This window comes from Methanolapillus africanus (assembly GCF_032714475.1).
Classification (GTDB): domain Archaea; phylum Halobacteriota; class Methanosarcinia; order Methanosarcinales; family Methanosarcinaceae; genus Methanolapillus; species Methanolapillus africanus.
On the sequence record NZ_JAWDKD010000019.1, the window covers coordinates 1 to 57,671 of the forward strand.

Sequence of the window (57,671 nt, forward strand, 5' to 3'; positions counted from 1 at the left end):
CCCGACTTAAACCAACAATTTGGGATATTTGGGTTGCATCCAGATCTAAGGCAAAAAGCTTCACAATTTGCCGAAATTTGGATTCTGAAATTTTAGAACGGTAAATGTATTTGTTTTTCATCTGCATAATCATGATTTGAACACCAATTTATTTGGTTGTTCTTATCGTGACCCAAAAATAAATATGAAAAGAACGATTCGTTATTTTTGGGTTTTTGCCGCTTTTTCCAAACTGTTCTTTTTCCCTTTTTCAAGTTCCCGCTCAACGATTTTCATGGCGCACAGATTTCCGCACATCGAACAGGCTTCCGACTCCGAATTCCGGGATTCGCGGACTTTTCGGGCGTGAACCGGATCAATCGACAACTTATACTGCGTCTCCCAATCCAGATTTTTTCGGGCGGCCGCCATTTGGTTATCCATCTTCCAAGCGCGTTCTTTGGGGCCGGTTTTGACTAAATCCACTGCATGAGCTGCAATTTGTGTGACCTGCATGCCTGTTTTAATATCTTCCACCGTCGGCAGCGCCAAGTGTTCGGATGGGCTGACCATACACATAAAGTCAACGCCGGCCGCTCCGGCAATCGTGCTGCCGATGGCGGACGTGATGTGGTCAAATCCGGGCGCGATATCGGTGACAATCGGACCAAGCAAATAAAGTGGCGCGTCGTGGCAGGTCTGTTTCATGAAATGAACGGAGGTTTGAATCTGATCGATGGGAACGTGTCCCGGACCTTCGACAAAGGTTTGGACGTCTGCCGCCCGCGACCGAAGAACCAATTCACCGAGGACGAGGATTTCCTCAAACATCGGCGCGTCCGACGCGTCATGAATGCATCCAGGGCGCATGCCATCGCCGAGACTGAGCGTGACGTCGTATCCGGCCGCGATTTCAAGCAAATAATCAAATTCCTGATAGAACGGATTTTCGGCGTCGTTGTGAATCATCCATGCCACCGTAAACGACCCTCCGCGGCTGACGACATCCATCATCCGGCCGGATTTCATCAATTTGGAAACGGTATTTTGATTGATGCCGGCATGAACGGTCACGAAGTCGACGCCCTGTTTGGCGTGGCGGCGGACGGCGTTAAACATATCGTCGGACGTCATTTCAACGACCATCGGCGCACTGGCGGCCGCGTCATACAAGGGAACCGTGCCGACCGGGACGGTAATTTCGGACAAAATCTGCTGCCGGACATCATCCAAATCGCCGCCGGTGGACAGATCCATAATGGCGCCGGCGCCGTACCGGACAGCCGTTTTCGCTTTTAAAATCTCATCTTGTGCATCGATATAATCCCGGGATGTGCCGACATTCGCGTTGATTTTTGTGCGCATCATTTGACCGATGCCGACCGGTGTAATCTCCCGGTTTTTGTTGTTGTTTTTCGGAATGGTCACGAGCCCCTTGGCGACCAGCCGGCAAAGATCCGCCGGATCAATGCCTTCGTCGGCAGCAACCGTTTTGATGGCGTCGCCGACAATTCCGTTTTTACAATCTTTCATGAGCGTCATAAAACACGTCAACGCGTTTCGAATATATAGCCTTTCGGGTTTGACGGATGAAATTGTTGCCGTTCCGGCAATCATTCATTTTTGATCCTGTTTCAATAACAATATCATCACCAAAAAGCTTAATTTTTATTTATTCGTCTGCGTCCGGCGCGCGCGTTATAGCATTTGTTTTTTGAAGACAGGCCATCAAAAAGCGGGGGTTCATTTTTACTTTTGCAGTTTGCATCTACAGATGACTGTTTTAAGATTTCAGCTTGTACCCGCCGTTTCCAAAAATACAGATGATTCTTGTTCCGTTTTACAGCAACTGTTTTCAACAAGACACATATTTTATGGTCCGGTTTTCAGCAGGAGGTCCTAACAATACACGTGTCGTTTGGCTCAGTTCTGCATTTGTTGCGATTAATTGCACTTTCCGTCCGGCGATATCCGCCTAAACAGACGCAAAGCGTCTGTTTAGGCGGGACATTGACGTGAGAGGGAACAGACGCCTAAAATTAAACGAAAACAGACCCGACAACTTTTAAAAATCCAAAAGAAAATGTGTCGCTGTAACGCGCGCGCAGGCCGCTCACCAAAAAAGAGAAAAGGAAGTAAAAATCAAAAAAACAAATTGAAATTAGTTTTTCAATTTGTCTTCTACAATCTGAATGTTTTCATCCACGTTTTCATAATTCGGCTCGACCGTTTTCAACTTTTTAAATACGGTCAAAGCATCCGAATACCGCTCCAACTTAAAGAGCGTCGTCGCGTAATTATCAAGCACGTCCGGATTCAGAGCGTCGTATCGGAGAGATTCCGCAAAGAATTGAACCGCTTCTTCATACCGTTTTTCTTTCACCAAAATCAGCGCTTTATTGAAATACGCCTTCGGATTGAACGGGTCGGCATGAATGGCCCGGTCAAAATTTTGAATGGCCTGCGTGTTGTCCCCTTTTTTGGCATAAACGATACCGAGCATGTTTGTAATTTCGTAGTGGAACGGATCAATGTTTTGAGCTTTGGACAAAACGGCGACGGCTTCATCGAGCATGGCCGGATTTTGACCGGCGGACGCCAATTTTAATTTGCCGATTTCCTCATAAACCGGAATGAACGCGGGGTCCATCTGCGAAACGTAATTAAACGCCGCCAAGGCTTTTTCCGGCTCGTTTAACCGGAGGTGAATCTTGCCGACTTCATAGCGCACGCTTAAATTTTCAGGTTCGATCGCGACAATTTTATCAAAAACCAAAAGCGCCTGTTCCAAAGAATCGTGCGTATTGATTTTGGACAACACAAAACCGAGTTGAATTCGTGCGCTCATGAAATTGGGATCGAGTTCAATCACGCGTTCAAAAGAAACCACCGCTTTTTGAAGTTTTCCGGTCGCGTTTTGCATGAGTCCCAAATAATAATAAACGCCGGCGTCGTCCGGGCTGATGAGAAGTTCTTTTTCCAAAACTTCTTCCGATTTTTCAAAAGCGCCCATCTTCATAAAAGCAAAAGACTGGTAGCTGTAAAGCCGGCGCATGTCTTCTTTTCGAAGTTCAACGTCGCCGCCTTTTCCGAAAAGCGTGCCCTCACGGTCTTCTTCACTGCCGTCGACGACGAAACTTTCAAACCGGTCGATGAAAAGAATGCAAGAGGCGGCAAGCTCGTCATAGATGCCCAGCGACATCAGGCAAACGCATTTCAGGTCGGCCGCGGCGAACAAAAACGGATCCGTTTCCAATGCCCTGTCAAAATACATGATCGCGTCATTGAGCTGCTTTTGCCGGTAGAGAATAAATCCTTTGGAATAAAGATATTCGGCGTTTCCCGGATCGAATTTCAGTGCCTTTTCGACCGACGCCATGGCTTTGTCATATTGACCGGTTTGTTCTTCCAAAACCGCTTTTTGATTCCAGAAGGCATGATCCTTCGGATACCGGATCAAAATCTCTTCGTAACAGGCGATGGCCCGGTCATAGTCGTTCAACTGGACATACGTAAATGCCAAGCTCTCCCATGCCTTTTTAAATTTCGGCATCTCCTTGGAAAGCTGCGCAAAAATGTCTCCCGCTTCTTTATACCGGCCGTCCAGCAGAAGCGTTCTTCCTTGCTCAAAGCGATTATCCGGTTGACTCATTTTTGAAAACCTTTATCAATTGTCACAAAACCACACCTAAAACACCGTTCCGATATTTTATTGATGCGGTTTTACTTTTCTGTTTTTATTTTTATTTTTATTTCGGATTTGACATCCTTTTTTGGAGTATAAATATAGGATTCAAACGTATAAGAATGTACGAGAGACAAGTAAACAAACGATAAATAATTTTGTCTTGGTTTGGGATACTTTTTTGCCTCGGAATGCGGTATTATTTAGAAAAAATAAAGGGGCAGATCAATCTCCAAAAATTAAAAGAGATGTCGCCATAACACAAGGTTTTTATTTTTTGACTTACCTCTTTGATAGGTTTCGCATAATTTCAGTTATTTGCCAGTCAATTCAGTCATTATTCGAATTCAATCCACTTAATTTCAATCTATTCATTTAATTTCAATTATATTCATTTAATTTTAATCATATTCATCTTTAATTTCAAATTCAACTGATAGTTATTTTCATTTTCATCCGATCATTCGGATTGAAACGGAGTTGGTGATTTTTTTGGTCAAGAGAGCACTCATCAGTGTTTCCGATAAAACAGGTATCGTCGATTTTACAAAAACGTTGGTTGCGCACAACTTTGAAATCATTTCAACCGGCGGAACGGCAAAAACGCTTCGAGACGCCGGCATTAAGGTTCTGGACGTCTCCGATGTGACCGGATTTCCCGAAATGATGGACGGGCGCGTCAAAACCCTTCACCCGAAAATTCACGGCGCTTTGCTTTACTTAAGAGACAATCCGACGCATGCCGCCCAAGCCGTGGCGCAGGGCATTTCCGCGATCGACATGGTCGTCGTCAATCTCTATCCGTTCAGGGAAACGGTTGCCAAAGAAGGCGTGACAATCGAAGATGCCGTTGAAAACATCGACATCGGCGGTCCGTCTCTTCTCCGGGCGGCGGCGAAAAATTACAAATTCGTGACCGTCGTCTGCGACCCGTCCGACTATCCCGCCATCGAAAAAGAATTGAAGGAAAACGCCGGCAACGTGTCGCTGCCCCTCAAAGAAAAGATGATGGTCAAAGCCTTCCGGCACACCGCCGATTACGACGGCGCGATTGACACGTATTTGAGCCGGACGCTTCTCGATGAAAAAGTCAAACGCTTCTCCTTTGTCGGCGGCGAAAAACTCCGCTACGGCGAAAACTGGCACCAAGACGCTTCGTTTTACAAAGACACGCGCTGTGCGGGTCCGAGTTTGTCAAGCGCCCAGCAGCTTCACGGCAAAGAACTGTCCTACAACAATTATATCGACATCGACAACGCCATTTTAACGCTCAAGGACCTCAACAGTCCCAACCCGAGCGTTGTGATTGTGAAACACAACAATCCGTGCGGCCTGGCCACCGGTAAAACGCTGAAAAACGCCTTTTTGGCAGCGTGGGACGGCGACCCGGTGTCGGCATTCGGCAGCATCATTTGCGTCAACCGCGTTTTTGACGTGGAAACGGCAAAGTGTCTCGACAAAAAATTCATTGAAATCATCGTCGCCCCCGGATTTGAACCGGAAGCCTTGGAAATCCTCAAAAAGAAAAGTGAAAGCCTTCGTCTTTTGGAACTCAAAGACTTTGACAAACCGTTTGACAACAAACTGGTGTACAAACACGTCACCGGCGGACTTCTCGAACAAACCCGCGACGTCGGCCTCTTTGAGAAATGGGATCTTGTGACGACGGAAAAGTTCCCGGACGCTAAAAAAGGCGTGTCCGAGTTCGCCATGAGCGTTTGCAAGTGCATCAAATCGAATTCGATTTCCATTGCTTACGAATACGAACCGGGGTACTACATGCTTCTCGGCATGGGCGCCGGCCAGCCCAACCGTGTGGACTCCATCCGAAAACTCGGCGCGCCCAAAGCTTACGACAATTTAAAAACCATGTACGACCGGATGAACGCCGAAACCCCGATGACCATCACGCTTGAAGATTATCAGAAGCAAGTCATTTCGGAATGCGTCATGGCGTCAGACGCCTTTTTCCCGTTCGACGACAGCGTCATTTTCGCCCACGAAGCCGGACTGAATTACATTTTGTCCCCGGGCGGCTCCATCCGCGACGAAGAAGTGATTGCCACCGCCAACCGCCTCGGCGTTGCAATGGTTTTCACCGGCATGCGGCACTTCCTCCATTAAACGATTTGTTTCTTTTTTGAAACGGTTTGAAAGAGCGGCGTTCGGCACAATTTCTGCGCGTCCGCCGCCTCTGAAATATTCCAATTTTCCGTCATTTTTAGAATCGCCGTCAAACCGGCGACGAAATTTTTTCATAAACCATTATTTATAAGAGCAGCAACGTTTCACGTTCATAATTTAAAACATTTTTATATTTAATCAAAATAATCTCGGCTGATCCTTATGACCAACAAATTCGAAATGATGGAATCCGGAAGCGTCAAAAAAGCGCTTGCGTGGTTAGCGGCGCCGGCCATCGTTTCGTTGACGATTCAAACGCTTTACGGGTTTGTCGATACGGTTTTTGTCGGCCGCGGTCTCGGCGACGACGGCGTTCTCGGTCTCGGCGCGCTCACCATTGCGTTTCCGATCATGTATTTGATCGTTGCCGCGGCGTCCGGTGTCGGCGTCGGCGGGTCGTCTTACATTTCCCGCGGGTTTGGCGCCAAAGATCAAGAACGGGTCAAAAAAGGCATTGGAAACATGATTATTTTGGGGATTTTGGTCAGCCTCATCTTTACAATCGCCGGATTTTTCCTGCTGGAACCGTCGCTTCGGCTGTTCGGCGCCACTGATACGATTCTTCCGTTTGCGAAAGATTACATGTATTGGATTTTAATCGGCTGTGTTTTTCAAGTACTGACCATCACACTGACGGCAATCGTCATGGCGGAAGGCAATTCCATGTATATTATGGGCATGTATGCAGTTTCCAGCGTCACCAACATTGTTTTGGATTATGTCTTTATTTTCATTTTCGATTGGGGAATCGCAGGCGCTGCCATTGCGACCGTCATCGCGCAAATGATCAACTTCATCTTTTTGATTTTTTACATGTACCGCGTCAGCAGCCTGAAATTCAGCGCCCGTTGGCTTGTGTTTAATCCCCGGGTTTCCTGGGACATCGTTAAGATCGGCGCCTCCGAATTTGTTCGGGAAGGATCGCTCACGTTGATGTTTATCATCGTCAACCGCAACTTGGTTCTCTACGGCGGCGACGTCTCCATTGCGATTTTTGGGCTCATCAACCGCATTTTCGGCGTCGTGATCATTCCGGTCATCGGCATTGTTCAGGGAATGATTCCGCTCACGGGATACAACTACGGCGCCAAAAACTATACACGGGTGCGGGAAATATTCAAAACCGCCGCCATTTGGGCCGTTGTCAGCAGTTTGATTTTGGGTGTGATCAGTTACGCCTTTACAGCCGAAATATTCGGCATTTTCACCACAGATTTGCCGCTTATTGAAGAAGCCGTCGTCGCCTATTGGCTGGCCGACCTCAGCATCCCGATCGTCGCGTTTGCAATCATCGGATCCGCCTTTTTGCAGGCGCTCGGCAAAGCCAAAGAATCGTTTTTGCTGACGATTGCGCGCCAATTGTTTATTCTGCCGGTTCTGACCGTGATTCCGATCTTTTGGGGACTGACCGGCGTTTGGATCTCATTCCCGATTGTGGACGTGATGACAGGCGTTCTGACAATTTTGTTTATTCTCCGCCAGTTGAAAGTATTGAAAAAAGAAGAACAAAAATATGCGGTCAAAAAAGCGGCGGCCGTCTGACGCCTTTTTTATTTTCAATCATTTGATTCCTATTTTGAATGAATATTTTCCCTGAAAATTTATATTTCCCAAAAATATAGAAATCGAGAGAATCTGTATTTAAATTTTTTCTTTTGTAAATTTTCGAAACTGATTTATAGAACGGGACCATTTCGAAAAATATCCAAAATTGAAGGAGGGAAAAAATGATTCTGATTAAAACAAAAGATTACGTTTCGGAAGGGTTTTCGTATGGTGATGGAGAAATTATTTGTTCTGTCATCGACCAAATATTGGAACGCGGCGATTCCGTAACAGTTGATTTTACTGATATTGATTCGTACACCGCTCTATTTTTTAAGGTTTCATTGACTGAGCATTTGAGTTCAATGACAAAAGACGAATATGATTCGAGAATAAGAGTTGAAAATCTGTCGGAACTTGGCGACCTTGTATATAATCAATGTTACCGTACAGCTGTCAAATTTTACAGTTCGACGCCGGAAGAACAAGAAATGTACATACAGAGTATTCGCGATATGATGGAAGAGCTGGGGGTTTCAGAATGATATATCAAATCCCACTCAATGAAACTGTGGACCCGAAAGAGAAATACTTCATTGATGCAAATATTCTTTTATTTTTGTACACGGATGACACCGATCGGTCCCAAAACAAAAATAAAATTAAAATTTATTCGGATTTTGTAAAATATTTAAAAAATAATGGAAATCCGTTGTTTATCTCGTCTTTAAATCTTCAAGAAGTATTGCACGTTATTGAAAAAAAAGAATACGATAATTATTGCAAAGAGAATCAATGTCGTGTCAAATTAAAACGCTACCGCCGCAACCACCAAGAAAGAAAAGAACTCAAAATGAAATTGGGATCTCTTCTCCAACAAATTGTTCAAAATTATTCCGTGGAAGGCGATTCGGTCGACATCAAAGATATTGAAGCGTTTGTTTCAAGTTTTGACACGCACTTGTACGATCCGATTGATTTCTTCGCCGTCGATTCCAGATGCAGTCGAAGCCGCTTTAATTACATCACAGACGATTCCGATTTCAAAAACAATTTGAATTTCAAAACGAATCCGAATGTGAACTTATACACATATGGGACGCCTTCATCATAAACCGGCAGCTATTTCATGAAAAAAATGAAATTAATCCCGACAGAACATTTCAAATTTCAATTCAAAGAAACATTCAAATTCTTTGATTCCTCTTTTTGACACATGATGAATTCTCATATTTCCAAAAATAATCCTTCTCAAAAATCCCCGCTCCTCCTCATGATTTTGGACGGCTGGGGGTTTGAATCCAAACACATGGGAAACGCGGTGGCTGCCGCCAACACGCCGAATTTGGATTTTTTTGAAAAACACTACCCGACATGCCTGTGTGAAGCTTCCGGCATTGCGGTCGGACTGCCGGCCGGCCAGATGGGAAATTCCGAGGTCGGACATCTGAATATGGGCGCCGGACGTGTGATTTACCAGGACTTGACGCTGATAAACAAAGAAATCGAGGACGGAACGTTTTTCAAAAATCCGACGCTTCTCTCGGCGATTGAAAACGCCAAAACAAAGAAATCGGCGCTTCATTTGATGGGGCTCGTTTCCTACGGCGGCGTTCACAGCAGCCTGAATCATTTGAAAGCGTTGCTTCTCTTTGCGAAAAGAGAAGGGTTGAGCCGCGATCAGGTTTTTGTTCACGCATTCTTGGACGGGCGCGACGTGGCGCCGAAATCGGCGATGAACGACCTTGAGGATCTTGAAAATTTCATGACGAAAGAACAGATCGGAAAATTGTCCACAATAATGGGCCGCTATTATGCGATGGACCGCGACAAACGCTGGGAGCGAACGCAAGCCGCCTATGATGTGCTGACCGCCGGCAAGCCGGAAATTCCGGTGGCGGTTGTTGACGCGGCGGATTGGAAAAAAGCGCTGCAAGCATCTTTTGACAAAGGCGAAACGGATGAATTTGTGAAACCAATCGTCCTCATGGAGAATGCCAAACGCGTTTCCGTCATTTCCGATAATGATTCCGTTATTTTCTTTAATTTCCGCCCTGACCGCGCGCGCCAATTGACATACGCAATGACGCTGCCGGACAATAAGTTTTCCGGATTCACGCGCAAGGTTCATCCGAACGTCTTTTTCGTTTGCATGACGCAATACGACGAAGAACTGGACGTCCCGATCGCGTATCCGCCCAAGGACATCAAAAATACGCTGGGAGAATACTTATCATCCTGCGGCATCCGGCAGTTGAGAATCGCGGAAACCGAAAAGTACGCCCACGTCACGTTTTTCTTTAACGGCGGCGTGGAAGAGCCGAATCCTGATGAAAACCGGATTTTGATTCCGTCGCCGAAAGTGGCGACTTACGACGAACAGCCGGAGATGAGCGCTTATATTGTCACGGAAAGGCTTTTGGAAGCGATTGACGAAGACAAATATGATTTCATTGTCTTGAATTTCGCGAACATGGACATGGTCGGACACACCGGTATTTTTGAAGCGGCCACAAAGGCCGTCGAGACCGTCGACGAATGCGCCGGCGTCCTTGTCGAGAAGATTCTTGAAAAAGGCGGCGCCGTCATCATCACGGCGGATCACGGAAACGCTGAGCAGATGTTGGACGACAACAAAAAACCGCACACGGCTCATACGACAAACCCGGTGAAAATCATCTACGTGGATGAGAAAAACAAAAAGGACGGCAAAGCGGTTTGTACGCTCAGGGACGGCGGAAAGTTGTGCGATATTGCGCCGACGCTGCTTGAGATTATGGATTTGGAAATACCGGCTGAAATGACCGGACAGTCGCTGTTGAAGAAATAATCAAAATCAAATCTTGACCTTTTTTTATATCAAGCAAGCCGTCCCGATTAAACAGACGCGTTTCGCGTCTGTTTAATCGGAATCCGATGAGATTGGATGGGCACAGCAGCAACAGATACAAACCGGAACAAGAAAAAACTGTATTTTTAGAAAACAGTAGATACAAACCGGATCCGGAAACAACTGTATTTTCAGAAACAGCAGGTGCAATCTAAAATCTAAAAATAGTTCACTGCAGGTGCAAATTGAATTTAAAAGTAGTGGACGGTAGATACAATCTGAATTTTCAAGTCAATACATCTTTTTGCTTGAACAAAATCAAGAAGAAACGCCACGGTTTCAATGACGTTTCATCAAAAACGATTGCTATAACGCGCGCGGGGCGGCACGCACAAAAAAGTAAAAAACAAGAAAAAAACAAAAGAAATGAGAAGAGAAATCGGAAATTTCCCTGAAAATCCCGGTTTTCATCAAAATCTTTTTATGCTACTTTTTCCTTCTCTAAGTCTGCTTCAAGTAAGCTATCATCTTTTAGTCCCGTAGTGTAGTGGTCAATCATGTCGGCCTTTGGAGCCGACGACAATGGTTCGAATCCGTTCGGGACTATCCATTTTTTTAAATTTTTGACCGCTGAGTCCACTCGATCGTTTTTGTTCTCTTTTCTCTTTTACCGTTTTTCAAAAATACCGCGGATATGATGCCGGATGTGCACGACGCCATCATATTTCTTTTCTTTTTCCCGCGAAACGATGTCAATGGTCTGAAATCCGTTTTTTTCAAACAAGTCTCTGACTTCGCTTTCATCAAAATAATGATACATGATTCCGTTTTTTCGGACAAACGTGTTCGGCTCGGGTCCGGGTTCCGGCTCTTCACTTCCGAATTTCATATCTTTGACGCCGAATGCTTCAAAAAAAACATATCCGTTTGGTTGAAGAATGCGGAAAAATTCGGATACGGCTTTTTCTCGCCCCGCTTTCTCCAAATGCTGAAGAACGCCCAGACAAATGATCGCGTCAAAACCGCCGGAAAACGGCAGCCGGGTGATATCGCCGACAACAAATTCCGGCAGGTAAGCGTTTATTTTCTTGGATTCGGGCAGCTTGTTATATAAGCGTTCAATGGCTTCAGCCGAACGAACAACCGCCGGCTTTGAAAAATCGAGTCCGATACAAGGGTTTGACGCATAAAATTCTTTTAAAAAACGACCGGTTCCGCATCCGGCGTCTAAAATCAAACGTCCGGGCGGGATTTTTTCTTTCATCCACGCCGCGTCGGAACCGCCGCCCCATTCCAAATGCGCGTATTCCAAATCCCAGGCGTCCACGTCTTTTTTGCCGGACATTTTCTTCCCGCAGCGCGTTTTATTTTTGAATATCTAAGCTGATGTCGATCCATTTGGCGTCGTTCGTGACGGCGCTGAGCGAAATCACATCGACGCCGGACGCCGCATAGTCGGCCAAGTTTTCTTTTTTGATGCCGCCGGACGCTTCCAAAAGAACGCTGTCGCGCAAACCGTTTTCAATCAACAGCGCAACCGTTTCCCGAATTTCGGCTGGCGTCATGTTGTCCAGCATCACAATGTCGGCGCCGAGGCGGGCGGCCAAAACGGCTTGTTCTTTGAGGTCGGCTTCCATTTCTATTTTTTTAGAAAAGGACGCTTTCTTTTTGGCTTCCAAAAAAGCATTTTCAAAACCCATAATTTCGATGTGGTTATCCTTAATCATCACCAAGTCCGCCAGATTGTTGCGGTGGGAATCGCCGCCGCCGTCAATAACTGCCTTTTTCTCGAATTTGCGAATACCGGGCGTCGTCTTTCGGGTGGCTGCGATTTTCGGCGGTTTCAGGTTGGTTTGGTTCTTTTTATTGTAATCAGAAACGCTTTTTTCGACGATGGAAACGTATTCGTGCGTGTTGGTGGCAATGCCGCAGAGGCGGGATAAAAAGTTCAGCACCAGACGCTCGGCGCGTAAAACGGCAACGGAGTCGCCGGACAATTCAAACAAAATCTCTCCCTTGTTGGCGAAGTCGCCCGGATTTTTCTTCTGAGCGTAAGAAATGTTCATATAATCTAAAATGGCTGCCGCAATTTCAAGTCCGGAAACGATGCAGTTCTGTTTCGTAAAAATAACGGCGTTCACCTGTTTATTCGGAACAAGCGTGCAGGAGACGTCGTCGTCCCGAAGGTCTTCTTCCAAAAATATTTCGATTTCTTTTGTTAAAATCATTTTCTTCTTCCCTTTCCCTTCTATTTCCCTTTTCTTCTCTCTTTTTTCTTTTTCTTTATTTTCTTCAAATTTATTTAAAAAACGTTTTTATCCTTTTAATTGTTTTGATTTTTTAATTTTTTTCGTATCAAAAGGTATATTTAGCCGTTGACTTCTTTTTTGACATTTGCTTATAATTTTTATCATTCTATTATTTTCATTATTTCATAAATTTCCATAATTTTCATTCTTTTTCATTGGGGGTTATCTTATGATAAAAATCGGTGTCATCGGTTGCGGTTTTATCGGTTCTCAAATCTGTGCGGCGGTCGATTCCGGAGTTGTCGCCGCTGAATTAGCCGGCATTTTCGATTTTTCCGCTGAGAAAGTTGAATCCGTTCTTCAAACGCTTCAAAATTCCTCCCCTCAAAAAACAATGCCGGAAGAGATGGCGAAAAGCTGCGACCTCATTATTGAGTGTGCGTCTCAGGAAGCCGTTTTAAAATACGCGCCGATGATTTTAGAGCACGGCAAAGACATGATGGTTTTAAGCGCCGGCGCATTCCAAAATCCGGATTTTTACGCCAAAATTCAAAAGACGGCGGCGGATCACAATTGTAAAGTTTATCTCCCGTCCGGCGCGATTGCCGGAACCGATGGTTTGAAATCGGCGGCTATTGCCGGGATTAAATCAGTTACCGTGACGACCCGAAAACCGATTTCAGGTTTGGCCGGTTCGCCTTATTTGGCTGAAAAGAAAATCAATCTTGCCGACATCACAACGCCGACGCTTCTGTTTGAAGGAAAAGCCACGGACGCGGTTGTCGCTTTCCCGAAAAATGTGAACGTTTGCGCAACCATCAGTTTGTGCGGTCTCGGTTTTGAAAAAACGGTCGTCAAAGTCATTGCCGACCCGACGATTTCAGACAACATTCACGAACTGGAAGTGTTCGGGGATTTCGGACACATGAAAATGACGATTGAAAACAAACCGTCGCCGATCAATCCGAAAACCAGCTATTTGGCGGCGCTGTCTGCGATTTCGACGCTGAAAAGAATTACAGACCCGATTCAAATCGGCGTCTGATTTTTCTGTTTTTTCAGTGTTTGGATTGATCCAATTTTTTATTTTATCTTATTTTTTTATTTTCTCCATTTTTCATCATTTTCTTATTTTTACAGACTCTCCTAAGTTATTTTTCTTATTTTATAAATTTTATATCAATCATATACCTTTACATTCTTTTTATATGGTTATATTTATATCCATCATTTTGCATATATATATTTATTAGATTTTAATATTTTTATTAAGATGTAATCACATAACGTTTTTCAAACAGAGATTTAAATAGGTGATTGGGTTGACCACTAAGAATCAAAACCGAGTCAGGATCGGTATCATTCTTCTCATAGTCCTGCTGCTCATACTGTTATTTACGACATGCCTGGCAGATCGTGAAATCGGGACAAGCTGTTACAGCTGTTCGGTTTCATCTCAAAATTCAGCCGGATTTGAATTGCCGCCGGCCAATAATACGACGCCTGAAACCCCGCTCCCACCGAAAAATGTGACGCCGGGCGGCAACGGTACGGATCCGAATCCGCCAAATCCACCAACACCTATCGATTTAGATGCGGAACTTTATGATTATAAGCTGTGGGTCGGGGAAAATGGCGACCCTGATGTTGATTACCTGCGGGTCCTTCTCTTTGTTCCGGCCGGAAATACCGTTGATGCAAACACTTTGCTGGTTGAATATGATGAATTGGGCGGAACGGATTCCGGAGAAATTGCACTAACCAATGCGGATATTAGCGTATACGAATCGATTTCTTCCGGCAATTATTATTTGATCAAACTGAGTGGCGACATTTTGACGTCAAACAACGTGAGCAGTGGTGTGATTTACACCTACACATTCTCTCTTCCTACTTTATCTAACGACACATCGGTGAACTATCCTTTTGAATCCGGCGACGGTGTCACGGAGCCGTTTGAAATGACACACGTTGTTCAGTTGGACGCTATGAGATACTATACAGGAGCAGCTGGTGCCGGAAAAGATTTTGAGCTAACAACAGACATCGAGATTCCGGCGGAATGGAATACGGGCAGTGGTAAAGTTGACCGCGCATTTGTTGACGGAAAAGGTTGGGTGCCGATTGGAGAAGGTGTTGTCGATACCATGATATTTATGGTTGATTCAGTTCCATTCTCGGGAAATTTCAATGGAAATGGGCATGAAATTACCGGATTGTTTATTGAACAGTCTTTTGATCCGCAAGTTGATTATGAAACTGCTGTGACCGGATTATTTGGCTGTGCAGATGGAGCAACATTTGAGGATGTTAAATTAGATGAAATCAACATTATGGGCAGTCTTTTCTCAGGCGGCCTCTTAGGATACGGAACAGACATTGACATTCAAAATGTCGATGTTTCCGGAAATTTAACGGCGGACACATATGGCGGCGGCTTAGTTGGTTATGTTGATGGGAATGGAAATATAATAGAATGCAACACCAATGTTTTTGTCAACGGAACAAAATCTTCAGCCAGCATGGGTGGTCTGATCGGAGAAATAGGATACATGGCAGATTACTCTGTTGGATCTTGTAAAGCATATGGCAATGTATCCGGTCTGCAAGAAATAGGAGGTTTGATCGGACAAACTAATTATGCAACGATCCAAAACTGTGAAGCGTTTGGAGATGTGGAAGGTTACAGAGATTACACCAATCCGTACTCAGGACTTTTATCTCCTGCTTCCGGCATAGGCGGTCTCGTTGGTAAAATGATAGAAGGGACCGTTTCAGAATGCAATGCTTCAGGAAGTGTAATCGGCACCCAATATGTTGGCGGATTAATTGGTGACAATTCTTATGCATCCGTAACAAACTGTCATGCAAATGGAGAAACAATTGAAGGCGGATTTGCTGTCGGCGGGCTAATTGGCGGAGGTGGATACATGACGGTTGTGCAATACCACTTTGTGGTTGAAAATTGCAGTTATACGGGCAATTCAGTTTCAGGCAATCACTCGGCGGGCGGTTTAATCGGATGGGTTGAAAACATTACGGTCAACAATTGCTATTTGACGGGCGACGTTTTACCCAGTCAAATTGATATCAGTATGTTGGCGATCGGCGGGTATGGACCGGGAACAGGTGGTCTGATCGGACATGCCAGTAGAGGGTGTGTCATTGAAAATAGTTATGCAACCGGTTCTGTTACGTTCGATAACTCATATTCGGGAGGATATGGAACCGGCGGATTAATCGGGTACATTAATCAAAGTTCTGTCGATAATTGTTATGCACAGGGTGGTGAAATTAAAGGGGCCGACAATACAGGTGGATTGGTTGGGTTTGCAAATACAGGAACCACAATCAAGACCAGTGTGGTCTTGACCGAAGAAATTACCACAACGGGTACCAACAAGGGTCGTGTTGTTGGCTATAACGCAGCGGGCAATACTTTGCAAAACAACTATGCCGTTGAATCAATGACCGGCGGAACTTGGACTCCGGCTGCAAACGGAAAAGACGGCGCCGACGTTTCGGACGCAACCGCCAAAACGCTGACGTTCTACAGCAACGCTCCGCTTTCCTGGAGCATCAGCGCAGATGGAATCGGAACAATTTGGAGAATTGACAACAACAATGCCTATCCGGTTTTGTCTTGGCAAACGCCCTGATTGAAAAATCCATCTGTCAACAGACCTCAAACAAATATCTTTCAATAAAAAATTCGTTTGCATTTTGCGAACGAATTTTATTTTTATTTTTGATGGGAATCTCTGCAGATACGCTTTTTATCTTTTTTTGTTCAAAATTTCAAAAATCCAATCCAAAAACAAATTATATATTGATTTATATATTTATTTTCTCGAAAATATTTTTTATAATTCAGCTCGCTGCTGTCTCTTTTTTCAATTATTCACATCTTGTTTTTTTCAGGATGTTTTCGAAAAACTTATCACAGATGAACTTCAAACAAAAATGGCAACATAGAGATCATGCGCGATATTGTCAAAAAACGAATAGGAGGTTCATATTATGATGACAAATGAGAATGCGCAGACTTATAAGGCCTGGACGTTAAACAATTTCAAAGAAATTGAACAGGCCAAATATTTGTCTGAAAAAGATATCGAAGCCGTCGAAGTGGTCGGGCAGGTTTTGCCGTTTAAGACCAACAATTACGCGACAGACGAGCTGATCGATTGGGAAAATGCGGCGGCGGATCCGATGTTTTCGCTTCATTTCCCGCGAAAAGACATGCTTTTCGAACACGATTATGATACGGTCAAAACGCTTTTGCGCAAATACCAAAAGACGGAAGACCCCCGCGATAAAGAGGCTCTGGATAGCGCCGTTGAAGTTATCCGCTTATCGCTGAACCCGCACCCGTCGGGTCAATCTCACAACGTTCCGGTTTTTAACGGAACAAAACTCAACGGCCTGCAGCACAAATACAGGGAAACCGTTTTGCTGTTCCCGAATCAAGGCCAAACATGTTACGCCTACTGTTCTTTTTGTTTCCGTTGGCCCCAGTTTTCCAAAATTTCAAGCATGGCCGACTCCAAATTCGCCATCAAGGAAGATTATGAAACGTACATGGATTACATCAAATCCAAACCGGACGTCACTGATGTGCTGTTTACCGGCGGCGACCCGATGACCATGAAAACGTCCGTTTTTTCCAAATACATCGACCGGCTGCTCGAAGACGACATGAAGCAAATCAAAACGATCCGGATCGGTACCAAAGCCTTGGCGCACTGGCCGTACCGGTTCACAACCGACGCCGACGCGGACGACATGATCGGCATGTTTGAAAAAGTCGTCGCCGCCGACAAACATTTGGCGGTCATGGCGCACTTCAACCATCCGAAAGAAATGGAAACCAAAGCCGTCCGCGAAGCGATTCACCGGATTTTATGCACGAACGCGCAAATCCGAACGCAATCGCCGGTCCTCAACCACATCAACAACGACCCAACATCATGGGCTCAAATGTGGCGCAAGCAAACCGATCTCGGCTGCATTCCGTATTACATGTTCGTCGCCCGGGACACCGGCGCCAAACACTATTTTGAATTGCCCTTGGAGCGCGCCCAACAAGTTTTCCGGGAAGCGTATCAAAGCGTGAGCGGCATCTGCCGGACTGTCCGCGGTCCGATCATGAGCGACCACGCCGGCAAAATCCAAATTCTCGGCACGAGCGAAGTTTACGGCAAAAAAATATTCGTTTTGAGGTTCATCCAAGGACGAAATCCGGATTGGGTGGCCAAACCGTTTTTTGCGGAATACAATCCCAATGCGACTTGGTTTGACCAGCTGACGCCGGCTTTTGGGGAAAAAGAATTCTTTTTTGAATCAGAGATTGAGGATTACCTCAATCCCTGATTTTGTTTTTATTTAAGTTCAATTTGTCAACACTGGATGTTCGTAATAATAATCAGCCAATAATGCATAATTTTCATAATTAAAGTTGTCAAAGTTTATTTTGTCCATTGTTTCGCGTTCAAGTGTTATTTTTAAAACTGTACTATCCTTTGTATTTCCATAAACATCGGTTAAGGGTAATGACCAAAGGATGACAACTTCTGAAACTTCATCCCACTTTTTTAATTCTGAAAATATTCTGTTAGCATCAAGCAACATGCCTGTTCTTATCATCTTTTTTGTAAAATTATCCGGTCCTTTGAGACGAATTACAACAATTTTATCATCTGGATCACTGGTTTCAAGGTTATTGTTAACAACAGCTGATATTTTCTTCGAATGGCACTCGCTTATTGTTTTGTTAATGGCTTCTTCCAGAGAATTCGGGGGAGATACAACTGGTGAATTATTCACAGAAGTCGAATTATTTCCGCCAGTCGAATTATTTTTTGAAGTTGTGTCATCTTCTCCAAGTAACATTCCCATAAGTGTTAATAAGAAAAAAATACAAATTAAAATGAACCACCATCTTTTATATATTGGTTTTTTGTTTGGTTTTTCTTGCATATACAACCCTCCATCCCATGCATAGGGTAATACAATTATTTATAAAACACCCTCAAAATTTTAGATATTTTCTCTTTAACATTTCTTTTTTCTTTTTTTGGGCGGCGCCGTGCGCGCGCGTTACGGCACACATTTTCTTTTGGCATTTTTGAAAAAACAAGGCCGGCTTTGAAGATGTCAAGCAAACCGCCCCGAAAATTCGAGCGCGCATCGCGCTCGAATTTCTCGGATTCCGATGGCCGGAATTGATACGGAAACAGCTGATGCAAACCAAACTGACAACTGCAGATGCAAATCGGATCAGAAATCAACTGTATTGTTGGAAACGGTAGATACAAATCGGACCCGGAAACATGTGTATTGTTGGAAACGGCAGATACAAATCGGACCCGGAAACATGTGTATTGTTGGAAACGGTAGGTACAAATCGGACCAAGAAACAACTGTATTTTTGGAACCAGCAGGTACAAATCGGACCCGGAAATAACTGTATTGTTGGAAACTGCAGGTGCAAATCGGACCAATAAATATGTATCTTGTCGGAACCGGATTCAATCTACAGTTTACAGCAGGTGCAGCTCAAATTGGGTTAACAATTCGGAAACGGTTTAATATTAATAGAATGATTCATTTAACTCATCATTTAATCGTGTTATTCATTATTATTTTGTGATTCTCATGAATGCGGAAGAAACCATTCTTCGGATTGCCGAGTTGAAGAAAGAGAAAAACGCGCTCATTCTCGCGCACAACTATTCCCGGCCGGAAGTCCAAGACATTGCCGACATCGTCGGCGATTCGCTCGCTCTCAGCCAAGCCGCTGTGGATGTCGATTGCGACATCATCGTTTTTGCCGGCGTTCATTTCATGGCGGAAAGCGCTTACATTTTATCGCCGAAAAAGAAAGTTTTGATGCCGGACGCCGACGCCGGATGTCCGATGGCGGACATGGTGACGGTGGATTCCCTCAAAGCGGAAAAGGCGAAATATCCGAACGCAGCCGTGGTCTGCTACGTCAACAGTTCGGCCGCCGTCAAAGCGGAATCCGACATTTGCTGCACGTCCGCCAACGCCAAAGAAGTCGTGGCATCCATTCCAAACGACGAAATTTTATTCATTCCGGACAAAAATCTGGGACATTACGTTTCGCTGCACACGGACAAGGTTGTTCACTTCTGGAACGGCTTCTGTCCGGTTCACCAGCAAATTACAAAACAAGACGTTCTTGACGCCAAAGCCGCGCATCCGAACGCCATCTTTTTGGCGCACCCGGAATGCCGCCCCGACGTTTTGGAACTGGCCGACGGCATTTACAGCACGGCCGGAATCATCAAATACGCCGCCGCGTCTTCCGAAAAAGAATTCATCATCGGGACCGAACAGGCGATGATTCACAAACTCAAAAAAGACAGTCCGGACAAAATCTTTTATCCGATTTCTCAATACACGTACTGTTCCAACATGAAGATGGCAACGCTGCCGTCCATTTTGCGGGCGCTTGAAACGGAACAGCCGGCGGTGACTGTTCCCGAAGACATACGGATTCGCGCCAAAAAGGCGCTGGACCGGATGCTTGACGTCGTTCCGAAAAAATAAATCCATTTTCTTTTTTAAATTTTATTTTTCATTTTTCATTTTATTCTTCAATTTCGAAACGAGATGCGACAATGGTTCAGTTGGTTCAAAAAGCAAAGGATTACCTGGAACTGATGCGGTACAAAAACTGCATCATGGCCGGCTTTTCATCCGTCATTGCCGTTTTCATCGCCTCGTCCATTCTCGGCTACACGCCGTCTGAAATCAATTCTCTCTACGACGCGTTTATTCTGCTGGACATTTTCGTCATGGTTTTTCTGGCGTCCGGCGCCGGAAATGTTCTCAACGACTACTACGATATCGACATCGACCGCGTCAACAAACCGAATCGGCCGCTGCCGTCGGGACGCGTCAGCCTGACCGAAGCCGTTTATTTGGCGATCGCCAGCTTTTCCGTCGCGCTTCTCATCGCGTTTCTCATCAATCCGATCGCCGGTGTTTTCGGTTTTCTCAACGTCTTCATGCTGATTTGGTACGCCAAATCCCTGAAACGCACGATTCTGATCGGCAATTTGTCCATCGCTTATTTGACCGGTTCCACCTTCCTGTTCGGCGCCGCGTTTTTCGGCTGGGCAGGCATTCTTGCGCTTTTGCCGCTCGCCGTTTTAGCGTTTTTCGCCACTGCGTCGCGTGAAATCGTCAAAGACATCGAAGACATCGACGGCGACGCACAAGACGGCGCCGTGACGTTTCCGATCAAATACGGCGAAAAACCGGCGGCTTATTTGGCGGCCGCGATGGGAATCGTCGCTATGATTCTCAGCCCGGCGCCGTACTTTATGGGCGAGCTCGGCGTTTATTATTTGTATGCGCTCGTTCCGGTCGAGTTGTGTTTCTTGTACACGGTTTACGTCCTGATTTGGAAAAAAGATTACACGTTGTCCTCAAAGCTGCTCAAAATCGCCATGCTTCTGGCATTGGTGGCGTTTATTGTCGGTATTCTTTAATTTTATGAAAAAAGCGGGGATGGTTTTTTTGCCGTCGTCCGAAAATGTTCGCCGTAACGCGCGCGGCGCCGCCGTCCGCAACAACCCGGCAACAGTTCCAAATATATTCATTTTGGAACCAAAATCATTTTAAAAACAAATTCAATCCTACTATATCTTTCATCTTGATTAATCATCAAATTTATATTTTTAAATTTACAAATCAAATCGGAGTTTTTTGATGACCAAAGAATATATGCTCGGAAACGCCGCCATTGCGCGCGGCGTTCGGGAAGGAGGCGTCGGCGTCGTGTCCGGATACCCCGGAACCCCGTCTTCCGAAATCATCGATATTTTACGCGAACAAAAGGACCGCGACTTTTACGTCGAATGGTCCGTGAACGAAAAAGTGGCGGTCGAGGTTGCGATCGGCGCGGCTTTCACAGGCGTCCGCTCGCTTGTGACCATGAAACATGTCGGGCTCAACGTCGGCGCCGACCCGCTGATGACGGTGGCTTATTCCGGCGTCAAAGGCGGCATGATTATCATATCGGCCGACGACCCGTCTTTCCATTCGTCTCAAAACGAACAGGACACGCGCCGTTACGCCGAATTTGCGCAAATTCCCTGCTTTGACCCGGCGACCATCCAGGACGCCAAAGACATGATTCCGTATGCGTTTGAATTTTCGGAAAAGTTCGAAACGCCGGTTCTGTTCCGGCCGACGACGAGAATCAGTCACGGAAAGTCCGGCGTCGTTCTCGGCGAAATCCAACCAAACGCCCACACAGCCGATTTCACCAAAGATCCGGCGCATTGGGTCATGATGCCGAACAACGCGAAAGCCCGGCATAAAGTGATTTTGGAACGCTACGCGGCCATGGAAAAAGAATTGGAAAATTCGCCCTGGAACACCTTGGAATTGTGCGGCAACTCTAAAATCGGTGTGATCGCTTCCGGCATCGCGTCCGTTTACGCCAAAGAAGCGCTTCACTATTTGGGCGTCAACGCGTCCTTTTTGAAAATTACGGCTTATCCCATTCCGGAAAAATTGGTTCTGGACATGCTTTCCCACTGCGACAAAGTTCTGATTGTTGAAGAACTGGAACCGATTGTGGAAAACAACGTCCGGATCATTGCGGAAAAACACAAAGACAAAATTAAAACGCAAATCATCGGCAAAGACCCGGTGCCGCGCATGAACGAACTGAATTTTGATATTTGCAGAAACGCTGTCCTTGCCGTTTTTAAGGACGAATGCAATCCGAGTGTTTTGGCACAGATGGATTCTGAACTGACAGCAACGGTGACCGTGCCGAATGCCGGTTTGGTTCCGAAAGATTTGGCGGAAATCGTTTTGCCGCCGCGGCCGCCGGCTTTGTGCGTCGGCTGTTCCCACCGCTCGGCTTTCCAAGTGATTAAAGACGTGTTCGGCAAAAACGCCGTTTTCCCGAGCGACATCGGCTGCTACACATTGGGAATTCACAGCGGCGCCGTCGACACCACAATTTGTATGGGCGCCAGCATCAGCATGTCGTCCGGCATGTCCGCCGCCGGCGAAAAAAAAGGAATTTGCTGTACGATCGGCGATTCCACGTTCCTGCACACCGGCGTGAATTCGCTCATGAACGCCGTTTACAACAAATCCAATATCACGGTGGCGATTTTAGACAACCGGATTACCGCCATGACCGGGCACCAGCCGAACCCGAATGTCGGCATGACCGCCACCGGCGAAGAAACGGTTGCCGTGTCCCTTGAAGCGATTTGCATTGCGGTCGGCACGAAATTTGTCCGCGTTGTTGACGCTTACAATTATGAAGAAATGAAAACCGCTTTCCGTGAAGCCAAAGCCTTTGAAGGCACCGCCGTCGTCATTGTGAAACAAGCCTGTGCAATCGTGGCCCGCAAAGAAGGCGTCAAACGAAAGCCGTACGCCGTTTCCAAAGAACTTTGCCGCGGCTGTAAAAAATGTATTTCATTCGGCTGTCCGGCAACGGAATTCAATACGAAAGAAGCCGTTGCGTTTATTAATTCTCAGTGTATCGGCTGCGGCGTCTGCGCGCAAATATGTCCGTTCCACGCCATTTTGGAGGTGAAAGAATGATTCCGGTCGACAACAAAATTCAATGTTTCGGGATGGTTCCCAACGACGGCAAAACCGACGTCAAATACGATGTCGTGATTTGCGGCGTCGGCGGCCAGGGTGCGATTCTGGCGTCCGATATTTTGGGACGCGCCGCCGTTATGGAAGGCATGGCCGTTCAGGCCGCGGAAACCCACGGCATGGCCCAGCGCGGCGGTTCGGTGGAAAACCACGTCCGGATCGGCAGCGCTTACGGTTCATTGATTCCTCAAAAAAGCGCCGACCTAATGATTGCCTTGGAACCGATTGAAGCCGTCCGTTACGCGCATTTGATGAAAAAAGGCGGCGTCATCCTCATGAACACGGAAACGGTTCTGCCGTTTACGGTGACGACCGGGAAAGCCGCTTATCCGGCTGTTTCTGAACTCGCCGAAAAACTGTCGGCGCATTTCAAAGTGATTCCGTTTAACGCGACGGACGTCGCGAAAGCGGCCGGAAACCGGCAGGCGGCCAACGTCGTCATGATCGGCGCCGCGTCCAATTTCATTCCGATTCAGGAAAAAACGTTTAAAGATTGCATTCAAGCGTTGGTTCCGCCCAAGTTTTTGGACGTGAATCTGAAAGCGTTTGACCTGGGCAAAGAGAAAGGAAAGCAATAAACTCTGGTTTTCTTTTCCTTTTTCCTTTATTTTTCTTTTTTCTTTTTTCTTTCTCTCTTTCTTATTTTTTTATCTTTTCTTCTCTTTTTTTGATCCGATATTTCCACCAATTGAATTACTTTATCATAAATTTCTGCTTGATTTTGAATAAAGAAACCTTATTTTATGCAAGCGGAAACGATATCAAAATTATACTCAAATACATATTTATAGAATAGATTCCTTATTCGAAATAGTTTCTATTATATGGGATATATAATAATGGAATGATCACATAATGGTTTCAGATTCGAAAAATAATAAAAAGAAGATTCTTATCGCTCTTCTTCTTTTACTTCTCCTCGCTCTTTTATTTGTTTATGTTGTCAACGTCATGAATGACGACGGACCCATAATCAACCAAAATGAAACAAATATGACAAATTCAACCGGCATGGGATTTGCCATTGACACGTCCGGCTCAACATCCGAACCGTCATCGACGCCCATCACACCGGCCGCTGAGCCGCTTCCGCCGGTTATCGTCACGCCGTCAACCGGCGGACGTCCGAGCGGCAATAATCAGGAACCTGAACCGGATCCGGAATTGGATCCTGATCCGACAAAACCGCCGATGGATGACATTGATGATTATATCGATATTGAAAATTTCGAACAATTAAAAGCAGTCGGCGAAACCAGTGACAGTCTATCCAAAAAATACCGTCTTGTTGATGATATTGACATGACCGGCAAAGTTTGGGTTCCGCTTGGCCGAAACTCATCAACCGGATATTTTAACGGAACATTTAACGGGAACGGTTATGTGATCACCGGATTGACGACGGTTCAGGACGCGAATGAAAATAACGGATTGTTCGGCGTTGTCGGCAGCAGTGGTACTGTTAAAAACGTTGCTTTGATTGATGTGAATATCGACGCCACGTCCAATACGACCGGCGCCGTTGCAGGCCGTGTGGATGGGACCGTTGTGAATTGTTATGTGACCGGAAATGTTACAGGAACCTCACATGTCGGCGGAATTGCCGGGGGCGTTGGATATGGATCTAATTCCGGAACTATTCGGAATTGTTATACAATTTGTAACGTCTCAGGTTCTTTAACTGCCCCGGACGGTGAGGAAATCGGCGGCATTGCCGGAAGAGTCACCAACGGAGAGATTTCGAACTGCTACGCCACAGGAAACGTAACCGGGCGGATTAAACTTGGCGGTATTGCCGGTAATGTTTTTACAATCGATCAAAACGTTTCATCAAATGTTGCTTTAATGCCGCTCATCAACGCCGTCAGCAATCAGAATTTCCCGCAACGCATCATTGGCGCATTGGCGGGGGCTGTCACGGCCGATTCAAATTTGGCATCTGAAACCCTGGTGCTTAAAAATAATACAACTCCAAATATTCCGCCTGCAGACGGTACCAACTTAGACGGAACCGGAAAACCGGACGCGGACTTTGTCGTTCAGACAACGTACACCGATATCGGCTGGAAATTCTTTGACGGAACAGTGGACAGCACAAATCCGTCTTATCCGGACACCGTTTGGAAAATGCCCGAATCCGGCTTTAAATTTAAAACAACAGACACGGAAGAATGGGTTTACCCGGTTTTCTATTGGCAAGTTTCAGCCGCTTAATTCGATAATTCTTTGCGTGAACGCAAAGAATTATTTTTTTATATTTTATGACCGGCTGTTCTGTTTTTCAGTTTGCGTCTTTTTTTTAATTTGCTGTTCGCGCCTGTTGTTGTTCATTTTGCAATTTTCATCTTACAGTTGTTCGTTTTTCAATTTGAATCTACTGTTCGTTATTTTACAGTTTGTACCTGCAGCTGACTGTACGGATTGCATCCACTGATATGATTTCCAATTTCTTATCGGTCTCCGAGAAATTCAAACGCGAAACGCGTTCGAATTTTCGGGGCAGTTTCATGATATTTTAAATAAATTAGACATCGAATTCATTGAAATCTTCAAAAAACCACTCCTGTTTTCAAAGGCACTGAACGAAAATGTGCCGCGATAACGCACGCGCCCGCCTCCTGCGAGCCGCCGCCCCTTCAATTTTATCACCCTTACAATTTATTAACCTTGAAGTCATTTTCCATTCCGTTTGTAAAAAAAGGTGTGTGAATATGACAGATTCCGATATTGAAAATGAATTGGAGTTTATTTTAAACAGCAGTCCGGTGATCGTTTTCCGGTTCCGGGCTGAACCGGGTCTTCCGGTGGAATATATTTCTAAAAACGTCATTCAGCTCGGTTATCCGGCGGAAGAGTTTTCGGACTACCACTACAATTACGAAAACATCATCTATTTGGACGATCTTGCAGGCGTCCGCCGCAGTTTTGAAAAATATTCGATGGCAACAGACTTATTTGGATTCACGATTACGTACCGCATTTACACCAAATTCGGATCCGTCCGCTGGGTGGAACAACGCACCATCATCGGACGCAACGAATCGGGGAAAATCACGCATTATCAGGGCCTTGTCTTTGACGTGACGGAACAAAAAAAAGCGGAAGAAGACACGGCGCTGAGTCTCGCGCGCCAGGAAGTTTTGCTCACGCTGAAAAAGATGAGCGCGTCGCCGCTTCAGGAAATCGTGGACTTTGTCCGGGAAGAAGCGGTCCGGCTGTCCAAAAGCCGGGTCGGTTATCTGGCGTTTCCGACGCCCGACGAAACGGCTTTGATTATGCACTCCTGGTCCAAAACATCCGTCCGCGAGTGTTCCATTGATGAAAATAACCGCCCGTACGTTTATCCGCTGCACGATACCGGACTTTGGGGCGAAGCCGTCCGGACGCGCCAGCCGTTGATTTTAAACGACTACACCACGTCCAATCCGCTCAAAAAAGGATATCCCAAAGGACACGTGACGCTTCACCGCTACATGCACGTTCCGATTTTGGACGGCGGGCGCGTCGTCATCGTCGTCGGCGTCGGCAATAAAGACACCGATTACAACGACAGCGACGTCATGCATCTGACGCTTCTCATGCAAGGGCTTTGGGAACTGATTCAGAAAAAACGGCTTGAAGAAGCGCTTCAAAAACGGTCTCAAGAACTCTCGGACCACTACGCGAAACTGCGCACCATGTCGATGATGTCGCGGGAATTCTTGGAAGACGTTCACAAATCCGTGGAAATTGCGGACAAGCACAACGTTTACAAATACAAAAACCTCCTGGCGGAGGAATTTATTCTTTTGTCCTACGAACAACAGCAAAGCGTGATCGAGCAGGGACTGATCTTAGCCAACCGCGTGAAACACTTGGTTGATTCCATTCTTTATCTGAGTATGGAACGCAGCGGCATGCTCAATTACCGCATTGAGCGCATCGATCTCAAATCTTTGTTTGAACATGTCAGTCTCAACACAATTTTGCTGATCGAAGACAAAGGCATCTGTTTCCGAAAAAAATTCCCGGAACATCTTCCGGCCATCATCGGCGATTCGGAACGGCTGCTGGTCGTCTTCACGACGCTGATTGAAAACGCCTGCGTCAACACGCCGCAAGGCGGCGAAATTTCTCTGAAAGTTTCGTTGTCCGACGACGGCAATATGATTGAAATTACGGTGGCGGATACCGGAAAACCGATCAGCGATCCTGAAATTCCTTATCTGTTCCAGAGCATTACGTTTATTGATTCCAACCGGTCCTATTCAACCCACTTGGAAGGCGTCGAATCCGGTCTCTATGTGGCGAAAAATATTATTCTGGCGCACCAAGGTGAAATTTTGGCGAAAGCCCGCCAATCCGGCGCTTATTTTGTCGTCCGCCTGCCGGTGTTGAAAGAATCCGGCACGGAAATGGTCGGCGAGTGCGAAAATGAATTTGACAAAAATAATGAATACGGATACGGATGCGAGTATGAACGCGAATGTGAATGTGAACGTGATTGTGAACGTGTATACAAACGCGAATGCGGCCGCGAACGTCGGCGCGGGTGCGGATCTGAATGTGAAACTCAAAACTGTCTTGACTGTTCGGAGGAATTAAATGACAACTGAGCTGATCGGAACTCTTTTCTTGTCGGAGAAACGGAAAAACGTTTTGATTTTTTTGCTGTCGGGTCCCAAGGACATCGAAGACATCAAAATTGCCTTGAATGTCAACACGAGCGCGCTGATGACTCAAATGAAAATTTTGATGGACCAAGGGCTGATCGTTTATGCCGATAACCTTTATTCGTTGACCGTCATGGGCGGCGTGATCGTTCAAAAAATGCTGCCGCTTCTCAATATGCTGGACATCTATTCAGAAAACAAAGACTATTGGAGTGACCACAACCTTTCCGCCATTCCCGCGTGTCTTTTAGACCGGATGGACGAGCTCAAAAATTGTGTTCTGGTCGAGCCCGAGCTTCACCGCCTGTACGAATTGCCGATTAAGTTTGAGGAAAATTTGTTCAAATCCACGCGGATCCGGGAAGTTTCGTCCTTTTTCAGTCCGACGTACCACTCCACTTATTTGGAATTGGCCCGAAAAGGCGTTGAGATTTCCATCATCATCCCGCTATCCGTTTTTAACCGGTTCAGCAGCGATTACCCGTTCCTTCTGGAAGAATATTTATCCCGCCCGAATGCGAAGTTTTATGTCTACGACGCGCCGATCGAAATGGCGTCCAGCGTTGTGACCGACCACTTCTTTTCGTTTTCCCTTTTCAACAACAACGGCATTTACCACAACCACTCAATGATGAGTTTTGACGCGTCGTCCATGCGGTGGGGGGAAGACTTGTTCCAATATTATTTGGAACGGTCCACGGAAATGAAATTGGAAGACCTTTTAAAACCCTAAAACCTCGATTTTATCTGTCGGCGGAAATTTTTTCCGCCATATTTTTGAATCGTTTTTGTTTGTCATTTCTTTTTGTTTGTCATTTCTTTCTGTTTGTCATTTCTTTTATATTCTCATTTTTTTACTTTTATCATTTTTTCTCTTTGTCATTTTTGTTATTTTTGTTATTTTTTAATTTCATTTCTTCTGCAATTTTTTCGTCTGTCCGAGTTCAGAATTATCATTCATAATATTTTATAATAAAATATATATACAATAGGATTTTTTATTTTTTGGTAATTATTAATTTATAAATCTATTTAATATCAATTAAAGGAGGCGTTACAATGACGAATCAATCTCTCGGCAAAGTCGAAAATTCCAAGCGTCGGTCTCATGACTTGAAAGTTTCGGTTTTAGATCTTTTAGCTTTGCTTGTTTTCTACGTATTGATCTCGATTGTGCCGGTTTATTTGTTCCTCTTTTATTTTTTGCACGACGGATCTTTGACGGTCAATTCGACGATTGAGTCTTTGGGTCCGCTTTTAAACATCCTGATGATTTTTATCGGCGTCGGCATTATGTATTTCGCTTTCCGCAAACTCTTCCGTTACCCCGGAAATGTTTTCCTTCACGGGATCGCTTTTTCGATTTTTTATGTCTTCATCTATTCCTTTTTGCTGATGACCGGTCTTCATGACTTGATTCTGTCAGGTCCGGGTCCGGTTTTATCCGGCTTGTTTTTGATCTTTCTTTACTACTCACTGGTCAATTTATTTTTGGTCTATCAGGAAAACCGCGCCCGGACGGAGACGTTTCATAAAAAAGCCGTTGTGACTTTTTCAATGTATCTGGTCATGCTTTTTGTTTTTATTTATTGGTACGGGTATGTTGTTCCTGATTTCGATCCGGATTTAAATTTCAGGGTTTTGACTCTTTTACTTGTCGAGTTTCTCTTCATGAGCATCATTTCGACGCTTGTTTTTTACAAGCTTTTCTTTTGGAAAGACCGCGTTGATTCTCGAAAAATCGCTTATTCGCCGGTCTCTCTCTTTCTGATTACGCTCGGCAGCTTTGTGCTGATGTTTGTGTTTGAGGCTTTGACCGCCGACGTTCTTTTCCTTTATTTTAAGCCGTTGCCTCCTGAAATCATAGACGTCGTCTCCACGACCGTTCGAAGCATTTCGTTCTTTACCGCCGCTTTTGTTTACATGGCTTTTGTGTCGCTTGTCTTTGGCCTGTACAAACGCGTGGTTTCCAAAATCCGGTCAAAAGCATGAATATCTATAATACGGATGAACGATTATTGAAAACAAAATCAATAAGTGATTCCGTACCGGATTTATTTCGGCCGGAATTGAAATTAAAATTAAAATTAAAATTATTCATCATTCAGAGGAGAATTTTTTTGAAAATTATTGCATTCGTCGGCATGCCGGCGTCAGGAAAATCGGAGGCGTCAAACGTCGCGCGGGGAATGGGCATCCCGGTTGTGACAATGGGCGACGTCATCCGCCGTGAAGTGGAACTTCGGGGAGCCGACCCGGCCGACGGCGGCAAAATCGCGACCGAACTTCGGGAAACAGAAGGCATGGACGCCATTGCCAAACGCTGCATGGCGATGATTCTCGAAAAAATGAAAACCAACCGTTCCAACGTCCTGGTCATCGACGGCGTCCGCGGCATTGCGGAAGTCGATTACTTCAAAGAACATTTGGGCGACGGTTTTATGCTGGTGTCGATTGCGATCGACTCGCCGGTGGAAGAACGCTTTGACCGGATTGTTGTCCGAAAACGCGAGGACGATATGGATTCCATCGACAAGCTCAAAGAGCGCGACGCCCGCGAAATCGGCTGGGGCATGGGCGAGGCGATTGCCGCGTCCGACCGCGTCATTGAGAACACGTCGACGCTGGCCGCCTACCAAAAAAATATCCGGCAATTGTTTGACGAAATGATTGCCGAAGACAAAAAATGTCAGCAATGAGGTGTTTTCATGGATTTTAAAACCGCTTCCTCTTCCAAATATAACGTGACGTTTTCGGCGCCTGTTTTCCCGACGGAAAACCCCGACAAAGTCAAACGTGCTCTTTTGAATTTGATCAATTACGGCCGCCCGAATTCGGACAGTTTGGTCGCCGACGCCGACGTCGTCTGCATCGACTTAAACGGCCAAATTCCGAACCGTGCGCTTATGGTTTCCGGCGGCACCGAATTGTTGTCCGGCGTTCACTATTTGATTCGAAAAGAAGAAATCATCGACACGACCAAAACCGCCCTTTTGAACGGCGTGGTGGAATCGGAATCCGAAATTCATGTTTTTTTGAACAAGCAAGTGGCTTATGTGAAACGCTTGAATTTCCCGGCCGACGAGGAACCCCTCGGATCAATCGAAATTGAAATTAAAGCGGAATCCATGGACGCTCTTTTGAGAATTGTCGACTGGCTGGCGCCGCCGACCAAGGACGGCGTGGCTCTTTTTGAATTGAAAGCGGAAGAATTGTAATTTTTCTTCTTTTTTCTCTTCTTCATCATCTTTTTTCTTTTTTGAGCGGCGGTCGGCGCGCGCGTTATGGCGTGCATTTTTATTTTTGTGTCTCAAAAATTAGGGTATCATTTTTGGAGATGTCGGGCAAACCATCCCGTAAAATCAGATGCGAAGCATCTGTATTTTACGGATATCGCGAACAGGTACAATCTGAAATTGTAAACTGAAAGTGCAATCTGTCATCTAAAAATAGTCACCTGCAGGTGCAACACAGTTTCTAAAAGTATGGAACTGAGCAGCTGTTCTGCCAACTTCATCTCATTTTATCGAAATCCGCCAAGTTCCGCCCTCTTCACGCCTGCGGTGTTCAGAGGTCCGAACTTGCGGGATAACATTCGGAATGGGGCTGTTCCGTCAATATTGATATTTTATATCACTTCCAATATTCAAAATATATTTATTTCCTCAGACCATTTTTAATTTGAAGTGGTTGCCATGAAAAAAACCTACATCCTTGCAGCTGTCATTTTGTGCATTTTACTCTTCGCTGTTGCCGGGATTGGCTATTACCAATCTCAGAAATGTGTGACAGTATCGATCTATTTTGATTATTCGGATTATTCTTATGCCGAACTCAGCAACAAAAGCGACGTGGTTTTGTCCGGCGTCGTCATTGATGTCGGTGAACCGGTTTTGGCTCAAACGGGGTTGAAAGGCAACATCTTTTACCAAGATTACATTTCGGACGGCAACGCCTATACCGACCTCACCGTTCTTGTGAATGAATGTTACCAAGGCGGCGACAATATATCTGATTTTGTTACCGTCCGGATTTTTGATAACCACTTTTACAACGAAGAATACAAATGGGGCGACAATTTTGTTTTCTTTTTGATTGAAGATCCGGGGATTACAAAAAAAATCGGTCCGGATCATTATCTGATCATGACGCCGATGGGTCAAATTAACCGCCAATCCGATCCGTGGGTTAACGCGTTGGATGAACCGGTGACTTTTGAAGAATTGTACCAGTCTTTGCCGAACGGAATGTTGGAAGTTCGGCCTTATGAACAACTTGTCCGGTACGACCGGATGAATCCGACAGCATACGGGTTGAATCCCAACAATGAAATTATCCGGCAATTCCTTTCCGGGGGAATATCCAATGTTCCGGAAAGCGGGCTGTTGGCCGTTTCAAAGATTTCTTTTGTTCCAAAACCGGTTGCTGCAAACAACAGTGATGGTTTTGACGGCATTATTTCGTGCGGACCGGTCATACCACCATACACAGCAGCGTCTCATGTCGCTTCCGGGTTGATTACAAATTCCGATTTGGTCTTTTACGGCGTTGTCAAGGAAGAAGCGTCAAACGTTTCAATGACGGAAAAAACGGACTTCGATGCGTTACTCAAATCAAATGTTGTGTTTACGATTGAGGATTCTGTCAAAGGACAAGAAAGCGGAGACGTCAATGTCAGCGTTTATGCCGGCAATTACAACGGGAAAGATTTGTCTTTCACAAATGACCTTCAAACGCCGACGGCTTGGGACTTTAAAACGGGCGACCGGTATTTGTTGTATTTGATCGACAAGAACGGGACTTATGAAATTATGTATGGCGGTTCTTATCTTTTGAAATAATTATTTCATTTTTTCTGAACAGCAGGTGATTTCTATGACGCCGGAACAAAAAGATTATACTATTATCCTTTCCGTTTTCTTAATTTTGTTCATTTTAATTTTCCTCTACTACGACGTCTATTTAGGAATCGGTCAAGACTCGGCTTTTCTGATGATTCCTTTATTTTTATTGCCGGCTATTCTTTGCAGAAAAAACGTCTCTATCTTGTGGAAATGTGGGACCATCGCTTTGTCTATGGGTGTGGTTGTTTTCTATTTCATGGGTTCTGATTGGTATCCGGATTTTCAACTTGCTGTTGGTTTGCTTTGTTTAATTTATTTGACCGTTTTTACGATATATGAAGGCTGGTATCGGAAAAAATTTAAAATGTTGGGCTGGTAATTTTAGGAGTTTTTATCATGACACCGGAACAAAAAACAAACATCAATATTTTTTATTTTGTTTTCAGCCTGATCAATATTGCTTATCTGGCTTGTTTAAGTTATTATACGGATTATAACGCCTTTTCATCTTTGAGTGTGTTTTACATTTTGGGTCCGCTTTTCATTCGTTTGGTTCTGATCGACGGACATAAATTTCCCGAATCATTGAATCTGTTTCTTTTAACGATGGGCGCCTATTCCTATGCTTTGCTGCTTTTGAATCCGTTTTTACCACGGACGCTTGAGTATGTGTTTTTCGGAATATTTATGGTCGGCGTCGCCATTTCTGTTGCAGCCGGATACAAATATGACGGTTTAAAATAAGCCATTAAATTATAAAAATTGACAAAGTAAATATCTTATTAAATCGTTTCTTAAAATCATCAACCAATTTTGAAAATTTAAAAATGAGTAGAAGGTGAATTTACGGAAAAAACACAAACAATTCATGTTATTTTCTTTGTCATTTTTATATCCCTTTTACTTTTCAGTGTCGGTTATATTGTTTACGATACTTTTCATCTTCCGGCGTCCGCGCCGTCTGAATCCACATTTGATCCGTCCCGTGATCTTTTTGCCGGTACGGATCCGGCTGTTCCGTACGAATCTCATCTTGAGAAATATCTCTCCTTTTATCCAAACGATGCGCCGAATTCCGGATCTGATATTTTGTCAAAACATGGTTGGCTGCCAACGACTCTCGGGCCGAATGTGTCGCTCATTGCCATGTCAAACCGGCAAATGAAAGCCAATGCCGATATTATCGCTGTTGTCACCGTCAAAGAAAAAATGCCGGCACGGTGGAGTACGCCGGACGCGGCGCTTCCCAAAGGAATTCAAATTTATGAATCCGTGAACGAAAACGGCGAAACGGAAGAATTCATGTCGATGATGACCAACAACAGCGAGTTTATTTATGCTGATCTTGTTCTCGAAGTCAACGAGGTTTACAAAGGGGAAAACGTTCCGAAATACATTCTTCTACGCGCCGGCGGGGGAACTGTCGGCGATTTTACTTGGAGGCATGTCGAAGGGTGCGGTCCGGAAGATTATGAACTTGGGGAAAAATATTTGGTTTATGTGGAAGAGGATTCCGGTTATGCGAATGAATTGGGTCCGAATCATTACGGTTTGGTGTATCCTTTTGCAAAATATGATTCCAAAGAGAACGGAAAGTACATCAATTGGGCCGGCGAAACGGCAAATTTATTCTTTTTAGATTTTTTCTGATCCTATCCGGAAGAATCTAATATTTCTATACATTTTAAATCCAATAAATTTTATAAAATTTTCAAAAATCAAATATGTCATGAATCCATATGAACGACTTTTTAGGTTCATTCTTCTGGTATCGATTTTTTCAAAACGCTCTCTTCTCCAAAACTTATATAACAGAGATAATCTTTATTCGTTTTGTCATTTTGATGATTTTTTGATAAAATCTTTCTCTGTCTGCTGTTTTTATGCGTGCCCTCATAATCATGAACAATCATGAGAAACGAGGAAAAACGGGACAAAACACAGCTTCAAAAAGGGTTGAAAAATCGTCAAAAAGTATAACCAATGTGCTTATATATGGGGTAATTATTGTCTAGTTACCCTTAAATTTAAATTACCGTTAATTATCATGAATGTTTCAATATAATATGAGACGATTGATATTAATGATAATTTAAAGTCATTTTTTTAAAACACAAGAGACGGTATTCGCATGGCTAACAATGAAATCTTATCTGAAATTAAAAGGGCAGAAGAAGATGCAAAAAAAGCGACCAGCGACGCTCTCGAAGATAAGAACAGAAAACTCGCTAAGGCCCGCGCCGAAGCTCGCCAAATCGTTGAGGACGGAGAAGAAGAATCCGTCAAAGCCGCACAGGCCGCTCAAAGAGAAGGAGAGCAAGAGCTCGAATCCAAACGCGCTGAAATTATCAACGAAGGGCTTCGTGAAGCTGAAGCTGTAGCTGTGAAATCCCAATCAAATATTCCAAAAGCTGTTTCATTTTTACTCGAGGAGTTTGAAAGGGAGATACGCGTATGAGTTACCCGAAACGAATGACCAAGTGCATTTTAGCCGGTCACAAAAAATATCTTCAGCCAACGATTGATGTTTTACACGATCTTGACGTGCTCCACGTTGAAGATTTCGTTGAAGGCGACGACTCTGATTTTACAATCGGCGTTCCGGTTGAGTACGGAGAAGAAGTCTCCCGAAAACTCGTGAAAGTCCGCTCCATTTCCAATGTTTTAAACGTCAAGCCAAATGCCGACACCGTTCCGATGAAAACGTCGGTCGTGGAAAGCGAACTTGACCAAAAACTGGATCAAATCGATGCGGAAATCAACGAAAACACTGAAAAAATGTCCAAACTCGACACCCGAGTGAAAGAAATCGAATCCGCAGAAAAGGAACTTTTACCGTTTTTGGGACTCGACATGGATCTGCAAAATTACCGCGGATACAACAATCTGGCTGTTTTCTCAGGCACCGTTTCCTCGCTGAACGAGTCCAAACTTTTGGAAATCACCGACGCTTACGAGCTCCACAACGAGCCCGGTTCCAAGTTCTTTGTTTTATTTGTCTCCAAAACGCACGAAAAAGAAGTGGCAGCACTTCTGGCCGACATGGGGTACAGAGAAACCAAAGCGCCGGACAAAACCGGTAAGCCGTCCGCTTTATTCCAAGAGCTCGACGCCGAAAAATCAAGCATACACGCACAACTTGAAGCTTTATCTGCAACAGTTTCAGAACTCAATCAAAAATACGGTAACTTCATCCTTGCCAGCGATGAATTCCTGAGCATTTTGAGCGAGAAATCAGAACTGCCTTTAAGAATTGCCACGTCTGATCACGCTTTTGTATTGGAAGGCTATGTCCCGACCGACGACTTTGACCTGTTCGTCAAAGAAGTCGCGGCAAAAACCGATAACGGCGTTTACATCACCACCGAAGAACTCCACTTGCATGACGAAAAAGAGATTGCAAAGATTCCGGTCGCGTATGAAAACAAGAAAATGGCCAAACCCATGGAAACGGTCACCGACCTTTATTCCAGGCCGAAATACACCGAAATCGATCCTTCGTCAATCTTGGCCATCTCGTTCCCGCTCATCTACGGTATGATTCTCGGGGACATCGGATACGCCCTTATTTTGATGACGGTTGCGTTCCTGATACTTAAATTCATGAAATCAGACAGTATCAAACCATTGATGTACGTACTTATTTATTGTCAAATCTCAGCGTTAATTTTCGGCATTATCTATGGCGAGTTCATGGGATTCCCGCTTGCGGGATATGAATCGCATGGCGTGTACACGCCGGGCCTGATTCCGGGATGGGAAACTTACATTTCCAATTTCGCGTTGGTTCCGGGCGAACCCTTCATGTTCCCGATTCACAGAACACACATGATTATGACGATGTTGATCGCAACAGCCACTTTCGGATTTTTACATTTGAACTTCGGTTTCATCGTCGGATTCTTCGATGTTAAAAGTCAGCACGGCACCAAACACGCCGTCTACGAAAAAATCAGCTGGATTGTTATTGAGATTGGCGTCATCGCCGCAGCCGCAGCATATCTTTTGTTAAATTCATATCTGCTGGTTGGCGTTTTTGCGATTGTCACAGTTATCGGCGTGTATATGCTCTTCAAAGGAGAAGGCATCAAAGGACCGATCGAACTTCCGGGTCTTCTCGGAAACATCATGTCCTACACTCGTATTATTGCGGTGGGTCTTTCTTCCATCTACATTGCATCGACTGTGAATAATATCGCTTTCGGCGGGCTTATTTGGTCCCCGACTGAAGGTTTCAGCCTTTTGGTTATTGTATCTTTACTGATCTTTATCCTTGGGCACTCTTTAAACTGCGTTTTGAGTATTATCGCCCCCGGCTTACACGCACTCAGATTGCAGTATGTCGAATTATTCGGCAAATTCTACTCGGGCGGCGGAAAAATTTACAAACCTTTTGGACACATTAAGAAATATACGACTACTACGGAGGAATAATTTTATGGAACTTACAACAGAATCTGTTCAAGCATTAGCACAAGCAATCGCAATCGTCGGCACCGGTCTCGCAACAGCCTGGGGCGAAAAAGTCATCGGTACCGCTGCAATCGGCGCCATGGTCGAAAACGAAAGCCTTTTCGGTAAAGCACTCGTTTTGACCGTTCTTCCTGAAACAATCGTCATCTTCGGACTTGTCGTTGCAATTTTGATCTAAAATCGAAAACTTAAGGGCGGAATCATCCGCTCTTAATTTTTTAAAGGTGTTAGCATGGGACTGGAAATCGTATTAAATGATATTACTGAGGGCGCCAAAGCAGATGTCCGACGGATTGGCGAGGAAGCGGATGCCGCGTCTCTCCAAATCATCGGAGAAGCCCGTCAGGCTTCCAAAGAAGCACTGGGGTCCCGTCTTTTAGAGGTTGAAGAGAAACTCGAACAACAGCGCCAACAGGTATTATCAAGCGCCAATTTAGAGGTGAAACGCATTGTTTTAAACAAGCGCAAAGCTCTTTTGGATCAAGTTTATGATCAAGCCCTTGACAAGATCGAAAATTTGCCTGCAAGCGAGAACGAAAAATATCTCAAAACGCTGATTAAAAACCATGAGAAAGGCGGTCACAAGATTTATTCAAATGAAAAATCTGCGGAACTCGTCCAAAAGAATTCCAAATTGGAATACGGCGGAAACATCGACTGTGTCGGCGGCATTGTTATTGAAAACAAAGACGGCACCGTTCGCTTGGATTTTACATATGACTTAATTCTCAAAACAGTTTATGACCGTTCCTTGAAATCGATCTCCGACATTCTCAACGGGTGATTTCGATGGGTCAGAGTTCGCAAAAGATTCAGGAGTGGGCCGGAAAAGTCCAGAAAAAACTTCCGGACAGTATGGCCAAATACATTCCAACGCGTCTTCCGTCCATTGGAAAAGGCTCGTCCAATTATCCGTACGCGGTGACGCGTATCCGTGCCATGCGTGTCAAACTCATGCCGCGCGATATGTATCCGAGACTCCTCAACATGAGTCTGGATGAAATCACCCGGAAAATCGGAGAATCCGAGTACAAGCAAGATATCGATGACCTCTCAAGAGAGTATAAAGGCGTCAATCTGATCGAACACGCCCTGAACAGAAACATGGCTGTTTCATTTCAAAAAATCTTAAGAATCACAGAAGGCGAACCGCACGAGCTTGTTCAAGAATATCTTCGGGTTTTCGACATCGACGATATTAAAACCATTCTCCGCGGAAAGAAACACAACATTGCCGACGAACAAATCTTAGAATCCCTGGTGACAGGCGGTATGCTGAGATACACGTTGTTGTCCAACCTTGTGTCCAAATCCATGGATGAAATCTTGGCAGCCTTTAGCGATTCGATTTACGCGCCGATTTTAAGCAAATACAACGGCGATAACCTTCAGGAAATCGAAAACGAATTGGACAAATTCTACTACGAAAACCTCTTTGAGGCGATCGGTTACCCCGGATCGGCAGACCGGAAGCAGTTTGACCAGTTTGTTCGGCGAGAAATTGATATTCAAAACTTAATGCTGCTTCTCCGTGTCAAAAAATACGACATCGGAGCATCGGGCGACGCATCAAGCAATGTCTGTTTGATTGAGGATGTCTCCTCTTTGTTGATTCCTCACGGACTTGACTTAGATGCCGAAAAATTAGAAAAATTGTGTTATGACGACTTTATTGAGGCTCTTCGAAAATCACCGTATTGGGACGCGATCGGACCGGCTCTTGACAACAAGGCCATTCAATCTGTTTCCTTAACGGATGTCGAAACCAAACTTTTGCGGTACAACCTGACAAAAGTGACCTCGTATTCGCGTCGGAACATCATCTCCATTATTCCGATTTTAGAATACATTATTTACAAATCCAACGAGGTTCGCAATTTGAGAATCATCGTTCGCGGAAAGTCGGTCGGTATGGATAATGATTTAATTAAGGACCAGTTGGTGATTCTCTGATGGAAATATCGGTTGTTGGAAACAGTGATTTCGTGACGGGATTTCGGCTTGCCGGTATCCGGAAAATCTATGATACCGAAAATGTCACCATCGACGTCGCCGTCAGAACTGTCCTTGAAGACAAGGATGTCGGCATCTTGGTGATGCACAATGATGATATTTTAAAACTGCCGGACTCTTTAAAAGCCATGTTGAATGATTCCGTTCAGCCCACTGTTGTTGCTTTGGGCGGTTCCGGCGCAGGTTCGACAAATTTAAGGGATAAAATCAAACAGGCGGTAGGTGTTGATCTGTGGAAGTAAAAGGTAAAATTTATCGAGTGGCGGGTCCCGTGGTTACCGTTGTCGACTTAAACACGAAAATGTATGACGTGGTTAAAGTCGGTCATGAAGGTCTCATGGGCGAAGTCATTAAAATCGTTGGAAACAAGTCCATCGTTCAGGTTTATGAGGACACGTCCGGTGTGAAGCCGGGCGAGCCTGTGGAAAACACGGGTCTCCCCCTCTCGGTTGAACTTGGACCGGGATTGCTCGAAAGTATCTATGATGGTATTCAAAGACCGCTCAGCGTTCTCAAAGAAGAAATGGGAAATTTCATTCACAGAGGCGTTTCTGCAGACGGTTTAAGCCATGACAGAATCTGGGAATTTAAAGCCACCGTCAAAAAAGGCGACATTGTGAAGCCGGGCGACATTATCGGTACCGTTCAGGAAACCGCCAATATCGAACACCGCGTCATGATTCCGTCCAACACGGCCGGCGGCGAAATCGCTGAAATCAAAAGCGGCAACTTTACCGTCGTTGATGTGATCGGTAAGTTGAAAGACGGCACGGAACTCAAAATGGCCCACAAGTGGCCGGTCAGAATGCCCAGACCCGTCCAGAAAAAGATGGCTCCGAAAACACCCTTGATTACCGGACAGCGTGTTCTTGACGCTTTGTTCCCGGTCGCCAAAGGCGGTACAGCAGCCATTCCGGGTCCGTTCGGTTCCGGAAAGACCGTTACCCAGCAGCAGCTTGCAAAATGGAGTGACGCGAACATTGTGGTTTACATCGGTTGCGGTGAACGCGGCAACGAAATGGCGGAAGTTTTGAACGAGTTCCCGGAACTCGAAGACCCGCAAACCGGACGCCCGCTCATGGAACGTACGGTTTTGATTGCCAACACGTCCAACATGCCGGTGGCCGCTCGTGAAGCTTCCGTTTACACGGGCATCACGATTGCCGAATACTTCCGTGACATGGGATACGACGTTTCCTTGATGGCCGACTCCACCTCAAGATGGGCCGAAGCCATGAGAGAAATTTCCTCTCGTCTCGAAGAAATGCCCGGTGAAGAAGGTTACCCGGCTTACTTGTCCGCCCGTCTCGCCGAATTCTACGAGCGCGCCGGCGTTGCCGAGTCGCTTTGTAACAAAGTCGGATCTATTACCGTTATTGGTGCCGTTTCTCCGGCCGGCGGCGACTTCTCCGAACCGGTCACTCAAAACACGCTCCGTATTGTGAAAGTGTTCTGGGCTCTGGACTCCAAGCTGTCTCAGAAGAGACACTTCCCGGCCATTAACTGGCTCAACAGTTACTCTCTTTACATGGACACGTTAAACCCGTGGTACACGGAAAACGTGGCGCCTGACTGGAACGACCTCCGCGACAAAGCGATGGGTATTCTCCAAGTCGAATCCGAACTTTTGGAAATCGTTCAGTTGGTCGGATCGGACGCGCTTCCGGAATCCCAACAGGTGACTCTTGAAACCGCCCGTATGGTTCGTGAAATCTTCCTTCAGCAGAACTCGTTCCACCCGGTCGACACGTACTGTTCCTTTGATCACCAGTACAAGCTCCTCAAGAGCATTATGTACTACGGCGACACGGCTCAGAAACACTTGGCCGACGGCGCGATGGTGAAGGATCTCATCAACATGGAATCCAAATCCGAACTTGCGAAAGTCAAGTACGAAGAGAACTTTGACGAATTGCTGACTCAAGTGATGAGCAAGATGGAAACCGAATTCGCAAACATTGGCGGAGGTTATTAAAATGGTCAAAGAATACAAGACAATCACGCAAGTGGCAGGCCCCTTGATTTTCGTTGAGAAAACAGAGCCGGTCGGCTACGGTGAATTCGTGAACATCAAATTGGCTGACGGTTCCGTCAAAAGAGGAGAAGTTTTGGATACCTCCGAAGATACTGTGGTCGTTCAGGTTTATGAAGGAACGGGCGGTCTGAACAGCGAATGCAGTGTGATTTTCAGCGGCGAAACGTTGAAACTCGCGGCATCGATCGACTTGCTCGGCCGTATTTTATCCGGTTCCGGACAGCCCAGAGACGGCGGTCCGCAAATCATTCCGGAAAAAATGATGGACATTCACGGCGCTGCGATGAACCCGTATTCTCGCGCACAGCCGAGTGAATTCATTCAAACCGGTATCTCCACCATCGACGGTACAAACACCCTCGTTCGCGGTCAGAAACTTCCGATTTTCTCGGCTTCCGGTCTTCCGCACATGGACATTGCGCTCCAGATTGCGAGACAGGCCAAAGTGCCGGGTTCTGAAGAGAAGTTCGCCGTGGTGTTCGCTGCGATGGGTATCACCAACGAAGAAGCCCAGTTCGCCATGCAGGACTTTGAAAAGACCGGCGCTCTTGAGCGCGCTGTCGTTTTCTTGAACCTTGCGGACGACCCGGCCGTCGAGCGTTTGATCACCCCGAAAATGGCGCTCACCGCTGCTGAATACTTGGCTTATGAACACAACATGCACGTTCTCGTTATCTTGACGGACGTCACAAACTATTGTGAAGCGCTCCGCCAGATGGGTGCGGCCCGTGAAGAAGTTCCGGCCCGCCGTGGTTACCCCGGTTACATGTACACTGACCTGGCCGGTATCTACGAACGCGCCGGCGTTATCAAAGGAAACAAAGGATCCGTTACTCAGATTCCGATCCTGACGATGCCGGGCGACGACATTACCCACCCGATTCCTGACTTGTCCGGTTACATCACCGAAGGCCAGATCGTGGTTTCCAGAGAACTGCACAGAAAGGGTATCTATCCGCCCATTAACGTTCTTCCGTCCTTGTCCCGTTTGATGAACCTCGGTATCGGAAACGGCAAGACCAGAGAAGACCACAAGGCGGTTTCTGACCAGCTTTATGCCGGTTACGCCGAAGGCCGTGACCTCCGTGGTCTCGTGGCCATCGTCGGAAAAGAAGCTCTCTCTGAACGCGACAAAAAGATTTTGGAATTCGCCGACCTTTTCGAGGACAAATTTGTCCGCCAAGGCCGTGTTGAAAACAGAACCATCGAAGACACGCTCCAGGTCGGCTGGGATATCTTGGGTAGCCTTCCGACTCAGTATTTGCACAGAATTGACAACAAATACATTGACAAATATTATCCGAAAAAATAATTTGGGTGATGTTCAATGGCAGTCCAAGATGTAAAGCCGACGCGTTCTGAACTTCAGGACGTTCAGAAGAAAATCAAGCTTTCCCAAAACGGGTACAAGTTGCTCAAAATGAAACGGGACGGTTTGATTCTTGAATTCTTCAAGATTCTGAATCAAGCGCGAGGCGTCCGGGAAGAGTTAGACGCCGCTTACGAATTCGCCGTTCAAAAATCGAACTTAGCGAGCGCCGTAGACGGTTCCTTCACGCTCAAATCCGCGTCTTTCGCCGTCGATGCTGTCCCGACCATTGAACTCAAAAGCACAAACATCATGGGTGTTGTCGTTCCGAAAATTCACGGCAGCGGTGTTAAAAAACCGCTCCATGAACGCGGCTACGGTCTGATCGGAACCGACACATACATTGATGAAGTGGCCGACGCCTACGAAGTTCTCGTGGAAAAGATTATCGTCGCCGCCGAACTTGAAACAACCATGAAAAGACTTCTCGAAGACATCGAAAAGACCAAGCGCCGTGTGAACGCGCTTGAATTTAAGGTGATTCCGGAATTCCAGGAACAGGTCAAGTTCATCCGTTTGCGCCTTGAGGAAATGGAACGCGAAAGCATGTCCAGTTTGAAAAAGATTAAACAAAAGAAAGCGGCTGAAGCCAAAAAGTAAGGAATTCTTTTTGAATTCTTTATCTTTTTTTCTTTCTTTTTTTTCTTTTGTTTTTTGAGATTTTTATTTTATTCTATTTTTTTAAAAAACAGCCATAAAAATTGGATATTTCATTTTCCAATGTGCTTTAATTTTATATCCAATTGCAAGAGGATTATTTTTTATAACGTCCTTCTCATTTTATAATTGGAAATGTGGGTCATTAAAAGTAAAACCCACCTTCAGTTGTCAACAGTTCCATTGTTGACAACTGATGTTTAGAGGTGAGTGAATCTTCTTGTTGACAAGAATTCATTCTCTTCTTTGATTTCCTGATACATAAATGTATTGAAAAACAAAAATGTTAAAGAGGAAATAAAATGAAAAACAAATTAATTAAATCAATATCTTTATTGTTAATGATATTGGTATTTGGTATGGTATTTATTCCGGCAATAAATGCACAAGCTGACAGTGAAAGAGAGGAAATTTTGAAAGAAGAATTTGAATATTTAATGGATAATTCAGAAACAATAATGGAAACTTCAAATGAAAAAGTTGTTCGTTTTACTTCAGAAGATGGAGTTACTGCATACAGTGTTGCATGGAGGGATCCTAATAATCCGAATAGAGTATATTTTGCGACAGTAACAGATGAAGAAATGTTATCAAGTGGTATTTCCAATGAAATTGCTTCTGTAAATGGAATTTCCGCTTTAGCTTCTGGAAGCTTTGGCGATGGTAGTTATGCTGAAACATATGGAAATTCTGTAACAGGCGGAGTCCATGTTTATTTTTCGCCAGACGATGCTGAGTTGGCATTTGAGGGCAGTGCTTATATTTTGGGTGCGGCCGGAGCTGCAATTACTATGCTCGTTCCCGGCGTGGGACAGGTACTTGGTCCTCTTGTTGCCATTCTTGGTGCATGTATCGGATTATACTATCTGGTTGCTAAAAATTCAGATGATAGTTTAGATATAAGCATCCCATATTTGGCTTTAACATATATGACTACAGGACTTCCTGGGGCAGGTGCTTTTATTACGATCGGACAGGTTAGATATTTCTTCAATGATTAATTGGTATTTCAGTTGATTGACTGTTTTTCAGTCAATCATTTTAATTTTTGGAAGTGTTATTATGGCTTTTTTAAAAAAAATATATTTTGTTTTAGGTATATTTTGTATTTTATTACTGTTTATAATAAGTTTTGGAATTTATAAGTCGTATATGACAGAAAGTTTGGTCACGTTTTCGGGGATAATTGCATTTTTTGCAGTTTTTTTCTTTGGAATGTGTATTATTAAAGAAAAACCCAAAAATTGGAAACCGGCTCTTATAGTTGATTTGATTTTTTTATTTATTTATATGGTTATTTGGTTTTATTTATGGAAAATGAATTACTTCAATCAAATGGATACAAACATGATTATTGTCAACATGTGGATTAACAATATACTTTCTTTGATCTTAGGTGCCATTTTTGTTTTTTCTGCATTGTATGCTGATAAAGTTATTGGCAAGGTACAAGGCAAAGAATAAAATTATATTTTTACAATATTATCAATTAATTTTTATTAAAAACGTTGAGGTTGTAAAATGATTACAGAACTGTTAATTTTACTGGTGTTGACTTTCGTTACAATTTTGATATTTGGCGCGTTATATTTCATTATCAAAAAAGCGGTTGCTGCCGGAAATAATTCTAAAAACAGTAAATAATTTTTGGGTCATAATTTGAAAAATATTTTTAAATATAATTGTTGTAATTGTGTTTGAATTAAGAAACGATTTCCGGAATTCCGGGAACAGGTCAAGTTCATCCGTTTGCGCCCTCCGGGAAACGGAACGCGAAAGCATTTCCGTTTGAAAAAGATTAAAAAAAAAAGCGGCTGAGGCCAAAAAATAAGGAATCCTCGGATTCTTTATCTTTTTTTCTTTTTTGAATTTTGTTTTTTGAGATTTTTATTTTATTCTATTTTTTTAAAAAACAGCCATAAAAATTGGATATTTCATTTTCCAATGCGTTTTAATTTTATATCCAATTGCAAGAGGATTATTTTTTATAACGTCTTTCGATATTTCTTCAATGATTAATTGGTATTTCAGTTGATTGACTGTTTTTCAGTCAATCATTTTTTTATAACTTTGTCAATTAATTTTTTTCGATGGAGGAAATAAAATGTCTTTTCAATATCATTCCACCCCTAAAAACAATGTTCTTCTTTTTGTCGCACTTTTATTCTTTTTCATAGCCAGCTTATTTTTTGCATATTTCCCGGATGGTGTTTTTCCCTCACTTCTATCAAGTTTCTTTCTCGTGATTTTTATCATATTATTTTTGACCGGCGGTTTCATTTATGGATTCTTATCAAAAAGTCGAAGACTATCAATCGTTTTTGGCTTTTTTATTCCGGTTTTGGCCTATCTGATCCCGATAATTATTCACTGGTTTTTTTATTCAAGTTTCGAATTTTTCGGATCGGAAGCTGCTTATTATTTGATTGCGGCCATCATTGGCGGTACAATCGGTTGGTGCGCTTCCGTTAATGAAGAAAAAAAAGAATTGAGAGGTTATTATTACCTTGCTTGTTTGATTATGATTTTGTTTTTATTCGTTATTTTTACAAAGTTTTAACTTAAATAATATGCTGTCGAAACGCGCTTGAATTTAAGGTCATTCCGGAATCCCGGGAACAGATCAAGTTCATCCGTTTGCGCCCTCCGGGAAATGGAACGCGAAAGCATGTCCGGTTTAAAAAAGATTAAACAAAAGAAAGCGGCTGAAGCCAAAAAGTAAGGAATTCTTTTGAATTCTTTATCTTTCTTTTCTTTTTTGAAGTTTTGTTTTTTGAGATTTTTATTTTATTCTATTTTTTTAAAAAACAGCCATAAAAATTGGATATTTCATTTTCCAATGCGTTTTAATTTTATATCCAATTGCAAGAGGATTATTTTTTATAACGTCATTCTCATTTTATAATTGGAAATGTGGATATTAAAAGTAAAACCCACCTTCAGTTGTCAACAGTTCCATTGTCGACAACTGATGTTTAGAGGTGAGTGAATCTTCTTGTTGACAAGAATTCATTCTCCTCTTTGATTTTCGACTAAATAAAAGTATCGAAAAACAAAAACGTTAAGGAGATATAAATATGAAAAACAAATTGAAAATATTTTCGTTTTTAATGGTTCTTATCTTTTTACTACCATCTGCAAACGCATATTATATTGGGGACAATAAGTGGGAAGATAACAACAGTGGTCTTGAAATAAACTCTTCGGTAGATTCACAATACCATTCTGCTATATTGAGTGCAGCAAATACATGGACTGATGCAGGATCAAGTTTCTATTTTCATCAAATTCCAACTGCTTCCGGATACACCAGTAACTCTACAGACGTTATGATGGGTTTGGTTTCTGATCCAGATTATTTAGCTGAAGAGAGAACAGTTATTGAAGAAACCATAAATGGTCAAACGTATAAACGTTATTCTCAGGTGGTTTTTGATTATGAACAGGAATGGACCACAAGTGCAACTATCGCCAATTTGACAAATGCTTTCGACATTGAAACAGTTGCTCTTCATGAACTTGGGCATGCTGTTGGATTGGGTCACTCTGAATATACGACGGCACTTATGACTGAAGAAGCCCTTCCACCCGTTAAAAGAAGTTTAACATCCGATGATATTAATGGTATTAAGGCTTTGTACCCATCTAACAGAAATAACCAAGAAGTTGTGAATACTCTGAGGGACGGAATAGAATTACACATAAATCCAACGATAGTTCCAATGTCTGAAGAGGAGATGACTGAAAAGGCTACTTTAATTGTAAGTGCTACGGTCAAACAAAATATGCCAGCAAGATGGGATACGCAAGATGGTTCAGACCCCAGTTCTAGAACAGAATCAATGTTTTCAACAAATGGATATCTGATTTTCCAAGATACTTTAATTGAGGTTGAAGAAGTGCATAAAGGAGAGCTCCCAGAGGGAGATAATCAAATATATGTCCGGCAATCAGGTGGTGCGGTTAATGATGTTGAAATGATTAATGAGTATACAGTGAATTATCAAAAAGATCAACAAGTTCTGTTGTATTTATTTGAAGACACTGGAACACGTTCATACGGTTTGGGACCGGAACATTATTTTGCCTATCCTGGAAAAGGCCAACTCTTTATTACTGATGAAAATGAAGCCGTCAATGGAATTGGAAACAATGTGAACACAGAAGAACTATTATCATTGTTGTCGGAAGTAGACTCTGAGTAAGATTAAACTTAATTTGAAAAAATAAGAAAAATAATATTTTTCTTATTTTTATTTATTTTATCGGAGGGCTAAAAAATGAATTATTATAATGCAAGTCTGAAAAATAATAATTATCTTCTTTGTGCACTTTTATTTTTATTTATTATATTCTTTATAATTGTCCCTCACCTCCCGTTTTTTAATAAAATGGGGAGTTTTCTCCCATTTTTAATCCTTTGGTCTGCTTTAATGATAATAATTTTAATTTTTAGCGGTTTTATTTATGGCATTTTAACAAATATGAAATATAGAGCTTTAGCCTTGGGTTTTCTTTTTCCTTTTGTTGCAGGCCTCATCATTTTTGTTGATAATTTATACACTTACCCATCTGTTTCCCCGAACACACCTTTATATTTAGCTTCGTATTCTTTTCCATATCTTTTGATGGGATTTTCAAACGGATTGGCTGGTTTTTTTTCGGCAACGGTAAGTGATAACAAAATAAAAAAATTAAGTTGTTATGTATTAACAATTATTTTTTTAGTTATTGCTTTGTATCTTTATCTTGATCCGCCACTTTATATCTTAGTCTCAATCTTAGGAGACTATAATCCTGTTTCGGGTTAAGGACTAAACCAATTGGATTTAATTATGATTTCTTAAAGGGTCTTAAATAAAAGTTTTCAATAAAATTAAATGTTGATGAAAGTGCTTGAATTTAAGACATGATTTCCGGAATTCCGGGAACAGGTCAAGTTCATCCGTTTGCGCCCTCCGGGAAACGGAACGCGAAAGCATGTCCAGTTTGAAAAAGATTAAACAAAAGAAAGCGGCTGAAGCCAAAAAATAAGGAATTCATTTTGAATTCTTTACCTTTTTTTTGAAGTTTGTTTTTATATTCTGTTTTTAAAATAGTTTTTTCTGTTTTTTGACTATTCTGTTTATTTCTTTTCTACTTTTGGGCAATTCATCAATTTTAGTTGAATTCTCATTGTTTATTTTTTTATTGATGCTTATTTAGACTATATACAATATATTCGCTTATATAGAAACCATAGTCTGAAAGACCTATAATTATTTATACTATTTAATATAATTTTTCTTTGTGAAAAATCCTTTTTGATTTAAAATGAGGACTCACCATCGGATTTGGACAATTCGAGTTGCCCAGATCCGACGCTTAGATGTGAGAATTCATGAGTTTCCTAATATTTTGGTGATTTATATGGGTGGTCTCTTCAATCAAAGTGAAACAAGAAATGCAATCATTTTGCTTTCTGTTTTGTTGATTTATTTTCTGACATTAATTCTCAACATCGGTGAATTGTTTTTCCTTTTGTTGTTTCTCGGAATTTTTGCTTATGGGGTATATTCACAAAGTCCGATTAAATCAGCCATTTTTGGTTTTTGCATTCCTTTTTTGTTTGTTCTGTCCTATATGGTTACTTCTCCGGATGATTTCTCACGCGCCTTTTTCCCATACTTTTTCGTGATGAGTCTTTTAGCCGGGTTTGCCGGATTTTTTGCAGGTTTTGGCCGTTTTGAACCTAAACAAAAAATTCTTTATTATGCATATTCGGGTCTCTTTGTTTTGTTGACATTTTGTTGGTTTTTAACGGGAATTAATTAATTGATCAGTTGACGAGGTTTTTACATGCAAATTGCTGAAATGATAACGTGGGGATTAGAAATTCTTATTTTCCTGATGCTGATTTTTGGGTTGGCGGTTGCATACATGTATTTTCTCCGCTCTTTTTTTAAAAAATAAAAATCCCTTTTAAAAAAATGAATTTCATCGAAAAAAAAGAATATTTTCCGGAATCGGTCAATTCATTAAAAATTCCTTATTATTTTATCCTTTTTTTGAAAGATATCGCTCAATTCATAAAAACTTAAATACTATTGTATAATTTTGTCTTTGTTCATTTATTTGTTCAGTCTATCCACAATTTCGAGCCGATCGTTATCGTATTTAAAATCTTCGATTTTGATAAAATCTGGTGTTTATTTATACAAGCGAATATTTTCGTTCTTTGTGAGAAAAATTTTGAAAAAAAGAAGCTCACCGCCGAATTTCAGCAAGTTGCGTTGCTGAAATCCGGCGCTTAGATGTGAGTGAATTCGAATCGGGTTTCGACGGAATTCACTCCTGTCTTTGATTTTGAAGGTATTTAAAATAAATGCAAAGATTAGGAGACAAAAATATGAAAATGAAATTAATGAGCTTAATCTGCACCCTTGTTGTTCTGGCGGCGCTGATTGGGCCGGCGATGGCGGACGAAGACATTCGCAATTATCCGTCCAATCCTTACACAAAGGAAGAGTTGGATGAAATCATCAGCAAAACACAACCCACAAAACCGGAATTGTTTGATGAATTTCAAAAAAATGAAAACATTTTGATGTTGTATGGTGAAATTCCTGAAAAGGAAATGGGGCTCGATTCGTATGAATGGTGGCTCAACATCAGTTCAATTGCCGATGAGATGACGAAAGACGAAAACATATCCGATTACTTTGAAAAAGGGCTTATTCTTCGGTATGGACCCTATTGTGACGGATATATTTCGTTTGTTGTGGATGAAAAATTTAAAAACGATATTAAGCAGGAGGATTTGGACAATATAAACAAGATCGTCAATAAATATGCGTCTTCCAAGGGTATTCAGAACATACCGGTCGCCATATCTGTTGGTCAGCCTATTGAGTTTATTGCAGAAAATGTGTCGGAAGAAAACAATTCAATGAATATTGTTGCCAGAGCATTGAATTATTACACTGACAAAACGCGACCTGTTATTGGCGGAACCAGAGTTGCAACACAAATGTATGGCGGAACATCCGGATTTGCTGCAAAAAATCAAACCAACAGCAGCAGAATTGGAATTGTAACGGTGGCGCATTTGACGAATTTCTCAAATGCAATGTCTGTCTATCAACCGACTGTTTCGTCTTCCAACAAAATCGGCGTGACGACGGGCGTTCGTCAGGACATTGACGCCATGTTTGTTCCGTGTTCTAATGTACAGGCCAAGATTCATACCGGAAACAATTTCCTGGTATCGGTCAAAGGCTCTTCCGGCTTATCATCCGGAATGGCATTGTACCGGTCCGGAATTAATACGGGGGATACAAGCGGAACATACGCGGGATATGCTTACTATAATCAGAACATATTCAACAACACTGTCTCTCGTCTTGATGTCATGGTACAGAACAATCATTCCCAACCCGGAGATAGTGGCGGTCCTGTTTATACGACGGTAAATGGAAGGACATACATCTGTGGAATTACTTGTGCCTATAAACAAGAAGCCAGTGGAAGAATAGTCACACTCTTTGCTTCATCTGAAGAGATCAGAAGCAAGTTAGGGGTTGTTCCTCTTACAATGTAACATTCATAAACAAGAATAATAGGTCCTGTCGACCTATTTTCATTTTATTTTTAGAGGTCATATCATGAATTCAACAAAGTTGCTTTTATCCTTTTTTGTATTCTTACTTCTTTCGCCCATCTGTTTCGGAACGACGCAAGAACAAATTGATGCGACGCCCGCCACGAATCCGGATTCTTTGGCGGAAATGGAAAAATCAAACCGTACTTACAAAGTTTCCGGAGAAATTCCGGTTAAAAATGCGGGAAAAGAAGCTTATGGCTGGCAAATGGAATTGATCTCTGTTTGCGATTCTTTCGGTCAAAGTTCGGATTTTCGCAACAATCAAGTTCCCGGCGGACCGATCACTCATTGTACACCATCAACCGATGGTTATATTTTTGTCGGTTTAAATCCGAATTTTCATCTGATTGATCAAGACTTTGATATTATTATTGACAGTTTGACAAAGATTTCAAAAGAAAAAGGTATTCAAAATATTCCGATTGTTATCGGTATTTCCAATCAACCTATTCCCGCTGTTTCGCCGAGCCCGAGGCTTTTTCCGGCTACACGCCCTTCTTATTTTGAAAATTTAACAAACAATGATTCAGTTTTAATGACATATGGCAACGTTCCGAAGAAACCGAGAGGAATTGAAGCCTATGAATGGGATGAAAAGTTGACCGAAATCAGCAGTGATGTCACTTTTGATTCAAGTTTTAGTAATTATAAAGTCAATAATGGGGGTTTTATTGAATGGGTAAGAGTCGATTATGAATTTATTGCCGTTCAAGTATCGGATTCATATCCGCTGAACAGCAGCGAATTAAATGAATCCATGGTCATCATTACGGAAATCGGTAAAGAACATGGCGTCAAAAATGTTCCGATCGTCGTTTATGGAAATCGTGAGCTTTTTACGGTTGAAGAGGAGAAAAAACCAATGTCAATTCCCGGTTTTAACGGGGTTGTTTCTGTTTTTGCTCTTCTCGGATTAATCGGTATCATTCGAATGAAAAAATGATTATCTACTCAGTTACTTGAATAATCTTAAGCCATCCGTTTTCGTATTTAAAATCTTCGATTTTGACAAAATCTGGTGTTTATTTATACAAGCGAATATTTTCGTTCTTTGTGAGAAAAATCTTGAAAAAAAGAAACTCACCGCCGAATTTGTGCAAGTTGCGTTGCACAAATCCGGCGCTTAGACGTGAGTGAATTCGAATCGGGTTTCGACGGAATTCACTCCTGTCTTTGATTTTGAAGGTATTTAAAATAAATGCAAAGATTAGGAGACAAAAATATGAAAATGAAATTCAAAATAATTTTCATTTCCCTTGCTATTCTTTTGATAACAAATGTAGCATCTGCATGCAGTTATCATATGCCACTGGGAGATGATGCCGTTGACTGGGGAAGAGGAATTCAGTGGGGTGGAAATACAACTTATATTAGCCAGTGGAATTCCTCCGTTTCAACATGGAATGCAATGGGTAAAGTTGCAATCTCCAAAGATACTTGGAGTACGATTGAAGATCTTTACCTGGTTGATGTTAATTCTCCGGGCGTTAATATTCCGTCTGGTTACGCTAACAGCACACGCAGCGCAAACGGTACACCCTACATTCAGTTGAATACAGCATTGATGGGAACTTATACATCTGCTGAGAAACAAAAATGTTTAACACACGAGTTAGGACACGCTTTGGGAATCAATGAAATTAATATTAATGGAAATATCATGTGTCAGGGAAGATCGAGTCAAACATCATTGGGAATAAAAGACAAAGACGTTTACAGATGCATATGGGGGTGAAGTCATGAACTCAAAAAATAAAAGACAAATATTTATTCTTTCGATTTCAGTCGTCGTTCTTTTTGCCTTGACGTTGGTTGCAGTTGGTTATTTGCAATCCACGGAAGATTATGAAAACATGTCGCCGGCTGAACAGGAAGAATACGATTTCCAAACGTTTAAAAAATCAATGTCCGAAATCTATCATCAAGACGTCGACAAAAGCGATTATGAACGCATCAGAGCCGGAACGGCTGAAATGGAATTGGCTTATCAGTCCGACATGGAAAAATACGGGAAAATATCTGATGAAACTATGGTTGCTTATTGCGATCATATTTTTGTCGGCCGCGTCGTTGCTCACAAAGGCAATTATCAAGCGCAGAAGAACGAAGTTCAAAATCCGTACAACCTCTTTGATGTTGAAATCATCGAATTGATCAAAGGTCCGGCTCTTGAAAATAAAATTGAACTCAAGCAGATTGGCGGTTACTATACGGAAGAATATTTGGTTCGTGAAATTTTCCGTGAAAGAGAGGTCAAACTCGATTCTTTTGAAAAGTATGACGACGGATATTACGGGTTCATGGAACCGAATGATGAATTGATTGAAGTCGGTGAAGTCTATCTTTTCGTAACCGTATCCCAACTCGACGGTCGGTGTACAATCGGTGTTCCGGACAACCGGGTTCATTTGGAAAACTACGATGACAAGGGTTCGGACGCATTTGACGAAGTTATTTTGTACAAAAAAGTTGTCGCATCGGGCGTCAAGGACTTTGACAGAATCAGATTATCGGCAAATGAAGAAATCAAAAAATAAGTTAAAATGGCTGCTGATTTTGGCAGCCATTATTTTTATTTTTTAAAAATAAATTGGTGATTTTATGAATCAAAAATTGAACACATTACTCTCGACATTAATTCTCTTCCTTCTCTTTTTGAGCTTAATCAGCCCAATTTCGGGAGAAGAGGCATTCCGAAATGTGGAAGACATCAGAATTTCAACGGAAATGCCCCTGAATGAAAGTGAAATTCAATCCTATGTGGACAACACGCATCCAACAGACCCTGGATATTTTAAAAAATGTTGTGAATCTGAAAAAGCGATGGCTTCCTACGGTTCCGTTCCGTTGAAAACCGGTGACGATGCTTATGATTGGCAGCTTTCGTTGCAAAGAGTCACAGCTTCTGTTCATGAAGATGAAGCGTTTGGAAAATATTTGGCCATTAACGGCGGACCAATTGGCGGCTACAGCAGCAACATTTTCGGTTTTGTGTCCGTTTATTTGAATCCGGAAAGTGATCAAATAACGCCGCAAGACATTGAAAATATGAAAGCAATTCTTGACGAATATGCTCAGGAAGAAGGAATTGAAGATCTTCCGGTTGTATTTTTCGGTGGTTGGTTGAATATTATTCAGGATCCAAACAATGATAAATATTCTTTAGATGACGCTCCCATAAGTGTCCGCTTATCAATTTTATTCACACATCTTAAAATCTACCTCTTTTCATAATTTTTATTTTTTCGGGGATGATTGAAATGAACTTTCCACCTAAATCCGATGAAAAAACAAACAACATGCTGTTTGCCGGATTTTATGTTGTTGAACTTTTATTGTTCGTGTGTCTGGCCTATTTTGAATCCGTTCTTTTCGGGCTCGCTATATATTTGTTTATGTTTCTCAGCCCCATCGCATACGGCTTAATTTCTAAAAATCCAACAAAGTCGTTTCTTCTCGGGTTTTTCTTGCTCCCCTTCTTAAATCTCTTAGATTTCATTTATGAGATTCTGCAGGCTCATCCGGATTTTCCGCAAATAAATATTCAGTCTTGGGCACTCATATTTGTTTTTTCAATCATTCTGGGCGCCCTCGGATATTTCGTCGCCAAAGGGCATGGAAAAAAATTGATGGTTGTTGCTTATGTTTTGATCGCTCTCATCATTCTATTGATTCTATATCGTATTTTTCTCGTCCGCTTATGGTAAGTTGAAAGGTTTATCATCATTGAACCACATGATACGGGTGTTTCCAAAACGAAATTTTTTTCAAAATAAAACCCCGTTCAAATATTCAATGTGATTTTATGAAAACAAATTACAAAAGCACTTTTTCCATCATCGGTTTCATCGTCCTCTTGGCGGCGATCGTCATTGACGCAATTTATGTTTACAACGTTCCGGCGTTTCTTTTGACCGGATTCAATATGGCGGTCATCGCCGGATTCTTTGCCCCGTTCTTTTTGTTTTTGAGTGATAAACCAAAACGGCAAAAAAATATCGTGCTGCAAATGCTGTTTAACGTCGTCATCGCCGGCATTTACATTGTTTCAATCGCATGGTTTTTGCACGCGAATCCGTTAACGGAAATCATGGATCCGTTAAAGTGCACGTTCATTGTCATCGGTGCCGGTTGTTTTGCCTTTTTGATGAGTTTCCTCATCTTTGTCGCGTCTTTTTATACGGATGCGGTTGTTGAAAAAGTAAAAGGAAAATGAGCCGGTCGGCTCATTTTATTTTTTTAATTTTCATCTCATGACAAACGGATTGTTTTTTATATCATTAAATCCAAACTCATTTAACAACTTTAAAATGAGGTTTTTAAGATGAGTTTTCTTTCCGCATATTCTTTTTATGAACTTATTTTCTATGGACTCCTTTTAATTTTGGGCTTCGCTATTATTATCCTTCCGTTGGCGTTTTACATGCATTTGATAGATTCAACGATCCGGCAAGCTTCCAAAGAGGCCCGGAAAAATCCCGCTCAAAAAATAAAACCGATCCGGTTTTTGGTTTTATGCGCTCTTTTTATTCTGACAATCAGTATCATCATCTACAGCAAAATGACTGATTCGTTGGGAGGCGTCGGTTTGATTCTGTATCTCATCTCCGCTCTTCTGGCAATTGCTTTCTTTTTTGCCCTTTTGTCTCTGATTGTCAAAATAGTTGTTCGCCATGTGGTAAGCCGCAATAACTCTTAAAAAATAAATGCAATTTGGCGGGTTCAAAAGAGCCGGTTTTTCTCTTTTTTCTGTCTTTAATTTTGATGAATCTTTTCTTCCGCCATTTGTTTTCGACATCGGTTAACTTCAATTTCATTTGAATATTAACTAAATTATATATATGATACAAACCCTTTTTTGTTTATTATGAAGCAAAAAACAGCACTTCTGGTTTTGCTTTGCGTCCTTTTGGCCGCATGCGCATTTTCGGGTTGTATCGGTGATTCCGGCAACAACTCGACGAACAGCTCGAACAGCACAAATGATACGGGAAACGTATCTTTCAACAACACAACCAACAACAGCACCTACAATCCGGCGACCACCATCACCGTGACAAAAGACGGCGTTGACATCGCCGCCAACGAAAAAGTTCAAATCTCTTTCCCGACCGCATCCCGGATGGGCAACAAATGGGAGGCTGTTCCGACGGACGGTTTGAACATTCAAAGCGACTTCATTGTGAATGAAGACGTCACGGGCGGCACAACTGTCTTTACAATCACCGCCAAACAAGCCGGTTCGTACAATTTCACCGCCGTCTACAAAAACGCACAAGGCGGCACCATCAGCACCGTCGTTCAGAAGTTGGATTTCATCGCGCCGGCAACAACGCCTGCTGCCGATCCGAAACTCATCATCGCCTATGACGGCGCTCCGACCCCGAATGTGACGGAAGTCATCAAAATCCAAACCAAAGGAAACCCGACCACCGGTTACGAATGGACCGCTCTGATGTCTGAAAACGGCATGCTCAAATTGCTGGATTCCGTTTACGTTCAAGACCCGTCCGAACCCGGAATGGCTGGCGTCGGCGGAATTTACGAATGGTATGTGACGTCCGACATTGCCGGAACCTACACGTTTGACGCCCAATACGCCCGTTCCTGGGAAGACCAGCCGATTGACAAATTTTACATTTATGTGACGTTTGTCTAAAAGAAAATTCCGTCGCTTCGCTAGGAATTTTCCAGGGGCGGTGGGAGATTGTTTCCGTAAGTTCGCTTCGCGAACGGCTCCCTTCGGTCGCTTAAAATTTGGGTTTGCTTGTTCCAATTTAACAAGCAAACCATCCCGCAAAATCAGACGCTTTGCGTCTGTATTTTGCGGAATACTTTTGTAAGATACATCCTATTTGAAGTATTGATTTGCTCCTTCTGTCTCCAACAATACAGTCTTTTCTTGTTACCGTTTTGTATCTTACTAGTTTCTGACAATACAGTTGTTTCTTGTTACCGTTTTGCATCTTCCAGTTTCTGACAATACAGTTGTTTCTTGTTACCGTTTTGCACCTTACTGTTTCTGACAATACAGTTGTTTCTTGTTCCGGTTTTGCATCTTCTGTTTCTGACAATACAGTTGTTTCTTGTTACCGTTTTGCACCTTACTGTTTCTGACAATACAGTTTTTTCTTGTTACCGTTTTGCATCTTCTGTTTCTGGCAATACAGTCTTTTTTGTTACCGTTTTGCACCTTCTGTTTCCAACAATACAGTTGCTCACCTGATCTGGTTTGAATCAACCGTCTAACAATACAGTCTTTTTCTGATCCAATTTGAAGTTGTCAACTGATTCTCATCCAAGCCAAACGTCCGAGACAATTCGAACGCGAAGCATTCGAATTCTCCGGACGAACGGGCTGTCCTTTAAAAAGAAAACAGCTATCGTTTTTTTAAAATCCAAAAGAAAAACCATCGCCATAACGCGCGCGCCGCCGCTCGCTCAAATTCCAAAACCGAAAATTCGATGGGCGTCGAATGAAAATGTGCGTTTTATCTTCTCAATTTTGTTCTTTTCCGGCTCTATTTTTTATTAACCGAATCTTCTGTTATTCTTTTTCGCTATCAGTTAACTTCAATCTCATTCGAATATAAAATAAATTATATATATCATTCCGACCCATTTTCATTTACTATGAAGCAAATGAAAACGCTCCTGGTTCTGCTCTGCGTCCTTTTGGCCGCATGCGCACTTTCGGGTTGCATCGGCGGGTCCGATGACAATTCGACGAACAGCACGAATAACACAACAAACAATACCACAAACAATACGACAAACACCACCTACAATCCCGTGACAACCATCACCTTTGAGATAAACAATGCCACCGTTGCTGCCAATGAAATC

The 57,671-nt window shown here is 43.2% G+C and carries 54 protein-coding genes, 1 tRNA gene and 1 pseudogene (1 of these 56 running past the window's edge); 48 read left to right on the plus strand and 8 right to left on the minus strand.

All coding sequences use genetic code 11. The annotated features are described in order from the left end of the window. From MsAg5_RS06280 to MsAg5_RS06290, 3 genes and pseudogenes are all read right to left on the minus strand, one after another. A pseudogene (locus MsAg5_RS06280) lies at positions 1–127 on the minus strand (IS1595 family transposase); the annotation flags it as partial. A 74-nt stretch (positions 128–201) separates the two neighbouring features. After that, the gene (thiC, locus tag MsAg5_RS06285; protein ID WP_338099892.1) at positions 202–1,521 is read right to left on the minus strand and encodes a phosphomethylpyrimidine synthase ThiC; all 1,320 of its coding nucleotides are present in this window, start codon (positions 1,519–1,521) and stop codon (positions 202–204) included. A gap of 619 nt (positions 1,522–2,140) precedes the next feature. Next, positions 2,141–3,631, minus strand: coding sequence for a tetratricopeptide repeat protein (locus MsAg5_RS06290; RefSeq protein WP_338099781.1), 1,491 nt, complete (start codon positions 3,629–3,631; stop codon positions 2,141–2,143). Between the two features lie 525 nt (positions 3,632–4,156). Between MsAg5_RS06290 and purH the strand changes: the two genes are divergently transcribed. The 6 genes from purH to MsAg5_RS06320 all read left to right on the plus strand — a co-directional run bounded on the left by purH (position 4,157) and on the right by MsAg5_RS06320 (position 10,829). Next, entirely contained in the window at positions 4,157–5,788 is a 1,632-nt protein-coding gene (gene purH, locus MsAg5_RS06295) for a bifunctional phosphoribosylaminoimidazolecarboxamide formyltransferase/IMP cyclohydrolase (protein ID WP_338099782.1), read from the plus strand. A 222-nt stretch (positions 5,789–6,010) separates the two neighbouring features. Further along, positions 6,011–7,390, plus strand: a complete 1,380-nt coding sequence (locus tag MsAg5_RS06300; protein WP_338099783.1) for an MATE family efflux transporter — start codon at positions 6,011–6,013, stop codon at positions 7,388–7,390. Between the two features lie 185 nt (positions 7,391–7,575). After that, a complete protein-coding gene (locus tag MsAg5_RS06305; RefSeq protein ID WP_338099784.1) occupies positions 7,576–7,938 on the plus strand; it encodes an STAS-like domain-containing protein in 363 nt (120 codons plus the stop codon). Further along, positions 7,935–8,507, plus strand: a complete 573-nt coding sequence (locus tag MsAg5_RS06310) for a hypothetical protein (RefSeq protein WP_338099785.1) — start codon at positions 7,935–7,937, stop codon at positions 8,505–8,507. The genes MsAg5_RS06305 and MsAg5_RS06310 overlap by 4 nt, the downstream gene beginning before the upstream one ends. Before the next feature lie 102 nt (positions 8,508–8,609). Further along, entirely contained in the window at positions 8,610–10,223 is a 1,614-nt protein-coding gene (gpmI, locus tag MsAg5_RS06315) for a 2,3-bisphosphoglycerate-independent phosphoglycerate mutase (RefSeq protein WP_338099786.1), read from the plus strand. A 533-nt stretch (positions 10,224–10,756) separates the two neighbouring features. Beyond that, positions 10,757–10,829 (plus strand) — tRNA-Gln (locus MsAg5_RS06320). 61 nt (positions 10,830–10,890) lie between these two features. Here MsAg5_RS06320 and MsAg5_RS06325 read toward each other — a convergent pair. Both MsAg5_RS06325 and nadC read right to left on the minus strand, forming a co-directional pair. Continuing rightward, entirely contained in the window at positions 10,891–11,568 is a 678-nt protein-coding gene (locus tag MsAg5_RS06325; protein ID WP_338099787.1) for a methyltransferase domain-containing protein, read from the minus strand. Between the two features lie 19 nt (positions 11,569–11,587). Continuing rightward, positions 11,588–12,451, minus strand: a complete 864-nt coding sequence (gene nadC, locus MsAg5_RS06330; protein ID WP_338099788.1) for a carboxylating nicotinate-nucleotide diphosphorylase — start codon at positions 12,449–12,451, stop codon at positions 11,588–11,590. A 250-nt stretch (positions 12,452–12,701) separates the two neighbouring features. Here nadC and MsAg5_RS06335 point away from each other — a divergent pair, with 250 nt between their 5' ends. The 3 genes from MsAg5_RS06335 (at position 12,702) to MsAg5_RS06345 (ending at position 17,845) form a co-directional block, all read left to right on the plus strand. Further along, a complete protein-coding gene (locus tag MsAg5_RS06335) occupies positions 12,702–13,517 on the plus strand; it encodes an aspartate dehydrogenase (RefSeq protein WP_338099789.1) in 816 nt (271 codons plus the stop codon). A 277-nt stretch (positions 13,518–13,794) separates the two neighbouring features. Then, complete coding sequence (locus MsAg5_RS06340; protein ID WP_338099790.1) at positions 13,795–16,131, plus strand: GLUG motif-containing protein; 2,337 nt, start codon at positions 13,795–13,797, stop codon at positions 16,129–16,131. A 361-nt stretch (positions 16,132–16,492) separates the two neighbouring features. After that, positions 16,493–17,845: a KamA family radical SAM protein gene (locus MsAg5_RS06345; RefSeq protein WP_338099791.1), complete on the plus strand. Its 1,353-nt coding sequence runs from the start codon at positions 16,493–16,495 to the stop codon at positions 17,843–17,845. Between the two features lie 18 nt (positions 17,846–17,863). On the opposite strand, the gene MsAg5_RS06350 is transcribed toward MsAg5_RS06345, so the two are convergent. Beyond that, positions 17,864–18,451 (minus strand): hypothetical protein, encoded by a 588-nt coding sequence (locus tag MsAg5_RS06350; protein ID WP_338099792.1) that lies wholly within the window; start codon positions 18,449–18,451, stop codon positions 17,864–17,866. 678 nt (positions 18,452–19,129) lie between these two features. Between MsAg5_RS06350 and nadA the strand changes: the two genes are divergently transcribed. The 13 genes from nadA to MsAg5_RS06415 all read left to right on the plus strand — a co-directional run bounded on the left by nadA (position 19,130) and on the right by MsAg5_RS06415 (position 33,380). After that, a complete protein-coding gene (gene nadA / locus MsAg5_RS06355; RefSeq protein WP_338099793.1) occupies positions 19,130–20,047 on the plus strand; it encodes a quinolinate synthase NadA in 918 nt (305 codons plus the stop codon). 71 nt (positions 20,048–20,118) lie between these two features. After that, the gene (locus tag MsAg5_RS06360) at positions 20,119–20,994 is read left to right on the plus strand and encodes a geranylgeranylglycerol-phosphate geranylgeranyltransferase (RefSeq protein ID WP_338099794.1); all 876 of its coding nucleotides are present in this window, start codon (positions 20,119–20,121) and stop codon (positions 20,992–20,994) included. Positions 20,995–21,214: 220 nt separating this feature from the next. Continuing rightward, the gene (gene iorA / locus MsAg5_RS06365; protein WP_420847001.1) at positions 21,215–23,080 is read left to right on the plus strand and encodes an indolepyruvate ferredoxin oxidoreductase subunit alpha; all 1,866 of its coding nucleotides are present in this window, start codon (positions 21,215–21,217) and stop codon (positions 23,078–23,080) included. After that, entirely contained in the window at positions 23,077–23,718 is a 642-nt protein-coding gene (locus MsAg5_RS06370; protein WP_338099796.1) for an indolepyruvate oxidoreductase subunit beta, read from the plus strand. The genes iorA and MsAg5_RS06370 overlap by 4 nt, the downstream gene beginning before the upstream one ends. 277 nt (positions 23,719–23,995) lie before the next feature. Beyond that, a complete protein-coding gene (locus MsAg5_RS06375) occupies positions 23,996–25,354 on the plus strand; it encodes a GLUG motif-containing protein (RefSeq protein ID WP_338099797.1) in 1,359 nt (452 codons plus the stop codon). 497 nt (positions 25,355–25,851) lie between these two features. Continuing rightward, on the plus strand, positions 25,852–27,735 hold the full coding sequence (locus tag MsAg5_RS06380; RefSeq protein ID WP_338099798.1) for a sensor histidine kinase: 1,884 nt from the start codon (positions 25,852–25,854) through the stop codon (positions 27,733–27,735). Continuing rightward, positions 27,725–28,525 carry a helix-turn-helix transcriptional regulator gene (locus MsAg5_RS06385; RefSeq protein ID WP_338099799.1) on the plus strand — a complete coding sequence of 267 codons (801 nt, stop codon included), beginning with the start codon at positions 27,725–27,727 and terminating at the stop codon, positions 28,523–28,525. Before MsAg5_RS06380 ends, MsAg5_RS06385 begins: the two co-directional genes overlap by 11 nt. 326 nt (positions 28,526–28,851) lie before the next feature. Continuing rightward, entirely contained in the window at positions 28,852–29,784 is a 933-nt protein-coding gene (locus tag MsAg5_RS06390) for a hypothetical protein (protein WP_338099800.1), read from the plus strand. A 128-nt stretch (positions 29,785–29,912) separates the two neighbouring features. Continuing rightward, positions 29,913–30,491, plus strand: coding sequence for an AAA family ATPase (locus MsAg5_RS06395; RefSeq protein ID WP_338099801.1), 579 nt, complete (start codon positions 29,913–29,915; stop codon positions 30,489–30,491). Positions 30,492–30,500: 9 nt separating this feature from the next. After that, entirely contained in the window at positions 30,501–31,010 is a 510-nt protein-coding gene (locus MsAg5_RS06400; protein ID WP_338099802.1) for an RNA-binding domain-containing protein, read from the plus strand. 477 nt (positions 31,011–31,487) lie between these two features. Next, complete coding sequence (locus MsAg5_RS06405; protein ID WP_338099803.1) at positions 31,488–32,633, plus strand: hypothetical protein; 1,146 nt, start codon at positions 31,488–31,490, stop codon at positions 32,631–32,633. Positions 32,634–32,667: 34 nt separating this feature from the next. Next, a complete protein-coding gene (locus MsAg5_RS06410; protein ID WP_338099804.1) occupies positions 32,668–33,015 on the plus strand; it encodes a hypothetical protein in 348 nt (115 codons plus the stop codon). A 17-nt stretch (positions 33,016–33,032) separates the two neighbouring features. Continuing rightward, complete coding sequence (locus MsAg5_RS06415; protein WP_338099805.1) at positions 33,033–33,380, plus strand: hypothetical protein; 348 nt, start codon at positions 33,033–33,035, stop codon at positions 33,378–33,380. A gap of 163 nt (positions 33,381–33,543) precedes the next feature. Here MsAg5_RS06415 and MsAg5_RS06420 read toward each other — a convergent pair whose 3' ends face one another. Further along, the gene (locus MsAg5_RS06420; protein ID WP_338099806.1) at positions 33,544–33,750 is read right to left on the minus strand and encodes a hypothetical protein; all 207 of its coding nucleotides are present in this window, start codon (positions 33,748–33,750) and stop codon (positions 33,544–33,546) included. A 17-nt stretch (positions 33,751–33,767) separates the two neighbouring features. Between MsAg5_RS06420 and MsAg5_RS06425 the strand changes: the two genes are divergently transcribed. From MsAg5_RS06425 to MsAg5_RS06540, 24 genes are all read left to right on the plus strand, one after another. Further along, on the plus strand, positions 33,768–34,286 hold the full coding sequence (locus MsAg5_RS06425) for a hypothetical protein (RefSeq protein WP_338099807.1): 519 nt from the start codon (positions 33,768–33,770) through the stop codon (positions 34,284–34,286). A gap of 481 nt (positions 34,287–34,767) precedes the next feature. After that, complete coding sequence (locus MsAg5_RS06430) at positions 34,768–35,094, plus strand: ATP synthase archaeal subunit H (protein WP_338099808.1); 327 nt, start codon at positions 34,768–34,770, stop codon at positions 35,092–35,094. Further along, entirely contained in the window at positions 35,091–37,070 is a 1,980-nt protein-coding gene (locus tag MsAg5_RS06435; protein ID WP_338099809.1) for a V-type ATP synthase subunit I, read from the plus strand. Before MsAg5_RS06430 ends, MsAg5_RS06435 begins: the two co-directional genes overlap by 4 nt. Positions 37,071–37,074: 4 nt before the next feature. Further along, positions 37,075–37,287 carry a V-type ATP synthase subunit K gene (locus tag MsAg5_RS06440; protein ID WP_338099810.1) on the plus strand — a complete coding sequence of 71 codons (213 nt, stop codon included), beginning with the start codon at positions 37,075–37,077 and terminating at the stop codon, positions 37,285–37,287. Between the two features lie 54 nt (positions 37,288–37,341). Then, positions 37,342–37,893: a V-type ATP synthase subunit E gene (locus MsAg5_RS06445; RefSeq protein WP_338099811.1), complete on the plus strand. Its 552-nt coding sequence runs from the start codon at positions 37,342–37,344 to the stop codon at positions 37,891–37,893. Between the two features lie 5 nt (positions 37,894–37,898). Then, positions 37,899–39,062 (plus strand): ATP synthase A1 subunit C, encoded by a 1,164-nt coding sequence (gene ahaC, locus MsAg5_RS06450; RefSeq protein ID WP_338099812.1) that lies wholly within the window; start codon positions 37,899–37,901, stop codon positions 39,060–39,062. Next, positions 39,062–39,364, plus strand: a complete 303-nt coding sequence (locus MsAg5_RS06455; RefSeq protein WP_338099813.1) for a V-type ATP synthase subunit F — start codon at positions 39,062–39,064, stop codon at positions 39,362–39,364. The genes ahaC and MsAg5_RS06455 overlap by 1 nt, the downstream gene beginning before the upstream one ends. Next, positions 39,355–41,097 (plus strand): ATP synthase subunit A, encoded by a 1,743-nt coding sequence (locus MsAg5_RS06460; protein ID WP_338099814.1) that lies wholly within the window; start codon positions 39,355–39,357, stop codon positions 41,095–41,097. Before MsAg5_RS06455 ends, MsAg5_RS06460 begins: the two co-directional genes overlap by 10 nt. A gap of 1 nt (position 41,098) precedes the next feature. Next, on the plus strand, positions 41,099–42,469 hold the full coding sequence (locus tag MsAg5_RS06465; RefSeq protein ID WP_338099815.1) for a V-type ATP synthase subunit B: 1,371 nt from the start codon (positions 41,099–41,101) through the stop codon (positions 42,467–42,469). Between the two features lie 15 nt (positions 42,470–42,484). Further along, positions 42,485–43,126: a V-type ATP synthase subunit D gene (locus tag MsAg5_RS06470; RefSeq protein ID WP_338099816.1), complete on the plus strand. Its 642-nt coding sequence runs from the start codon at positions 42,485–42,487 to the stop codon at positions 43,124–43,126. Positions 43,127–43,485: 359 nt separating this feature from the next. Beyond that, complete coding sequence (locus MsAg5_RS06475) at positions 43,486–44,184, plus strand: hypothetical protein (protein ID WP_338099817.1); 699 nt, start codon at positions 43,486–43,488, stop codon at positions 44,182–44,184. A gap of 61 nt (positions 44,185–44,245) precedes the next feature. Next, positions 44,246–44,647, plus strand: a complete 402-nt coding sequence (locus MsAg5_RS06480) for a hypothetical protein (RefSeq protein WP_338099818.1) — start codon at positions 44,246–44,248, stop codon at positions 44,645–44,647. A 640-nt stretch (positions 44,648–45,287) separates the two neighbouring features. Further along, positions 45,288–45,743 (plus strand): hypothetical protein, encoded by a 456-nt coding sequence (locus tag MsAg5_RS06485; RefSeq protein ID WP_338099819.1) that lies wholly within the window; start codon positions 45,288–45,290, stop codon positions 45,741–45,743. Between the two features lie 517 nt (positions 45,744–46,260). Then, positions 46,261–47,388, plus strand: a complete 1,128-nt coding sequence (locus tag MsAg5_RS06490; RefSeq protein WP_338099820.1) for a matrixin family metalloprotease — start codon at positions 46,261–46,263, stop codon at positions 47,386–47,388. A gap of 75 nt (positions 47,389–47,463) precedes the next feature. Then, positions 47,464–47,994 carry a hypothetical protein gene (locus MsAg5_RS06495; RefSeq protein ID WP_338099821.1) on the plus strand — a complete coding sequence of 177 codons (531 nt, stop codon included), beginning with the start codon at positions 47,464–47,466 and terminating at the stop codon, positions 47,992–47,994. An 85-nt stretch (positions 47,995–48,079) separates the two neighbouring features. Continuing rightward, a complete protein-coding gene (locus tag MsAg5_RS06500; protein ID WP_338099822.1) occupies positions 48,080–48,217 on the plus strand; it encodes a hypothetical protein in 138 nt (45 codons plus the stop codon). A gap of 375 nt (positions 48,218–48,592) precedes the next feature. Beyond that, positions 48,593–48,997 carry a hypothetical protein gene (locus MsAg5_RS06505; protein WP_338099823.1) on the plus strand — a complete coding sequence of 135 codons (405 nt, stop codon included), beginning with the start codon at positions 48,593–48,595 and terminating at the stop codon, positions 48,995–48,997. 574 nt (positions 48,998–49,571) lie between these two features. Next, the gene (locus tag MsAg5_RS06510) at positions 49,572–50,762 is read left to right on the plus strand and encodes a chymotrypsin family serine protease (RefSeq protein ID WP_338099824.1); all 1,191 of its coding nucleotides are present in this window, start codon (positions 49,572–49,574) and stop codon (positions 50,760–50,762) included. Between the two features lie 64 nt (positions 50,763–50,826). Then, the gene (locus tag MsAg5_RS06515) at positions 50,827–51,768 is read left to right on the plus strand and encodes a hypothetical protein (protein ID WP_338099825.1); all 942 of its coding nucleotides are present in this window, start codon (positions 50,827–50,829) and stop codon (positions 51,766–51,768) included. Between the two features lie 279 nt (positions 51,769–52,047). Next, positions 52,048–52,560, plus strand: a complete 513-nt coding sequence (locus MsAg5_RS06520) for a M43 family zinc metalloprotease (RefSeq protein WP_338099826.1) — start codon at positions 52,048–52,050, stop codon at positions 52,558–52,560. Between the two features lie 4 nt (positions 52,561–52,564). Beyond that, positions 52,565–53,362 carry a hypothetical protein gene (locus tag MsAg5_RS06525; protein WP_338099827.1) on the plus strand — a complete coding sequence of 266 codons (798 nt, stop codon included), beginning with the start codon at positions 52,565–52,567 and terminating at the stop codon, positions 53,360–53,362. A gap of 64 nt (positions 53,363–53,426) precedes the next feature. Next, a complete protein-coding gene (locus tag MsAg5_RS06530) occupies positions 53,427–54,059 on the plus strand; it encodes a hypothetical protein (protein ID WP_338099828.1) in 633 nt (210 codons plus the stop codon). Between the two features lie 26 nt (positions 54,060–54,085). Beyond that, the gene (locus tag MsAg5_RS06535; protein ID WP_338099829.1) at positions 54,086–54,532 is read left to right on the plus strand and encodes a hypothetical protein; all 447 of its coding nucleotides are present in this window, start codon (positions 54,086–54,088) and stop codon (positions 54,530–54,532) included. Between the two features lie 98 nt (positions 54,533–54,630). Continuing rightward, a complete protein-coding gene (locus MsAg5_RS06540) occupies positions 54,631–55,041 on the plus strand; it encodes a hypothetical protein (protein WP_338099830.1) in 411 nt (136 codons plus the stop codon). 297 nt (positions 55,042–55,338) lie between these two features. Here the strand turns inward: MsAg5_RS06540 and MsAg5_RS06545 are convergent, their stop codons facing one another. Beyond that, positions 55,339–55,623, minus strand: a complete 285-nt coding sequence (locus MsAg5_RS06545) for a hypothetical protein (RefSeq protein ID WP_338099831.1) — start codon at positions 55,621–55,623, stop codon at positions 55,339–55,341. 69 nt (positions 55,624–55,692) lie between these two features. On the opposite strand from MsAg5_RS06545, the gene MsAg5_RS06550 reads away from it, so the two are divergent. Continuing rightward, complete coding sequence (locus MsAg5_RS06550; protein WP_338099832.1) at positions 55,693–56,484, plus strand: protease inhibitor I42 family protein; 792 nt, start codon at positions 55,693–55,695, stop codon at positions 56,482–56,484. Between the two features lie 974 nt (positions 56,485–57,458). After that, a protein-coding gene (locus MsAg5_RS06555) for a protease inhibitor I42 family protein (RefSeq protein WP_338099833.1) crosses the window boundary here: on the plus strand, positions 57,459–57,671 show its 5' portion. 558 nt of this gene lie beyond the right edge of the window; the window shows 213 of its 771 coding nt (coding positions 1–213); it begins with the start codon at positions 57,459–57,461; its stop codon lies beyond the right edge, outside the window.

Excerpts from the sequence above, each read along its gene's own strand:
- iorA (WP_420847001.1), top strand. The coding sequence starts at position 21,215 with ATGACCAAAGAATATATGCTCGGAAACGCCGCCATTGCGCGCGGCGTT.
- MsAg5_RS06485 (WP_338099819.1), top strand. The coding sequence starts at position 45,288 with ATGTCTTTTCAATATCATTCCACCCCTAAAAACAATGTTCTTCTTTTT.
- MsAg5_RS06445 (WP_338099811.1), top strand. The coding sequence starts at position 37,342 with ATGGGACTGGAAATCGTATTAAATGATATTACTGAGGGCGCCAAAGCA.
- MsAg5_RS06540 (WP_338099830.1), top strand. The coding sequence starts at position 54,631 with ATGAAAACAAATTACAAAAGCACTTTTTCCATCATCGGTTTCATCGTC.
- gpmI (WP_338099786.1), top strand. The coding sequence starts at position 8,610 with ATGATGAATTCTCATATTTCCAAAAATAATCCTTCTCAAAAATCCCCG.
- MsAg5_RS06385 (WP_338099799.1), top strand. The coding sequence starts at position 27,725 with ATGACAACTGAGCTGATCGGAACTCTTTTCTTGTCGGAGAAACGGAAA.
- MsAg5_RS06335 (WP_338099789.1), top strand. The coding sequence starts at position 12,702 with ATGATAAAAATCGGTGTCATCGGTTGCGGTTTTATCGGTTCTCAAATC.
- MsAg5_RS06475 (WP_338099817.1), top strand. The coding sequence starts at position 43,486 with ATGAAAAACAAATTAATTAAATCAATATCTTTATTGTTAATGATATTG.
- MsAg5_RS06535 (WP_338099829.1), top strand. The coding sequence starts at position 54,086 with ATGAACTTTCCACCTAAATCCGATGAAAAAACAAACAACATGCTGTTT.
- nadA (WP_338099793.1), top strand. The coding sequence starts at position 19,130 with ATGAATGCGGAAGAAACCATTCTTCGGATTGCCGAGTTGAAGAAAGAG.
- MsAg5_RS06520 (WP_338099826.1), top strand. The coding sequence starts at position 52,048 with ATGAAAATGAAATTCAAAATAATTTTCATTTCCCTTGCTATTCTTTTG.
- MsAg5_RS06375 (WP_338099797.1), top strand. The coding sequence starts at position 23,996 with ATGGTTTCAGATTCGAAAAATAATAAAAAGAAGATTCTTATCGCTCTT.
- MsAg5_RS06380 (WP_338099798.1), top strand. The coding sequence starts at position 25,852 with ATGACAGATTCCGATATTGAAAATGAATTGGAGTTTATTTTAAACAGC.
- MsAg5_RS06480 (WP_338099818.1), top strand. The coding sequence starts at position 44,246 with ATGGCTTTTTTAAAAAAAATATATTTTGTTTTAGGTATATTTTGTATT.
- MsAg5_RS06515 (WP_338099825.1), top strand. The coding sequence starts at position 50,827 with ATGAATTCAACAAAGTTGCTTTTATCCTTTTTTGTATTCTTACTTCTT.
- MsAg5_RS06530 (WP_338099828.1), top strand. The coding sequence starts at position 53,427 with ATGAATCAAAAATTGAACACATTACTCTCGACATTAATTCTCTTCCTT.
- MsAg5_RS06430 (WP_338099808.1), top strand. The coding sequence starts at position 34,768 with ATGGCTAACAATGAAATCTTATCTGAAATTAAAAGGGCAGAAGAAGAT.
- thiC (WP_338099892.1), bottom strand. The coding sequence starts at position 1,521 with ATGACGCTCATGAAAGATTGTAAAAACGGAATTGTCGGCGACGCCATC.
- MsAg5_RS06325 (WP_338099787.1), bottom strand. The coding sequence starts at position 11,568 with ATGTCCGGCAAAAAAGACGTGGACGCCTGGGATTTGGAATACGCGCAT.
- MsAg5_RS06465 (WP_338099815.1), top strand. The coding sequence starts at position 41,099 with ATGGTCAAAGAATACAAGACAATCACGCAAGTGGCAGGCCCCTTGATT.
- MsAg5_RS06505 (WP_338099823.1), top strand. The coding sequence starts at position 48,593 with ATGGGTGGTCTCTTCAATCAAAGTGAAACAAGAAATGCAATCATTTTG.
- MsAg5_RS06390 (WP_338099800.1), top strand. The coding sequence starts at position 28,852 with ATGACGAATCAATCTCTCGGCAAAGTCGAAAATTCCAAGCGTCGGTCT.
- MsAg5_RS06290 (WP_338099781.1), bottom strand. The coding sequence starts at position 3,631 with ATGAGTCAACCGGATAATCGCTTTGAGCAAGGAAGAACGCTTCTGCTG.
- MsAg5_RS06345 (WP_338099791.1), top strand. The coding sequence starts at position 16,493 with ATGATGACAAATGAGAATGCGCAGACTTATAAGGCCTGGACGTTAAAC.
- ahaC (WP_338099812.1), top strand. The coding sequence starts at position 37,899 with ATGGGTCAGAGTTCGCAAAAGATTCAGGAGTGGGCCGGAAAAGTCCAG.
- MsAg5_RS06470 (WP_338099816.1), top strand. The coding sequence starts at position 42,485 with ATGGCAGTCCAAGATGTAAAGCCGACGCGTTCTGAACTTCAGGACGTT.
- MsAg5_RS06305 (WP_338099784.1), top strand. The coding sequence starts at position 7,576 with ATGATTCTGATTAAAACAAAAGATTACGTTTCGGAAGGGTTTTCGTAT.
- MsAg5_RS06360 (WP_338099794.1), top strand. The coding sequence starts at position 20,119 with ATGGTTCAGTTGGTTCAAAAAGCAAAGGATTACCTGGAACTGATGCGG.
- MsAg5_RS06545 (WP_338099831.1), bottom strand. The coding sequence starts at position 55,623 with ATGTCGAAAACAAATGGCGGAAGAAAAGATTCATCAAAATTAAAGACA.
- MsAg5_RS06415 (WP_338099805.1), top strand. The coding sequence starts at position 33,033 with ATGACACCGGAACAAAAAACAAACATCAATATTTTTTATTTTGTTTTC.
- MsAg5_RS06495 (WP_338099821.1), top strand. The coding sequence starts at position 47,464 with ATGAATTATTATAATGCAAGTCTGAAAAATAATAATTATCTTCTTTGT.
- MsAg5_RS06435 (WP_338099809.1), top strand. The coding sequence starts at position 35,091 with ATGAGTTACCCGAAACGAATGACCAAGTGCATTTTAGCCGGTCACAAA.
- MsAg5_RS06525 (WP_338099827.1), top strand. The coding sequence starts at position 52,565 with ATGAACTCAAAAAATAAAAGACAAATATTTATTCTTTCGATTTCAGTC.
- MsAg5_RS06300 (WP_338099783.1), top strand. The coding sequence starts at position 6,011 with ATGACCAACAAATTCGAAATGATGGAATCCGGAAGCGTCAAAAAAGCG.
- MsAg5_RS06550 (WP_338099832.1), top strand. The coding sequence starts at position 55,693 with ATGAAGCAAAAAACAGCACTTCTGGTTTTGCTTTGCGTCCTTTTGGCC.
- MsAg5_RS06400 (WP_338099802.1), top strand. The coding sequence starts at position 30,501 with ATGGATTTTAAAACCGCTTCCTCTTCCAAATATAACGTGACGTTTTCG.
- MsAg5_RS06410 (WP_338099804.1), top strand. The coding sequence starts at position 32,668 with ATGACGCCGGAACAAAAAGATTATACTATTATCCTTTCCGTTTTCTTA.
- MsAg5_RS06510 (WP_338099824.1), top strand. The coding sequence starts at position 49,572 with ATGAAAATGAAATTAATGAGCTTAATCTGCACCCTTGTTGTTCTGGCG.
- MsAg5_RS06310 (WP_338099785.1), top strand. The coding sequence starts at position 7,935 with ATGATATATCAAATCCCACTCAATGAAACTGTGGACCCGAAAGAGAAA.
- MsAg5_RS06370 (WP_338099796.1), top strand. The coding sequence starts at position 23,077 with ATGATTCCGGTCGACAACAAAATTCAATGTTTCGGGATGGTTCCCAAC.
- MsAg5_RS06455 (WP_338099813.1), top strand. The coding sequence starts at position 39,062 with ATGGAAATATCGGTTGTTGGAAACAGTGATTTCGTGACGGGATTTCGG.
- MsAg5_RS06490 (WP_338099820.1), top strand. The coding sequence starts at position 46,261 with ATGAAAAACAAATTGAAAATATTTTCGTTTTTAATGGTTCTTATCTTT.
- MsAg5_RS06350 (WP_338099792.1), bottom strand. The coding sequence starts at position 18,451 with ATGCAAGAAAAACCAAACAAAAAACCAATATATAAAAGATGGTGGTTC.
- nadC (WP_338099788.1), bottom strand. The coding sequence starts at position 12,451 with ATGATTTTAACAAAAGAAATCGAAATATTTTTGGAAGAAGACCTTCGG.
- MsAg5_RS06405 (WP_338099803.1), top strand. The coding sequence starts at position 31,488 with ATGAAAAAAACCTACATCCTTGCAGCTGTCATTTTGTGCATTTTACTC.
- MsAg5_RS06440 (WP_338099810.1), top strand. The coding sequence starts at position 37,075 with ATGGAACTTACAACAGAATCTGTTCAAGCATTAGCACAAGCAATCGCA.